We start from the raw sequence: 55,958 nt of genomic DNA, 5'->3' as shown, positions 1-55,958 counted from the left end.
CAAGCGATTTTAGTAATTTTTAATTTTTCTTCTGGTGCATCCACTTTTCCAGTAATAAATATCCTTCCATCTAAAACTTTAGTTTTAACTTTTAAAAAATGCTTTTTATCCATAGCAAGTATTTTACTTGAAATTGTTTTTTGCATAATTGAGTCATCTATTTGTGTTCCGACTGTTCTCGGATCAATTGCAACTGACACTCCTGTCCCGAATAAACCAGTTGAGCTAACTCCTGGTACACAACCTGATAAAATAATTGATAAAAAAATAATTATTAAACTTTTAAATTTCATTTTTTAATTTCAAACAAAAATTATAAACTACTTTTTTGGGAATATTTTTATTGGTACATATTAAATCTGTAATTTCTTTTGTGGTTAATTTGTTAATCATTCTCTTTATCAGATTAATATCTGATTCACTTAGCTTTTGCGAAGCTTTTTCTTCTTTTTTTTCAGAAATAACTATTGTTAATTCACCTTTTAATTCATTATTAAATAATTCTAGTTCATCAATATTCTTTCTAATATACTCTTCGTACAACTTTGATAGCTCTCTACAGAAGACTATTTTTCTTCCAGTAAAAAATTTTTTAAATGCAGGAATGAGTTTATTTAATTTTTTTGATGATGAAAAAAAAACTAAACAGTGATTAAAATTTGATAGTTTTTTTATTTCATCTTCGATTTGATTTTTTTTTTCTGGTAAAAAACCATAAAATAAAAACTTATCAGAAAACCCACTTGCTGCAACTGCAGTTGTAACTGCTGACGGTCCAGGTATTGAAAATATATTAAGATTATTTCTTATACATTCATTTACCAATACTAAACCTGGATCAGAGATACTTGGAGTTCCCGCATCAGATATAAGTGAAATTAATTTACCTGATTTTAAATATTCAATTATTTGTAATGTATTTTTTTTTTCATTAAATTTATGATTTGAAATCAGTTTTGATTTAATTTGATATTTTTCTAATAAATTTTTAGAAACACGTGTATCCTCACAAAGTATATAATCTGATTTTGCCAAAACCTCTAATGATCTAAATGATATATCTTTTAAATTACCTATTGGTGTTGCTACCAAATAGAGCCCATTTTTATAATCATTTGATTTAAATTGTGGTTTTGTGATCATAATTCAGCTTAAAAATTATATAATAACATCAAAATGAAAAAGATTATTAAAATTATTTCTATTTCTTTACTTCTCTTATTATTAAACTTCTTAAATTTAGTTAATGCTAATGAAAAAATAAAAATTGGACTGTTGGTTCCGATGACTGGAGAAAATAAAGATCTCGGAACTTCTATTATTAAGGCTGTAAGTTTAGCTGTCAAAGATATTAATAATGATTTAATTGAAATTTATCCAAAAGATACCGCAACAAGAGCTAACCAAACTCTTAAGTCTGCTTTTGAATTAAAACAAATGGGAATAAAAATTGTTATTGGACCAATATTTCATGAAAGTTTAACTTATTTAGATGAGATGAAAGATTTAACTTTTTTATCACTAACAAATAAAACTTTAGATTTACCTGAAAATGTAATTTCTGCTGGAATAAATTCTACTTCACAGTTTAATACTATAAAAAAATTTTTAGATAATAATAATTTACAAAAAACTCTTTTTTTAACACCAATTCAGAACTTTGAGTTTGAAGTAAAGGATGGTGTTAAGAATTCTAAAATAAAAGTTTTTAAAAATTTTGAATATAATACTGAACCAACAAAACTTACAAAACAAATTGAGGAAATAACTAAATACAAAATTAGAAAACAAAATCTAGCTGATGAAATAAGAAGGATTCAAGAATCAAATGAACCAAATAAAGAAAGAAAAATAAAAAGTTTGGAAAAAAGATACACAATTGGAAATGTAAATTTTGATGCAGTTGTTATATCTGATTTTGATGAAAGTCTTAAAAGTGTTGCAACTTCTTTGCTCTACACTGATGTGTCTCCAAAAGATAAGTACTTTATAACCCTTAATCAATGGTTTGATGAAAGTTTAATGGAAGAAACAAATATTCAACCGATTTATTATCCATCAATTAATAAAGAAAATTTTGATGATTATAAAATTAAATATTTTAATACTTTTAATCAAAACCCATCCCATCTCTCACTGTTAAGTTATGATTTGGTTGGTTTAGTATATTATCTTTCTTTGAAATCAGATCTTTCGAAAATGGATAAATTGTTTAAGAAAAAAAATTCATTTAAAGGTAAGATAGGAATTTTTGATATTAAAGATAACAAAATTAATCACAGATTAAATTTTTATAAAATAGAAGATAAAAAACTTACAGAAATCTTTTAAGCTTCTTGAAAGCTTGAAAGCGATGGTCCATTTTGTATTTTTGAGATGGTTTCATTTCACCAAATGTTTTAGATTTTTTTAATGGGATAAAAATTGGATCATAACCAAATCCGTTTTTCCCCTTCGGTTCATTTGATATTCGACCCTCAACTTTGCCTACTACACAAGTGATTTTTTTATTTAAATGCGAGATTGATAGAGCACAAACAAATCTTGCTTTAATTTTTTTATTTTTCCAATTCTTATCTTTTTTATCTAACTCTCTAAATACCTTTTTAATAGCTTTGTTAAAATCTCCAGATTTTCCTCCCCATCGTGCAGAATAAATTCCAGGTCTTTTATCTAAATGATCTATCTCCAAACCAGAGTCATCAGCTAAACATATTAGACCAGTCTTTTTAGAGAAATGTTTTGATTTAATTAAGGAATTTTCCTTAAAAGTTTTTCCATTTTCTGCAGGACTTTTAAGTTTAAAATTAGAAGTCGAGTAAATTTTGATATAATTTGGTAATAAACTCCTAATTTCTCTTAATTTACCTTTATTGTTAGTACCAATGAGTAATTCTTTAATTTTTTGCTTAGACATCTAGAAATAATTAAATTCCTTACCATATATGAGCTTATGGAAAAAGAAGAAAACCAAAACAATACTCCTGAAAATGAAAATCAGAATTTAGAAAAAGAAACAGAAAAACCTGAGGAAAGCTCAGAAAGTGAAAATAAACAAGAAACACCTCAGGAAACCAAAGAAGAGATTAAAGAACTAACTCCAGAAGAAAAAATTGCTGAACTAGAAGATAAACTGGCACGAACTTTTGCAGAAATGGAAAATCAAAGAAGAAGGTTTGAAAAAGAAAAAGAGGATGCCTTTGAGTATGGAGGTTCTAGCTTTGCTAAAGAGGCATTAAATTTAATTGATAACTTAGATCGTTCTAAACATGTTTTAGAAAGCGATGACAAGTTAAAAGAAACAGATGCTTTAAAAAAGACACTGGAGCATTTAGAAATAATAAAGAAAGATTTAATTTCTATTTTTGAAAAAAACAATATTAAACCGATTGATTGTATTAACAAAAAACTAGATCCTAACTTTCATCAAGCAATGATGGAAGTTGAAGATGACAGCAAAGAAGCTGGAACAATTGTTCAAGAAATTCAAAAAGGCTTCACTATTAAAGATAGACTTTTAAGACCTTCATTAGTTGGTGTCTCAAAGAAAATTACCAAAAAAGAAGAAAAAACTGAACAAAATCAGGAAAATTCAGAAGATAAATAATAATGAGATCAACTTGTAGTTTCAAATTTAAACCCTATATGACGAAAGAGAGACAATAATATTATGAGCAAAATAATTGGAATAGACTTAGGAACAACCAACTCTTGTGTTGCGGTAATGGAAGGAACACAAGCTAAGGTTTTAGAAAATGCAGAAGGAGCAAGAACGACACCTTCGGTAGTTGCATTTACTGATGAAAATGAAAAATTAATAGGTCAACCTGCAAAAAGACAGGCAGTAACAAATCCTGAAAACACAATTTTTGCAGTTAAAAGATTAATCGGTAGAAATTTTGATGATCCAACGGTCAAAAAAGATGTTGAAGCTGCACCATTTAAGATAGTTAACTCTGAAAAAGGAGACGCTTGGATTGAAGCTAAAGGAGAAAAGTATTCTCCCTCACAAATCTCTGCATTCATATTACAAAAGATGAAAGAGACAGCTGAAAAATATTTAGGATCAGAAGTAACAAAAGCTGTAATTACTGTACCAGCATATTTTAATGATGCACAAAGACAGGCTACAAAAGATGCCGGTAAAATTGCAGGACTTGAAGTTTTGAGAATTATCAATGAACCAACTGCTGCATCGCTTGCTTATGGTTTAGATAAAAAACAAAACAAAAAAATTGCTGTATACGATTTAGGTGGTGGAACATTTGATGTTTCAATACTTGAGTTAGGTGATGGTGTATTTGAAGTTAAATCAACTAATGGTGATACTTTTTTAGGTGGTGAAGATTTTGATAATGCAATCGTTGATTATTTAATTTCTGAATTTAAAAAAGATAATGGTATTGATCTTAAATCAGATAAACTAGCTTTACAGAGATTAAAAGAAGCAGCTGAAAAAGCAAAAATAGAATTATCGTCTGCGGAACAAACAGATATAAACCTACCATTTATAACTGCAGATAAAACTGGTCCAAAACACATTAATTTAAAGATGACTAGGGCAAAACTTGAAGCTTTAGTTGAGGACTTAATTGCTAGAACAATGCCTCCATGTCAGACTGCTTTAAAAGACGCAGGAATTACCGCAAGTGAGATAGATGAAGTGGTTATGGTTGGTGGTATGACTAGAATGCCAAAAGTTATAGCAGAAGTTAAAAATTTTTTTGGAAAAGACCCTAATAAGAGTGTAAACCCTGATGAAGTAGTTGCAATGGGTGCTGCTATTCAAGCAGGTGTGTTGCAAGGAGATGTTAAAGACGTTCTTTTATTAGACGTTACACCGTTATCATTAGGTATTGAAACGCTTGGTGGTGTTTCAACAAAACTGATTGATAAAAATACGACAATTCCAACTAAAAAAAGCCAAGTTTTCTCAACCGCTGAAGATAATCAGCCAGCTGTTTCTATTAGAGTTTTACAAGGTGAAAGAGAGATGGCTTCTGATAACAAGTTATTAGGTAATTTTGAATTGGTAGGTATTGCGCCAGCTCCAAGAGGAGTTCCTCAAATTGAAGTTACATTTGATATTGACGCTAACGGTATCGTAAATGTTTCGGCAAAAGACAAGGGAACAGGCAAAGAGCAGAAGATACAAATTCAAGCTTCCGGTGGATTAAGTGATGAAGAAATTGAAAAAATGGTCAAAGATGCTGAAGCTAATAAAGAAGCTGACAAAAAGAAGAGAGAGTCAGTTGATGTTAGAAACCAAGCGGACACTTTAATTCATTCAACCGAGAAAAACTTAAAAGAGCATGGATCAAAAATTTCAGATGCAGAGAAAAAAGCAATTGAAGATGCATCGTCTGCTGTGAAAGAAGCTTTAAAGGGTGAAGACATTGAAGATATCAAGAAAAAAACAGAAGCTTTAGTTCAAGCTTCAATGAAACTTGGAGAGGCAATCTATAAATCACAACAAAGTGCTAAACCAGAATCGGAAAAAGATGATGGTGGAGATAATACAGGTAAAAAAGACGAGAATGTTGTTGATGCTGATTTCGAAGAAGTAAAAGACGAGAATAAAGAAAAAAGCGCATAAACTGACATTTAATTGTCTGGGGTAATTTGATGGCTAAAAGAGACTATTATGATGTCCTAGGCGTAAACAAGAGCGCAAGTTCTGATGAGCTAAAATCTGCGTATAGAAAACTAGCTGTTAAATATCATCCAGATAAAAACCCAGGTGATACAAAAGCTGAAGAAAAATTTAAAGAAGCTAGTGAAGCCTACGGAATACTTTCAGACAAAGAAAAAAAACAAAACTACGATAACTTTGGACATGCAGCTTTTGAAAATGGTGGCGGCAGACCAGGTGGTGGTTTTGGTGGTTTTAGTGGTGCAGATTTTTCAGATATTTTTGAGGATTTTTTTGGAGATTTTGGAGGTGGTGGAAGATCAAGAAATAGAAGGTCAAATAATAGAGGTTCAGATTTAAGATATGATTTATCCATTTCATTAGAGGAAGCTTATCATGGAAAAAAGCAAGATATTAAATTTGCAACTACTGAGCAATGTGGGACTTGTAAAGGTAATGGTTCAGAACCAGGTTATTCTCCAGACAGGTGTTCTTATTGTGGAGGAAATGGAAGAATAAGATCTAACCAGGGTTTCTTTACCGTTCAACAAACATGTCCACAATGTAATGGTAATGGTGAAGAAGTCACTAATCCATGCAATGATTGTAATGGTCAAGGGAAAAAACAAACATCCAAAAAAATATCCGTGACTATTCCTAAAGGAGTAGATGATGGTACTAGAATAAGACTTGCCGGAAAGGGTGAAGCTGGTAGCAGAGGTGGTGCTACAGGTGATTTATATTTATTTATAAATGTTCATTCTCATGAACTATTTAAAAGATCAGATGAAAACTTATTTTTTGAATTTCCTCTATCTCTTGCTGATGCGGCTCTTGGAACTACGATTGAAATACCAACAATTGATGGCGGGAGAGCAAAAATAAAAATTCCAGATGGAACCCAAAATGGTAAACAATTTAGATTAAAAGGCAAAGGGATGCCATTTATGAGAAGAGGTGACTTTGGTGATCTATATGTTCAAGTAAAAACAGAGGTACCAGTATACTTAAACAAAAAACAGAAAGAATTATTAGAACAATTTAGAGAAATGGAAAATGACAAATCAAATCCAAGCATTAAAAAGTTTTTTCAAAAAGCAAAAGATTTTTGGAAAAATTAAATTATGGGATTAGAGGAAATAATTCCATCAATAGCTTTAATATTAATACTAATTCTAATTTTACCCAATTTTATAAATTCAAATTTAAAGAAAAAAGTATTTTTTAGAAATTTTAGTATTTGGGGTGTTATTGTAATTATTCTTGTGATACTTCTATATTTTATCACTTAATGAAAAAAATTAATTTAGCTATTTCAGGATGCATGGGGAGAATGGGTCAACAACTCATCAAATCCTCAAAGAAAAATAAAAATTTTAAACTAGTCACGCTTACAGAAAATAGACTGGTAAATAAAAAATTTAATGGAATTAAACCTGAATTAAATTCTGCTAAAGCTTTTAAAAAAACTGACGTAATTATTGATTTCACAGTACCAGATTGCACGCTTGAAATACTAAAAATAGCATCAAAACTTAGGAAAAAAGTAGTGATTGGTACTACAGGATTTACTAGGAGCCAAGAAAATCAAATTAAAAAATATTCAAAAAAAATACCTATTTTAAAAGCTGGTAATATGAGTTTAGGAGTAAATTTATTGATGTATTTAACTGAAATTGCTTCAAAAGCACTTAATGATGAATACTTAAGTAAAATATTTGAAGTACATCACAAACATAAAAAAGATTACCCATCTGGCACTGCTTTAATGCTAGGCAAAGGAATAGCAGATGGTAAAAATAAGAATTTATATAATTTAATTGGTAAGAAATTCTTAAATAAAAAATCTTTTCCTTATGGAAAAAAAATTAATTTTAATTCAATTAGAAAAGGTGAAATTATAGGTGAACACGAGGTAAAATTCTCAAGTGGAAAAGAAATAATTACATTGAACCATGAAGCCTTTGATAGAGCGCTTTACTCAGATGGAGCATTAACTGCATCTAAATGGTTGATGAAAAAAAAACCAGGTTTATATTCTATGAGAGATTTGCTTAATTTTTCATAATGAATGAAAAACAAAAAGCAAAAATCATAATTAAAACTTTAAATAAAATTTATCCTAAAACACCCGTTCCTTTAAAAAGCAAAAATATCTTTACACTATTAATTTCTGTACTGCTCTCCGCTCAATGTACTGATGTAAATGTTAATAATGTAACAAAAGATATATATCCAAAGTACTATAAGCCTGAGCACTTTGTAAAATTAGGAAGAAAAAAAATTGAAAAATTAATAAGAAAAATTGGTATTTTCAGAGTTAAAGCCAAAAGTATTTATTTAATGTCAAAACAAGTGTTAGAAAAACACAAAGGTAAAGTGCCTAAAACTTTTAAAGAGCTAGAAAAATTACCTGGTGTGGGACATAAAACAGCAAGTGTAGTGATGTCTCAAGGTTTTGGATACCCAGCTTTTGCCGTTGATACTCATATTCACAGACTTGCACAACGATGGGGTTTAACGAATGGGAAGAATGTAATTCAAACTGAAAATGATCTAAAAAGAATTTTTCCAAAAAAAAACTGGTCTAAACTTCATTTACAAATAATTTTTTATGGCAGAGAATATTGCAAAGCGAGAGAATGTTACGGTTTACAATGTAAAATATGCACTAGTTGCTACCCAAATAGAAAAAAACCTGTTATGACAAAAAAAGCTTAACATGAAAATTTTAGGAATAGGTAACGCTATCGTAGATGTCATTTGTAAAGTAAATGATAATTTTATTGAGCAAAATAAACTTACAAAAAGCACAATGAAGTTATTTTTTGACGAAAACGAATTTCAAAATTTATTAAAAAATCTTAAAATTGAAAAAACAGTTTCTGGAGGATCGGTTGCAAACTCAATCGTTGGTATGTCTCAGCTTGGAGATAAAGTTGGTTTTATAGGAAAAATTTCAGATGATGAGTTTGGTAGTAATTATGAAAAAGGATTAAAAAAAGAAGGTGTAGAGTATTTTTATTCAAAAAAAAAAGAAAAATTACCCACAGGGACTTGCTTAATATTAGTAACTCCAGATTCAGAAAGAACCATGTGCACCTTCTTAGGTATAGCAGGAAAAATTAATGAAAATGATGTTAGTTCTGATGCTATTAAAAAAAGTGAAATAATATTTTTAGAAGGTTATTTATGGGACGAAGGAGAACCCAAAAAGGCATTTGACAAAGCTATAAACAATGCAAATAAAGTTGCTATGTCACTGTCAGATCTTTTTTGTGTAGATAGACACAAACCTCATTTTTTAAACTTAGTTAAAAACAAACTCGATATAACTTTTGCTAACGAGCAAGAAATTACTTCATTAATTGACGCAAAAAATTTTGAAGAAGTTATAAATTTTTCAAAGACACTTAATAGATTGATGGTTATAACCAGAGGTGAAAAAGGTGCAGTTGCAATTAATGGTGATTATGTTGTTGAAAATGATGTACAGAAAAATCTAAATATTGTAGACCTCACAGGTGCAGGTGACCTTTTTGCTGCTGGTTTTTTACATGGATATATCAACAGGTTATCTACAAAAGAGTGCCTCATAAAAGGGACTGAAATGTCGTCAAAAGTAATTCAACAAATTGGAGCAAGACTTTAAATTTAGATTTTTTTTCTTTTAAAACTTCCCTTTCCTTTTTTTGGTTTTACTATTTTAGGTTTAAATTTTTTTGAATATAGTTTTTTTATTAATGGATTTTTAATTTTAGGTTTTTTAAGCATTTCTAAAGTAATTAACATTGTTAAAAACAAAAAAAGATAGTTTACATGAATAAATTAATATTCTAAAAATAAATTATTACTGTAAAACATTAATATGTTAGTTCACAAAGTATTTCCTGTATCTATTTTTGAGTTCAGATTAGAAAATTTCAAAGAAGTAAATGAAAAAATTGAAAAATATATATATGAACAAAAAAAGATTGATCCTGAGGGTATAACTCGATCAAATTCAGGTGGTTGGCATTCTCGTATTTTTGATCTTAAAAATGTTGGTGAACTTTTACCATTAATTAACTTTTCTAAACAATGTGTTAGAGATGTGTTTAATGGATATAATTGGGAGTTTGTTCCAGAAAAAATTAATTTTATTGGCATGTGGTCAATAATTAACCCACCTGGTAGTTTTAACATTAAACACACTCACCCAAACAGCCTATTAAGTGCAGCATATTATGTGAAAGCAAAAAAAAAATCAGGACCAATAGCTTTTTTTGACCCAAAACATGTGTCAGTTATGAGACATCCAAAAATAAAGGAATTTAATGAATTATCGGCTGAACATATTAGTTTTGAACCTGAGGAAGGAAAACTTTTCCTTTTCCCAGCATATTTAGAACATCAAGTAAATAAGAATAAATCTGACGAAGACAGAATAGTAATAAGTTTTAATATAGATTCATATTAAATTTAAACTTTTAATATATAGCCACTATCAATACTATCTATAAAATTTTTATCGTTAAATAATTTAAAAATTTTTTTTCGTAATCTATATACATGAGTCTCAACAGTATGAGTCTCAACATCTTCATTATAAGCCCAAATTTTAGTTTGAAGCTCTTTTATATTTACCGATTTATTTGCCTTTAATAAATATAAAATTATATTTATTTCCTTTTCTGTTAATTTCAAACTTAATTGATTAAATATCAATTTTCTAGAATTAAAATTAATTTTATATTTTCCAACTTTAATTTCGGATTGGTTTGAAAATTTTTTTTTTAATATCTCTAAATTTATTATTTCTATCAATTTTGAAATTTTAATAGGCAAATTATTTAAAATTAAAAAATTATCGTAATTCGCAATTACTTTATTAGAAATTATTACATCATTTGAAGAGCTAATTGTTGTTAATTTTTTTTTATCTTTAGTAGAATAATTTTCAATCTTAAAATAAAAAATATTACTTATTTCATCCAATATTTTGAAAAGTTCGTTAAAATTATATATTATAATTTTTTGCATATTTAATTTTTTATAATGATTATTAATATTAAAGATCATAATACACTTCAAGTTGATGATTTTAAATTGAAGTGCGTAGTAGGAAAAAAAGGATTTATAAGAAAAAAAATGGAGGGGGATCAAAAGACACCTACAGGTTTATTTGATATTGAAAATTTATATTATCGAAGTGATAGAATAAAAAAACCAAAAACACGGTTGCGATGTATTAAAATTAATAAAAAAATGGGCTGGTGTGATGATATTTTATCTAAAAAATATTACAACAAACTAATAAGAGTAAATAATAAAGTTAAACACGAAAAACTTTTCAGAAGAGATCACAAATATGATTTTATTCTTCCAATAAAGTACAATTTTAAAAAACCACTTCTAGGGAAAGGCAGTTGTATATTTATTCACCTCACAAAAAATTATAAACCCACCGCTGGATGTATTGCCTTAAATGAGAAAGATTTTTTTATTTTAATAAAAATAATCGACAAGAAAACCAAAATTAAAATACTCTAAACTCTACTTCCAAAAATACTCGACCCTATTCTTAAAAATGTTGCTGAATTACTTGCAGCTAATAGATAATCAGAAGACATTCCCATGCTTAATTCATTAAAATTATAACTATTATTTAGTGACTCTAATTCTTTAAAATAACTCTCAGTATTTCCATCTATGGGTGGTATGCACATTAGTCCAATTATATTTAGTTTCATCTCTTTACAATAATTTAATAGATTATCTAATTCATTTTTGTGGATGCCTGATTTTTGAGGCTCATCTCCAATATTCAATTGGATAAAAATTTTAATATCTTTTCCAATTTTTTTTTGTTCCTCTGAGATTTTTTTTGCAAGTTTCATACTATCTAAAGTATGTATATAGTCGAATATTTTGACTGCAAATTTTACTTTGTTAGTTTGAAGTTTTCCTATTAAATGTAATTTAATTTTGGAATTTTCATTTTTTATTTTCTCCCATTTATACATAGCTTCTTGGACTTTGTTCTCACCAAAATTTATATGACCATGAGTTATTAAAGGGTAGATTTTTTCAATTTCAAAAGTTTTAGATACTGCGATTACTTTAGGTAATTTATTGATTTTTTTTTCTTTTAAACTTAATCTAATTTCTTCCTCAATTGATATTAAATTTTGAACCGTATTATGCATAATTATCTGAAAGAAAAATATTACTTTATTAACAAACTAGATACAAATATTATAAAACATCAAGATAAACAAACTACTTTAATTTACAGAAATTACTCAGATACAAAAGTTAGAGAAAAACAAATACTAGATTACAATTCTAAATGCAGGAAACATGGTATAAAATTTATTTTCGCTAATGATGTTAGGCTTGCAATTAAATTAAATTTGATAGGAGTATATTTGCCTTCATTTAACAATACATTTGAACATTTGTCTTATTCTAGAAAAAAAAATTTCATAATACTTGGATCTGCTCACAATTTGAAAGAAATCAAAATAAAAAATAAGCAAGGTGTAAAGAAAATTTTTATATCTTCAATTTTTAAAAAAAATAAAAATTACTTAGGTCTAAATAAATTCAATTTATTAACTTCCAAGATCAATGGGAAATATGTTGCATTAGGAGGTATTTCAAAAGTGAACCTCAAAAAACTAAATTTAACAAACTGTGTAGGTTTTGCCGGTATTTCTTTTTTCAAAAAAAAAGGCCTCTAAAAAGAGGCCTTTTTTATAATAGATTTCTAAAATAATTAGAATGCTAATGCGAAGTTCAATTCAAAAGCTTCTTGATCTTTTGAATCTTCACCACCCATATTGTCAACATCGTTTATAGAACCACCGATAGTAATTCCACCAGTTGTGAATGATGCTGAAATACCAGTAGCTTCTTGGTCTTTCTGCGTATCACCGTATTCAATAGTTGATGTGTTGTATGAAACTGAAAGATCATCACTTACTGCATATGATACACCGATTGCAGTAAAGTCTTTATCACCAGCTGTTGAAGTTGGGTGATCTGCTTCAGATATTTGGTAACCAACTGTTACTGGTCCAAATGCATAAGTAGCATACATTGTTTCTTCGTCAATTGCAGTTCCTGAAGTTGACTCATCTTCTGCAAAACCAGCACCAAGAGTTAATCCTTCGATCATCTCTGGAGCAACTTTAACAGCGTATTCAGTTGAAGAAACATCTGAACCTGCAGCTGATGCGTTTACGTAAGATACAGTTGCAGTTGCACCACTCACTGATGGAGAAGTGTAAACGAACATATTACTTTGCGCATTACCATTGATAAGGTCAGTAGCACCAGTATCATTAGTAGCTGTGTAAGCAGCAACTGCCCATGATTCTTCATAAGCATTTGGTGTTACATCATCAATTGCACTTAATGCAGATGATCCGCCACCACCATGGAACGCAAGTGTTCCAAAGTCACCAGCTAATGACATACTGTGGTCTTCTTGAGTACCACCGTCTAAGTTGTAACTGAATGATACAGTCATACCATTATCCATTTCTCCACCACCAGAGAAAGATAAAGTATCACCCATTGACCAACCGTTACCAGTTGCTGCCTCAGTACCTGAGTCAGTTAAAGATAACGAAGCAGAACCAGAAACGCTTAACTCACCAGCGTTTGCTGAAAATGCAACTAGAGAACCAGCAAGAGCTGATAATCCGATTTTCTTAAATTTGTTCATATTAATTACTCCTTTAATTATTGTTAATTATTAATAATAAACATGGAATAAGTACTATTTTTTGGGATATTTTATTTAATAAATTTGAATATTTTGCTAATAAACCATCTAGTGTTGCATTTTTACAACAAAAAATTCCTCATTTTTATTGAATTTATAGTGTTTTAAACAAAAAAGAATTGTATAGAATTTTCAGTATTTATTAATTCATTAGTTATCACTATGTTAGAAAAAATTAACTCATTTATCTTAAAAGCTTGTTTGCTTTTAACTATATCAATTTTTTTTTATTCTTGTGGGAAAAGCACGAGTGGCACATTTTTACCTGGAGGAAATGCAAGAGAAAATTCACCTGATCCAAGTCTCAGAGTTCAAAAGAACCTAGAGGAAGGAAAAGGATTTAGACTTATGGATGAAGTTGAAAATCGTGGAAGTGGTAATTTTGAATTTGCAAGTTCAAACGAATTATGGCGTGCTAGTTTGGATGTAATTGATTTTATGCCTTTAACTTCAGCAAATTACAGTGGCGGAATTATAATCACTGATTGGTACTCTGAAAATTCAGAAGGTGAGTCGATAAAAATTACTATAAGATTTTTATCTAATGAAATTAGAGCTGACGCTTTAGAAATAAAAGTATTTTTAAAAAAATGTGATGTAAATTTAAATTGTAAAATAAGTGAAAAAAGCAGCAACCTAAGTATAGAACTTCAAAAAGAAATTTTAAAAAAAGCTGCTATTTATGAAAAACAAAACGTAGATAAAAACTTTAAGCCTTATAAAGTAATCGACTCTAGACCTAATAGTTAAATACAATTGTGAATAGGTATAACTTTAAAGAAGTAGAACTGAAGTGGCAAAAATTTTGGGAACAAAATAAAACTTTTAAAAGCAAACTAGATAAAAGTAAAAAAAAATTTTATTGCCTGGAAATGTTTCCTTATCCATCAGGAAAAATACACATGGGTCATGTAAGGAATTATACCATAGGTGATGTTCTAGCTAGATATAAAATACTAAAAGGTTTTAATGTATTGCATCCAATGGGTTGGGATTCTTTTGGAATGCCAGCTGAAAATGCAGCAAAACAAAATAATTTAGATCCAAAAACATGGACAGAGTCCAATATATCAAAGATGAAAGTTCAACTAAAAAAACTTGGATTGTCTATTGATTGGGATAGGGAAATTTCTACATGCTCTGAAGACTATTACAAACACCAACAAAAATTTTTTTTAGAATTATATAAAAAAAAATTAGTTTATAGAAAAGAAAATTATGTGAACTGGGATCCAATTGATCAAACTGTCCTAGCAAATGAACAAGTTATAGATGGTAAAGGCTGGCGTTCAGGTGCAATAGTTGAAAGAAAAAAATTAAATCAATGGTTTTTTAACATATCGAAATTCTCTGATGATTTATTAGAAAGTTTAAATCAGTTAGACAAGTGGCCCAAAAAAGTAAAACTGATGCAAAAAAACTGGATAGGTAAATCTTTTGGTTGTGAAATTGATTTTAAAATTGAAGGTTCTCTGCCAATCAAGAGTATCAAATGTTTCACAACAAGACCTGATACACTTTTTGGATTTTCATTTTTAGCAGTATCAGTTGATCATGAAATAGCTAAATTTTATGAGAAAGATAAAGAATTTATAAAATTTAAAGATGAGTGTTCAAAGTCAGGAACAACTGAAGAATCTATTGCTGTAGGAGAAAAAATTGGTTTTAAAACAAATCTGTTAGCTATCAGTCCAGTAGACCCAAGTAAAAAAGTACCTGTATATTTTGCAAATTTTGTTTTAATGGATTATGGATTTGGTGCTGTGTTTGGTTGTCCCGCTCATGACCAAAGAGATTTTGACTTTGCAAAAAAATACAATCTAGAAATTAAGACAGTCGTAAAACCAAAAGAAGAAGACGATTCATTTACTGTAAAAGAAAAGGCTTTTTCTGATGATGGAATTATTATTAATTCAGATTTCTTAAATGGATTAGAGGCACCAAATAATTCAGTTCTAGAAACAATTAAAATTTTAGAAACTAGAAAAATTGGAAAAAAACTCATAACATTTAGATTAAAAGATTGGGGAGTATCACGTCAAAGATACTGGGGATGTCCAATTCCAATAGCCTATGATGAAGAAGGGAATGAATATCCAATACCTGATAATATGCTACCTGTTCAACTTCCTAAGAATATAGATTTAAACGTAAAAGGGAACCCTCTTGATCATCAAAAAAATTGGAAAGAAATTACAATTGATGGAAAAAAATTAACTCGAGAAACTGATACCTTAGATACTTTTGTTTGTTCTTCTTGGTACTATTTGAGATTCTGCTCACCAACAGAAAAGAATTATGGTTATACCAAGGAAGATATAGATTATTGGATGCCAGTAGACCAATATATTGGTGGTATTGAACATGCAATTTTACATTTATTATACTCTAGATTTTTCATGAGAGCTTTAGCTTTTGAAAATGAAAAATTTAATATCACTGAACCTTTTGAGGATCTTTTTACACAAGGTATGGTTTGTCACGAAACATACAAAGATCCTGAAAATAATTGGGTAAGTCCTGATGAGATTGAAACTATTAATGGTGAAAAACGTTTAAGAAAAAATAATAAAGTGAAAATTACTGTTGGACCGTCAGAGTCAATGTCAAAGTCTAAAAAAAATACAATAGATCCAGAAAAAATAATTGAAAATTATGGGGCAGACTCCGCAAGGTTATTCATACTATCGGACAGCCCTCCTGAGAAAGACGTACAATGGTCTGAGGAAGGTATTAGTTCATCCTATAAATTTATTCAAAAACTCTGGAATCTACATTCTAAATTTGAGGATGAAATGTCAAAAAATCATAAAAAAGATAGTTCAGAAAATATTTTAAAATTTACAAGTTTATTTATTAAGAAAATTGAGAACTATCTAGAAAACTTTAGTTATAATGTGATAATTGCAAGTATGCATGAAATGTATAATTTTTTTTTAAAAGAACTCAACAATGAATACACTAAAGAAACTTTGTATGAAAATTATATTAAGATATTAACTGCAATTAGCCCCATAATACCTCACTATACAAGCGAAACTTTGGAATTATTAAAATACAAAAATAAATTGAGTTGGCCACTTTATAATAAAGATATTTTAATTGAGGATAGTGTGAATATAGTTGTTCAAATAAATGGAAAAAAAAGGGGGTTATTGAATCTAAATAAAAATTTAAATGAAGAGATGATATTTGAAAAAATACAAAAAGATGAAAAATTATCAAAATATATTTCTGGTCCAATTAAAAAGAAAATCTATGTCCAAAACAAATTAATAAACTTAATTATATAAAAAATGAAAAAAAAAATATTAATTACAATTACGATTTTATTATTTTATGGTTGTGGATTTACACCAGTTTATAAAAATGAAAATTTTTCAAATTTGTCTATTGCATCTGTTGAGTTTAGCGGTGACAGAATTATAAATAATATCCTTAATACAAAACTATTTAAATATAGAAATTCAAACTCTAAATCTAATTATGAATTAAAAATTAATAGTTCTTATTCAAAAATAATTTTAGCAAAAGATACGAGTGGAAATGCAACAAATTATGAACTTAGAGTATTTGTCAACGTAAAGACCAATAAAAAAAATAAAAATAATAATGAAAAAAATATAGAATTAAATTATTCAGAAAAAAATAATATTAAAAACGAAAATAACAACATAAGTCAAAAAAATTACGAAAAACAAATAATTAGCAATCTTGCATCAACAATTTCAAGAAAAATTGCCTTCGATCTCTCAAATCTAAATGATAATTAAAAGTCACGAGATAAAAAAACTATCATTAGATAAATATAATTTTTTTTTACTTTATGGAAAAAATGATGGTTTAAAAAATAAAATTACAGAAGAATTGATTGATATAAATACAAATATCAAGATTTATGAAGAAAAAGATATAGTTGATAACAAAAATGAATTTTTAGAAAGTATAAATTCTGGTTCTCTTTTTGAAAAAAAAAGACATTTTGTAATAAAAAGAATTACAGATAAAATCTTGAATATATTCAACGAAATTAAAGATAAAGATAGTGATGATGTAAAAATAATATTTAATTCAGATATTCTTGAAAAAAAATCTAAATTAAGAAATCTCTTTGAAAAAGATAAGAGATTGGTATGTATACCTTTCTACCCAGACACGGAACAAACCTTGGCTTCTTTAGCTTATAATTTTTTTAAAGAAAAAAAAATATCTGTTTCTCAAAATTTAATAAATATGATCGTGAACAAATGTAACTATGATAGAGTTATTTTATTTAATGAATTATCAAAAATAGAAAGTTTTTTAAAAAATCAAAAAAAATTAGATTTAAATAATATTTTAAAATTAATTAATCTAACTGAAAATATTAGTATACAAGAGCTTATTGACAACTGTTTAATCCAAAATAAAAAAAAAACAGTTTTTATTCTAAATGAAAATAATTTTAATAATGACGACTCAATCTTAATTATCAGATATCTTTTAAATAAATGTAAAAAGTTGGCTAGCTTAGTAAAAGAATATGAAAAAAACAGAAATATAGATCATACAATATCATCTGCTCGACCTCCTATTTTCTGGAAAGAAAAAAATATTATTAAAGAACAAATACAAATATGGAGTTTAAAAGATCTTAAAGTACTTATGTATCAAATTAATAAAATTGAGCTACAAATTAAAAAGAATATTTCCAATTCTTTAAATCTTATAAATGATTTTATTTTAGAAATATCAAATTATAAAACTAGTAATAAGATTTAATTATCTCAACAATCTTATTTAATTGATCTAAATCTTTGTATTCAAAACTTATTTTGCCTTTATTTCTTTTATTATTTTTAATATCTACATTTAATCCTATCTTATTGGATATTGATAATTCGAGTGCTGTGATATTTGTATCTTTTGTTAAACTTGATTTTTTTCTATTTTTAAAAATTTTAACAAAATTCTCAGCTTGTCTTACAGATAATTTTTTTTCAATAATTTTAGTTGCAACAAAGCTGGCATTATCAAGCCCAACTAAAATTTTAGCATGACCAGCAGTCAACTTTTGAGTTTCAATTAATTTTATTACATCTTCTGGCAAATTTAAAAGTCTTAAAGAATTAGTAATATGACTTCGACTTTTTCCAATAAATTTTGATACTTTTTCTTGATCATAAGAAAACTCATCAATTAATCTTCTATAACCTTGTGCTTCCTCAAGAGGGTTTAGATCATGTCTTTGAACATTTTCTACAATTGCAAATTCTAAAGATTTTAAATCATCAGCTTCAGTAATAACAACAGGAACATTGTGTAAACCTGCTCTTTGTGCTGCAAGCCACCTTCTCTCTCCAGCTATTATTTCAAATTTTCCTTCGCTATCAATTGACTTTCTAACAATGATTGGTTGTATCATTCCCCTTTCTTTAATTGAATTTGTTAAATCAATTAAATTATTTTTATCAAATATTTTTCTTGGCTGATACTTGTTTGGAACAAGATCACTTATTTGTAATTGATTTTTCTCCGGCTCTACTGTTGCCTCACCAATCAATGATGATAAACCTCTCCCCAATCCCTTTTTAATTTTATCCATTAAGCAGCACTTCCTATTGTTGACTCTTGATTTATAAATTCATCTGTAAAACTAAAATATGACTTACTACCTGGACATGATTTGTCATAAATTAAAACTGGCATTCCATGCGAAGGTGCTTCAGATAATCTAACGTTCCTTGGTATTACTGTTGAATAAACTTTTTCACTAAAATAATCTCTTGCTTCTTTTTCAACTTGTGAAGATAGTTTATTTCTTTTGTCATACATTGTTAAAAGTATACCCCTGATTTTTAATTCTGGGTTTAGACTTACTTTTATTCTTTCAATTGTCTTCATAAGCTGTGTTAACCCCTCAAGGGCAAAAAATTCTGTCTGCAAAGGAACTAAAAGCGACCCCGAACATACAAGAGCCATAACAGTCAATAGGCTAAGTGAAGGAGGGCAGTCTATCAGTATATAATCATAGGATCCTCTAGAATCATTTAAATAAGCGGCTAATTTACGTTTTAAGATAAAAGCTCTATTTGTATCATCAGCTGTTTCAACCTCTAGACCTGATAAGTCAACATTGGAAGTTACCAAATCCAAATTTTCAAACTGGGTTTTCTTTATCACTTGATAAATTTCTTTAGTTCCATTCAAAACACCATAAATTGTATCGCTTGAGTTTTCCATATTAGATAATCCAAGACCTGTAGTTGCATTTCCTTGAGGATCTAGGTCTATAACTAAAATTTTTTTATTATGTTGTGATAGTCCAGCTGCAAGATTTATTACTGTTGTAGTTTTTCCTACCCCACCCTTTTGATTTATGACCGAAATAATTTGCATTTAGTTTTTTTCAATTTCTTTTTAATTTTTTTTTTCAATTTTTTTTATATTTATCAAAAATGAATCCTTACTAGTTAAACTTTTCTTTTCTATATATTCTAAATTCCATTTTTTTTTAGAATTTTCAAAAACTTTTTTTCCGCTTTTACCCATAAAAAAAATTAAATTTTTATATTTTGAAAAATTTTCATAAACTAAATCTAAAACAACAGGCATAGGTTTAAATGCTCTCGACATAATTGTTCCTGTCTCTAAATTTTTTATCTCAAAAATATTTTTTTGAAAAACTTTCGTATTTAAATTTAATTTTTCTGAAACTTCTTTTAAAAAATGGCTTTTATGGTAGCTTTTTTCATACAAATGCACATTCATTTTATTTTTCATGTTTTTTAGCATAATTGCCACTATAATTCCTGGTAAGCCAGCTCCAGAACCTAAATCTGTGGTTGTATTACAATTTAAATCAACAAAATCAATTATTTGTGCTGAATCTATAATATGACGCTCAATTATTGCGTTTTTTGACGCTGTATTTTGACCAATTATGTTAATTTTTTTATTTTTTTCAAGAATAAGAGATATATAGTTTTCAAAGTCTAAAAATGTTTCACGTGAAACATTTAGATCATCAAGTCTAGAGTAAGAATTTAAAATTTCTTGATCCATTAAGCTATATGCTTAATAGACTTTCTTTTAACATGTGACAACAAAATATATACAGCTGCTGGCGTTATTCCATCAATTCTAAGAGCTTGACCCATAGTTTTAGGCTTTATTTCTTTAAATTTAGCTTTAACCTCATTAGATAAACCTGAAAGTCCATCATAGTTGATTTTATCAGGAATAATTAAGTTCTCATCCCTCTTAAATGCTAAAATATCTGCTTTTTGCTTTTTTAGATAACCTCTGTAATGAGCATTAATTTCTACTTGTTCATCAATTTCTTTACTAAAATAAGGTATTTCAGGCCATATTTCTCTAATTTTACTCATATTTACGTCTTTTTGAGTTAGCACCTCATTTGAAGACCTCAATATTCCATCTTTGGCTATTTTGATTCCAAATTTTTCTGCTTTAGATGGTGAAATACAAGATTTATTCATTTTTAAATTAATTTTTTCAATTTTATCAAATTTGTCTAAATATAAAAATTTTCTTTCTTCTCCAATTAACCCAATTTCTATTCCCTTAGCTGTTAATCTTTGATCTGCATTATCTGCTCTCAAACTTAGTCGATATTCTGCTCTTGATGTAAACATACGATATGGCTCAGCTACTCCCTTAGTAACTAAATCATCGATCATTACTCCTATGTAGGCATCAGACCTATCAAGGATAAAAGGCTCTGAATTTTTAACAGATAAAGCTGCATTGATACCAGCTATAAGTCCTTGTGCAGCCGCTTCCTCATATCCTGTAGTTCCGTTTATCTGCCCTGCAAGATAAAGATTTCTGATCTTCTTAGTTTCGAGGGTCAAGAATAGTTCACGTGGGTCTATATAGTCATATTCTATAGCATATCCTGGTCTTATAATAGTAACATTCTCTAAACCATTGATATTATTACATATTTCTTCTTGTACTTCAGCTGGGAGGGATGTGGAGATCCCATTTGGGTAAATTGTGTGATCATTAAGCCCTTCTGGCTCTAAAAAAATCTGATGACGAACTTTATCTGCAAATTTTACTATCTTATCTTCTATAGATGGACAATATCTTGGACCTACTCCTTTTATATTTCCTGAGTACATTGCACTTTTAGATAAATTTTTTTCTATAATTTTATGAACCTTCTCATTGGTATAAGTCATTCGACATGACACTTGTTTGTTAAAATTTTTTTTGGTTAAGAAAGAAAAAAAATAAGGATCATCATCTGCAAATTGTTCTTCAAGTTTTTCAAAATTAATCGTTCTTGCATCAAACCTGGGAGGTGTTCCCGTTTTCAATCTTCCAATTTTAAAATCATATTTTGCTAATTGTTCACTTAAACCTGTTGAAGGTTTTTCGTCGTACCTTCCTGCTGGTGTTCTTTCATCACCTATATGTATCAAACCATTTAAAAAAGTTCCTGTTGTTAGTATTAATTTGTTGCATAAAACTTTTTTACCTTCTTTAGTTTCAAAACCGCTTATAGTTTTTTTATTAAAAATAAACTTTATTACAGGATCTGAGAAAATACTTAAATTACAGTAGTTTATGAGTTTTTCTTGCATAAATTTACGGTAAAGCGATCTGTCTGATTGAGTTCTTGGTCCACGTACTGCTGGACCTCTGCTTCTATTTAATAATCTAAATTGTATGCCTGATTTATCCGCAACATCACCCATAACACCATCAAGTGCATCTATTTCTCGAACTAAATGACCTTTACCCAAACCACCAATTGCAGGGTTACATGACATCTCACCAATAGTTTCTATTTTATGGGTGAATAGGGCTGTGTTAACTCCTAGTCGAGCAGAAGCAGCAGCTGCCTCACATCCTGCATGACCTCCACCAATTACAACTACATCAAATGATAAATCATTTTTCATGGGTTGAATTTATATGTGAATACATAATTTACAAGACAGGCTTAATTTTTTGTAAATAAGCGTTAATTATCAATAGTTTTGGATAAAAAATGCCTAAAAAACAAGGAAAATAGGGGATTACTTACCGATGCAAAAATCGTTGAAAATACTACCTAATATCTCCTCAACATCAACTTTTCCAACGATCATACCCAAATGTCTAGTAGCTAATCTTAAATCTTCTGCTGCTTTATCAAAATCTTCAATTTCTTTTTTTTTATTAAAGTTATTCAAATGATCTAAACACTGTTCCAAATGTTGTCTGTGTCTTTCTCTTGTAATTAAAATATCATCACTAGTTATAAATTTATTTTTTAAATTATTTTTTATTTTTGAAATTAGTTCATCAATATTTTTATTATCTTTAATTGAGATTAAAACATGATTTATATTTTTAATTTCTGAATCAATTTTTTTTTCTAAAAGATCAGACTTGTTTATAACTAAAATTGCATTTTCATCTAATAAACCCTTCAAAACATCAGTAAAATCAAGGATTTTTGCATCCACCACTACAAGCTTTAAATCTGCTTCTTCGGCTCTATTTAAAGATAATTTAATACCTTTTTTTTCTATCTCATCTTTAGATTCTCGTATTCCTGCTGTATCGGATATTATTACGGGATAACCATCTATACTAAGATGAGTTTCTATAACATCTCTTGTAGTACCAGCTATTTCAGAAACAATTGCAACATCTCTATTTGATAAATGATTTATTAAACTAGATTTACCTGCATTAGTAGGTCCAAGAATTGCAATCTTAAACCCTTCTCTAATTCTTTCTCCAACTTTTTGATCATTTAAAATCTTTTCAATTTTTTGAATAACATCATTTGAATCATTTTTGATTTCACCCAAAATATTATTTGGCAAATCTTCATCGGGAAAGTCAATTTTAGCTTCAACATGAGATAAAATTTTTAAAAGTTTTTCTCTTAAAAAATTGAATTGATCTGCTGACTTACCATTCATGATTTTGATTGCTTGTTGTCTTTGAATTTCTGTTTCAGATGAAATCAGATCAGCTATACTTTCTGCTTCTAATAAATTTATTTTTCCATTTTGAAATGCAAGTTTAGTAAATTCACCTGGCTCTGCTAATCTACAATTATCAATTTGAGAAATAGAGGAGTGCAGGGCATCTACAACGGCTTTACTGCCATGAACTTGTATCTCTGCCATATCTTCACCTGTGTAGCTCTCAGGCCCCGGAAACCATAATATTATACCTTCATCAATTAACTCAGAAGTGTTAATTTTATTGATTTTTCTTAATGTTGCCACTCTTGGCTGAGGAACCTTTTTGCCTGTGAGGGTCTTGATTACTTTTGAAGATTGTTCTCCTGAAATTCTAACAATTGCAATACCTGAAACACCAGGTCCAGTAGATAAAGCATAAATTGTCATTTGAAGATTATATCTTCAAATTTGCATCTCTGTAAAACTTAAAATTTTATAGAAAATTTTATGCTGGTTTGTTCATTGAGTTAAAAAACTCAGCATTGTTTTTGGTATCTTTTAATTTTGAATTTATAAACTCTATTGCATCCATAGTTCCCATTGGAGCTATTATTCTTCTTAGTACATTCATTTTTTGTAAATCATTTTTATCAAACAAGAGCTCTTCTCTTCGTGTTCCAGACTTTGTGATATCTATTGCAGGATAGATTCTTTTATCTGCAATTTTTCTGTCTAAAACAGTTTCACTATTACCTGTTCCTTTAAATTCTTCAAAAATAACTTCATCCATTCTGCTTCCAGTATCAATCAAAGCAGTAGAAATAATAGTTAATGATCCACCTTCCTCAATATTTCTTGCAGCACCAAAAAATCTTTTTGGTCTCTGAAGCGCATTTGCATCTACACCTCCTGTTAAAACTTTTCCTGAACTTGGTATTACAGCGTTATAAGCTCTACCTAATCTTGTTATTGAATCTAATAAAATAACAACATCTTTTTTATGTTCAGTTAATCTTTTTGCTTTTTCAATAACCATTTCAGCAACAGCTACGTGTCTTTGTGCTGGCTCATCAAAGGTAGAACTAATCACTTCGCCTTTTACAGTCCTTTGCATATCTGTAACCTCCTCAGGACGTTCGTCTATCAATAGAACTATAAGATAACACTCTGGATAGTTTTTAGCTATTGAGTTTGCTATGCTTTGTAAAATCATAGTTTTACCCGCTTTTGGTGGTGATATAATTATTGATCTTTGACCTTTTCCGATTGGGCTAACTAAATCAATTAATCTCGGAGTAAGATCTGGCTTTTTTTCTATCTTTGTTTTTTCAATTTCCATTACCAATTGTTTGTCTGGGTATAATGGCGTTAAGTTATCAAACGCAATTTTATGTCTTGCTTTTTCTGGTTCTTCAAAATTTATTTTACTTACTTGTAGTAACGCAAAATATCTTTCACCTTCTTTAGGCGCTCTGACCGGCCCTTCAACCGTATCTCCTGTTCTTAAACCAAATCTTCTAATCTGACTTGGACTCACATAAATATCATCTGGTCCTGGCAGATAATTTGACTCCATTGCTCTTAGAAAACCAAAACCATCTTGTAGCAACTGCAAGACACCAACACCTGTTATCTCCTCTTTTTCTGCAACCTTTTTAAGTATAGCAAAAAGAATTTCTTGTTTTCTTAATGTACTAGCGTTCTCAATTCCAAGCTCTTCTGCTTGTGTAATAAGCTGTTCAGATGATTTAAGTTTAAGTTCTTGAATATTCATGATTTATTTTTTGATAAGGACTTACCAATAAGTTTAATATATATACTGTTTTTTTTATTTCAACCCTAGATTGGCTTAAAAATAGCTAAAAATACAACAATAATCAAAATTACAGTTGGTACTTCATTAATAATTCTAAAAAATTTAGAAGATTTTACATTTGTTTCATTTTTCAATGCTTGAAGACATTTGCCTAAATATTCATGATAAATTGATAGAAATAATACCAACACCAACTTGATTTGCATCCATAAATTTGAAAAAACTTCTAAGCCAATTAAATAAATTAATATTAATCCAAAAGCCCATGTTAGCAACATAGCAGGACGCATGATATAATTATATAGTCTCTTCTCCATCAAAATAAAAATATCAGTGGTTTCTTTTTTTTCTTTGTTTTCAACATGATAAACAAAAATTCTTGGGAGATATAAAAGACCAGCCATCCAGGAAACAACAGCAATTAAATGTAAGGACTTAAAAAGTAAATAAGTATTCATTGATCAAATATTTTTTTCAATTAAAGATTTTAATAAAATAATATGGTCCTCATTATCATTTAAACATGGAACCATATCAAAGTTTTTTCCTCCAGCATTTATAAAACTTTCTTTACCTTGAATTAATATTTCTTCTAATGTTTCCACACAATCTGATGAAAAGCCTGGACAAATTGTGAGGATATTTTTAATTCCTTCTTTGGGTAAATTTTCTAAGGTTTTATCAGTATATGGTTGAAGCCATTCTTGTGGACCAAATCTTGACTGGAAGGTAGTTTTGATTTTTATAGAATTAAACTTTTCTGAAATAAGTCTCGTTGTTTTATGACAATAGCAATGATAGGGGTCTCCTTTATCGAAATATTTTTTTGGTATTCCGTGGTATGAAGCTATGATTAAGTCTGGTTTCCATTTAATTTCATTAATTTTTTTATTAATTGAATTAACTAGTGCTTCAATGTAGAGAGGATTAGATTCATAATGTGGTATTATTTTCAGAGAAGGTTGCCATCTCATTTTCATTAGTGTTCTATAAACTTCATCACAAACTGTTGCGGTTGTTGCTGCTGCATATTGAGGATAAAGGGGAAGGATTACTAAATTTTCACAGCCCATCTCGTGTAATTTATGTATTTTGCTTTTTATGCTTGGGTTTCCGTATCTCATTGCAAAATCCAAAACGATATTTTCTTTTTGTAATAACTCAGAAGTTTTCTCACTTTGTTTTTTTGTATAATAGAGAAGTGGGGACATATTTTCATTTTTCATCCAAATTTCTTTATAAGCTTTGGCAGTTTTATAAGGTCTAAAAGTTAGGATAAATAAATTCAAAATTATTTGCCAAACTATAGGATTTACTTCGATCACTCTTCTGTCTGAGAGAAATTCCTTTAAATACTTTCTAATATCTAGCCAATTTGTTGAGTCTGGGGTACCCAAATTAATTATGAGAACTCCTGTTTTCCCATATTTTATTGATGGATGATTTTTATCCATAGTTTAATTATTTTTTACTATTTTAATTAAGTTTGCAACCATTTCTGGATTAGTTTCAGGAAGAATACCATGCCCTAAGTTAAATATGTAAGGATGGTCTTTGAAAATTTCTAAATATTTAAGAGTTTCTTTTTTCAAATTTTCATAATCCGTTAAAAGAACTTTGGGATCTAAACCTCCTTGAATAGGAATTTTTATATTTTTAAGTATTTTTTTAGGATCAACATTATAATCAATATTTATTGCATCAGGTTTAACTATCTCACAAAATTCTTTATAATTTTTAATCTCTCTTGGAAAGCATATTACCGGTACATTTAAAGATCTAATATATTCTACTAAATTTAAAGTAGGTGTATAAATATAATTTGGTAAATCTTTTTCTTCTAATAAACCGGCCCAACTATCAAAAATTTGAATAACATTTGCTCCGTTATCTATTTGGTTTTTAATATGTATTTTTAAAAATTTTTCTATGATTAATAAAATTCTATTTATTAAAAAATCATCTTTAAAAAAATTTTTATCTAAACTTTTTTTGGGAGATTTTAAATTAATCATATAAACTAAAAGTGTCCATGGAGCACCTACAAATCCAATAGTGTTTTTATCTTTAACTATTGGATCAGAGCTTACTTTTTTAATTGCTTTATAAACAGGATATATTTTTTCAACAAAATCTATCTCGTCCAATTTTGCTATTTTATTTAAATCTAGATTTTCTAACTTAGGACCAAAATTTTTCTCAAACCTTACTTTTTGACCTAAACCATAAGGTAACATTAAAATATCAGAGAAAATTATTGCAGCGTCAATATCAAATCTTTTCAATGGTTGTAGAGTTATTTCAGCTGATAAGTTGTCATTTAAACATAGATTAATAAAGTCAGGATTTTTTTTTCTGATTTCTCTAAATTCTGGCAAATATCTACCTGCTTGTCTCATTATCCAAAGAGGATTGAATGAAGTGTCTTTGTCGATAATTATTTTGTTTAAAGGTTTCATATAAGAGTCTTATTAATTATTGTAGTATTAATATATCTTGTGAATAAAGGTGATTATTTTTTATAAACATTATATTCACAACTTACCAACAAGTTTGATGATTAAAATTGTTTAAAATGAAGCTTTTTTAATTATTTGAATTTTTGTGGATTGTTTGAGCTTATTTATTATTATTGTTAATAAAAGTCAGGTTTTACAGATGTTATTGGAGAAATTTAAAATTGTATAATGTAATTAAAATTATACACGTTTATTAACAATTTATTTATGAGTAATACATATCAAATTTATTTAATTTCTGATTCTACTGGCGAAACTTTAGATAGAATATTCTTGGCTCTAAAAGCACAATTTTTAAATATAGAATATAAAGTTCATTCATATTCATTTACAAGAACAGAAAATCAAATTTTAAAAATTTTAGAAGATGCAAAAAAAAATGAAAATTCAATAATTTTATATACCATTGTAGATAACAACCTTGCAAAATATTTATCTAACGAAAGTGAAAAAAAAAAGATTCCTTGTTTTGGAGTATTGGGTAATTTAATTTTAAACTTTTCTAAAATTTTAAATCAAAAAGCTTCTCACGAACCAAGCGGGCAACATGTTTTAAATGATGAATATTATGATAGAATTGAAGCAATTCAATTTACCATGAATCATGATGATGGTAATTTAATAGATGAAGTAGAAAAATCTGATATTATTCTTGTTGGAGTTAGTAGAACTAGTAAAACACCAACATCTATTTATCTTGCAAACAAAGGATTTAAAACATCTAATATTCCTTTGGTTAATGAAAAATCTTTACCAGAAAGACTTAAACAAAATCCTCATATAACTTGTGTTGTTGGATTAAGTACAGAACCCGAGAGACTTGCCGATTTAAGAAAAAATAGAATGAATTCATTGAGAGAAACAGAAAGCATAGATTATATCAATCTAGAGAGTATAAAAAAAGAGGTTTTCCAAGCAAAAAAAACATTTCAAAAATATAAATGGCCTTTGATAGACGTAACAAGAAAATCTGTTGAAGAAACTGCTGCATCTATAATTAAAATACACGAAATATATTCAAATAATGCAAAATAAAATTATTCTAGCATCAAAAAGCAAAGTCAGAAAAGATATTTTAGATAAAAATAATATTCATAGCATTGTAGAACCTTCAAACGTTGATGAAGATATTATAAAATCATCTTTACTTAAAGAAAATGCTAGTCCAGAAATAATTTCAAAAAATTTAGCAGAGTTAAAAGCAAATAAAATTAGTGCTAAAATACAAGATAAAATAGTACTGGGAGCAGATAGTGTAATTGATTTGAATGGGGAATTAATTTCAAAACCCACGAGCAGAGAAGAGGCAATGACAATATTAAAAAAATTAAATGGCAAATCTCATTTTTTAATAAGCTCTGTTTGCATTTCAAAAAATGGTTCAATGATTTGGAATTACACTGATAAAGCTACCCTCATAATGAAAAATTTTTCAAATTTAGAATTAGCAGAATATTTATCCAAGATATCAGATGAAAATCTTTATGCTTATAATGTTTATCAGATAGAAGGGGAAGGTAGAAATTTGTTTAGCAGTATAATAGGTGATGAAGATACAATAATGGGCCTACCTATAAAAAAAATCAAAGAATATTTAAATTTGAAAAAATGAGAAAATACTTTGTAATTGGAAATCCAATTAAGCATTCTTTGTCTCCAAAATTACACAATTATTGGTTAGAGCAAAATAATATTAATGCAGTTTATGAGAAAATTAAACTCGAAGAACATGAAATTAAAAATTTTATACTTAAAATTAAAACCCAAGAAATAAATGGTTGCAATGTAACAGTTCCATTCAAGAAAACTGTAATACCTTTTTTGGATAAATTAAGTTTGGAAGCAAAACGAACACAATCAGTAAATACCATCTGTTTTCACAATGGTGAACTGGTTGGTTACAATACAGATATTGGTGGTTTCCAAAAAGCTATAAACAAATTAAATTACGAAGTTAAAAATAAAAAAATTTTAATCTTAGGTGCTGGAGGTGTAGTGCCGTCAATAATTTTTGCTTTAAATAAAATGGAAGCAGCTGAAATAACTGTAAGCAATAGAACTTATAAAAAAGCAGAAAATTTAAAATCTCAATTTAATGAAATAAATATTGTAAAATGGGGTGAAATACCTAAGTTTGATATAATTATTAATGCTACTAGCTTAGGTTTAAATAATGAGACTATCGATTTAAACATTTCAAAAATTGGTGAAGGCAAGTTGTTCTATGATGTTATTTATAATCCAAGTGAAACTTATTTTTTAAAAGATGGAAAAAAGTTAGGAAATCAAACAGAAAATGGTAAATTTATGTTTGTTTATCAAGCTTTTGAAGCATTTAAATTGTGGCACGATGTAGAGCCAATTTTAAATGACGAAGTTCTTAATTTATTAAATGATGATTAGAATAGGCATAGTTGGTGACATAGGTTCTGGAAAGACATTTGTTGCAAATAATTTTGGCTACCCTGTATTTAACGCAGATTATGAAGTTTCAAAGTTATATAAAAATAATAAAAATATTTTTTCTAAATTAAAAAGACAACTACCAAAATATATTTCTACATTTCCATTACAAAAAAGTGAGTTAACAAATGCAATTTTATCTAATAAGAAAAACCTTAAAATTATAATTAATTTAGTTCATAAAGAAGTTAGAAAAAAATTAAAAATTTTTTTAAATAAAAATCGAAATAGAAAAATTGTTATTTTGGATATTCCTTTACTGATTGAAAATAAAATTTATAAAAAAAATGATGTGCTAATTTTTGTTGATTCTAAAAAAAAAGATATTGATAAAAAAATTAAAAAAAGACCTAATTATAATGTTAACCTTATTAATATGTTTAGAAAAATTCAATTAAATCCAGTTTATAAAAAGAAAAAATCAAATTATATTATTGAGAATAAGTTTAAAAAAGAACCTATTAAAAAAGAAATTAAAAAAATTTTAACAGACATCTTATAAATGAAAGAGATAATTTTAGATACAGAAACTACAGGGATATCAGTAAAAGAAGGCCATAGAATTGTTGAAATTGGTTGCATAGAGTTGGACAATTTAATCCCAACCAATAATAAATTTCATTGTTATCTTAATCCGGAGAGAAAGGTTTCAGAAAAAGCGTTCAAAGTACACGGATACTCTGATGAATTTTTATCAAAGCAGAAAAAATTTAGTGAGATAGCAGATAATTTTTTAGAATTTGTTAAAGATAAAAGACTCGTTATTCACAATGCAGAATTTGATATAGCTCATTTAAATAATGAATTAAATTTATTTGATAAAAAAAAAATAGAAAATGAAATTATAGACACTCTAGAATTGGCAAGAAATAAATACCCAGGTTCACAAGCGAGCTTAGATGCTTTGTGTAAAAGATTCAGGATAGATAATTCAAGAAGAACATACCATACAGCTCTAATTGACTGTGATTTATTAGCAAAAGTTTATATTAATTTACTTGATCAAAAAGAACCAACATTAGATTTTAGAGAAAACACGCAATCAGAAAAGTATCAAAATATTAAACAAAATTATTACAAAAAAATTGTTACGCCAACTTCTGAAGAATTAAGCAAACATAAACAATATTTAAAAAATAATTTGAAGAAAAATTTTTTTAATTAAATTTTTGTTTATATAAATTTTCAAAATCAATTTTTTTTTCAAATTTAATATCTGGATAACCTGAATTATGTAATAAATCTAATAAAGCTTTTTCCATATTTGGATAAATTTCTTTTTGAACATCACACAAAATAATTTTTTCCAATTCTTTTTTGTCCTTAATTTCCTCATTAAGTTTAATTATTGTTGAATAAACAATTTCAAAATACGATTTTTTTTTACTTGGTTCTTTATCCAAATATTTAAACGTAGTGCAAATTTCTACCATTCTGTTTTTTAAAGCTTCAGAGTTTATATCAATGTCTAACTGATATTTTTCTATTCTATCTCTTACGAACAAATACGTTTCTAGGTCTGGTGTTTCACTAGATAAATCTTTTATATATTTACCTAATATTTTATATTTATTTGACATCGGCATCATCTATATCCTCAAACTCTCCATCTATAAAATTACTTTTTTTATTTTGTTTTGATCTAAATTTTTTTGAAAATTTATTTAAAATAAGTTTTCTACTTAAAGGAAATATTAATAAAAATCCCAAAAAGTCAGTTGCAAAACCAGGAATAATTAATAGTAAAGCTGCAAGAGCAATAGTAGCTCCTGAAATAATTTCATAAGCTGGTGTTTCTTGTTTACTTAGTTGGGTGAAACCAGCTCTTAAAGTATTTAATCCCTCATATCTTGCATAATAAATACCCAGAATAGCAGTTACAAAAATTAATAAAATTGTAGTAAATGCTCCAATTTGTGAACCAATTTTAATAAAAAGATAAATTTCAAGAACAGGTATAATAATTATTGAAAGTAAAATTGGGTTCATTTGTCCTTAATCTAAATTGCTGGTTGAAATTAATCAATAGAGTAATTACTATCAAGTTATGAATTATAGTTTTGAGTATATTGATATAATATTGCTAGCGATGATTGCTGGATTCATTTTTTTAAGATTAAGAGGAATTTTGGGAAAAAGAACAGGCTTTGAAGGAAAATCTCCTGCACAATTAAAAGAAGTTTTAAAAAATGTTAAAGTTAGTCAACCCTCTAAACTTAAAGAAAATTTTGATGATGAAGCTCAAAAAGAATTTTTAAAAGGAGCACGAATTGCTTACGAAACAATAATTACAGACTTCAGTGATAATGATAATAAAATTACAAACGCCAAACCTTTGTTGAATAAAGATATATTTAACCAATTTGATGAAGCATTAAAAGAAAGAGCAAAAAGAGGACATTTTGCAGAGATAACTTTTATTGGTGTAAATAAGGCAGAGATTAAAGAGCACAAAAAAGTAGGAAATATTTTAAATGTAACAGTTGATTTTATTGCTGAGGTGATTACTTGCATAAAAGATAAAGAACAAAAGATAATTTCTGGAGATCCAGAAAAGATAAAAAAAATCTATGATACTTGGGTATTTTCTAGAGATACTACATCTGCAAATCCAAACTGGCAATTAGTAAACATTTTAACTTAATTGAACGACAACATCTCAGATAAAGATAAGAAAGATTGGCAAACTTTTATCTCGAGTAAAGAAAAAATTTTAGACAAAGATTTTAAACCTCAGAAAAAAAATAATTTAAAAGTCAGATCTATAGACCTTCATGGATATACACTTGAACAAGCAAATAATGTTATAGAAAAATTTATATTAAAAGCATTTGAAGAAGAGGTAAGTAAATTAATTGTTGTTACTGGAAAAGGTATTCATTCAGATGTTGAAAAAGATCCCTACGTTTCTAAAGATCTGAGTATTTTGAAATATTCAGTACCTGAATTTATAAATAACAATGAAAATTTAATGAGAGTTATCAATGATATACAAGATGCAACAATTGAAGATGGTGGTAGTGGCGCTTTTTATGTCCTTTTAAAAAAGAAAAGATCTATAAAATAAACTTAGAAAGATCAGTATCTTTTACTAAATTATCAAGATTTTTTTCAATATATTCTTTATTAATTGAAATTTTTTCTCCAGCTCTGTCTGTTGCTGTGAAACTTATATCATCTAAGATTTTTTCAATAATTGTGTGCAGTCTTCTTGCTCCAATATTCTCCACTGTTGCATTAACTTCTGATGCAATATTTGCAATTGTATCAATACCGTCATCAGAGAATTCAAGTTCTACATTTTCTGTTTTTAGTAGAGCTACATACTGTTTTATCAAACTGTAATCTGGTTCTTTTAAAATTCTTTTAAAATCTTCACTTGTTAATGCTTCTAGCTCAACTCGTATTGGCAATCTTCCTTGCAACTCTGGTAGAAGATCAGATGGTTTTGCAAGCTGGAAAGCACCTGATGCAATAAACAAAATATGATCAGTTTTGATTGGACCATGTTTGGTGTTTACTGTTGTTCCTTCTATGAGAGGTAATAAATCTCTTTGCACACCTTCTCTTGAAACATCACCACCAACACGATCAGTCCTAGCTGAAATTTTATCTATTTCGTCTAAAAAAACTATTCCGTTATTTTCTGTTGATAATTTAGCAGCTTTAACAATTTTATCCTGTTCAATTAGTTTGTCTGACTCATCATTAATTAAAATTTCATGAGACTCTTTTACAGTCATTTTTTTCTTTTTCTCTTTATTACCCATAGATTTACCAATCATTTCCCCAATGTTTATCATACCAACATTTGCTCCTGGCATTCCTGGGATCTCAAAAGAGGCACCATTTGAACCACTATCACTTACAGCTATCTCAATTTCATTGTTATCTAAGTCACCATTTCTTAGTCTTTTTCTAAAACTTTCTCTTGTCGCAAGGCTTGCTTTTTTACCAACTAAAGCATCTAAAACTTTTTCCTCAGCTGCTTTCTGAGCTTTTGCAAAAACTTCTTTTCTTTTTTTTACTTTTTCCATTGCGATTGCAATTTCAATTAAGTCCCTGACAATTTGCTCAACATCTCTTCCAACATAACCAACTTCTGTAAATCTTGTTGCTTCAACTTTAACAAAAGGAGCTTCTGCTAGTTTTGAAAGCCTTCTAGAAATTTCTGTCTTTCCAACCCCTGTTGGTCCAATCATTAAAATATTTTTTGGTAAAACTTCATTTTTCATTTCACCTTTTAAAGCTTGTCTTCGCCATCTATTTCTTAATGCAACAGCAACAGCTTTTTTTGCTTTATTTTGTCCAACAACAAAACGGTCTAACTCTGAAACTATTTCTCTTGGTGAAAGAGCGCTTACCAAAGAAGCTTCTTCTTTCTGAGTTTTTTCTTTAGGGTGCAAAGGTGTTACGTTTGAATTATCCATTATATTTTTTCAATTTTAACATTTTCATTTGTAAAAACACATATATCAGCTGCAACCTTAATTGCTTTTTTGGCAACTTCTTCTGCAGATAAATCACCTTCCATTAAAACTTTTCCTGCTGCTAAAGCATAATTTCCACCAGAACCTATTCCTATTACATCACCTTCAGGTTCTAAAACATCTCCAGTTCCAGAAATTATATAACTATTATTTTTGTCACCAACAGCCATTAATGCTTCTAATCTTCTTAAGTATTTATCGGTTCGCCAATCTTTTGCTAACTCAACAGCAGCTCTAGATAAATTGCCAGCATGTTTTTCTAATTTTCCTTCTAGTCTTTCAAATAAAGTTAATGCATCAGCAGTTGATCCTGCAAATCCTGCAACCACATCCCTTTTTTCAATTTTTCTAACTTTTGATGCTGTACTTTTGACAACTGTATTTCCCATACTTACTTGACCGTCACCAGCAACTACAACTTCATTATTTTTTCTAATTAGTACAATTGTTGTCATAACTAATAAATGGTAACTATTTTTGATACTTCAAGTCTTTACACTAATATTGATATAGTTGGATTAAGTATGTATACCATTTAAAATATATGGCCAGAAAAGGAAAAGTATCTCGAAAAACAAAAGAAACCAGTATCAATGTTGAATTAAACATTGATGGCAAAGGTAGATACCAGATTGATACTGGGATAGGTTTTTTAGATCATATGCTTGAACAACTGTCTAAGCATTCATTAATAGATTTAAAAGTTAAAGCAAAAGGTGATACTCATATTGATCTTCACCACACTACAGAAGATACAGGGATTGCAATTGGCGAAGCTTTGAAAAAAGCTGCAAAGAAATTTGTAGGTATTAAAAGATATGCACACAGAGTTATTCCTATGGATGAAACATTAACTAGAGTTGCAATAGATGTATCGAACAGACCTTATTTAATTTGGAAAGTAAAATTAAAAGTTGAGAAACTTGGTGAGATGGACACAGAATTGTTTAAGGAATGGTTCCAGGCATTTTCACAGGCCGCAGGTGTTACAATGCATGTTGAAAATATTTATGGTGATAATAGCCACCATATCATTGAGTCTTGTTATAAAGCATTAGCAAGATCATTAAGAGAGGCACTAGAGATGGACCCTAGAAGCAAAAAAAGTATTCCATCAACTAAAGGCTCATTATAAGTTTAATGAACGTCACAATTGTTGATTATAATTCGGGCAATATAAGCTCGGTAATTAACTCCTTTAAAGAGGTTGCGAAAGATAAAGTTAATATCGAAGTAACATCGGATATAAATAAGATTAAATCATCCGATAAAGTTGTTTTACCAGGGCAGGGTTCTTTTAAGAGTTGTGTTGATGCCTTAAATAACATCAGTGGTCTGGTAGATACTTTAAATGAGTTTGTAATTAATAATAAAAAACCACTTCTTGGAATTTGTGTTGGATTACAAATGTTTGCAGATCTTGGTTTTGAAGAAACAGAAACAAAAGGACTTGGTTGGATTTCAGGCAAAGTATCAAAAATAGACAATCAAAATGGAAAATATAAACTCCCACACATTGGCTGGAACGAAGTTAATATAACAAAAAATAGTAAAATTTTTAAAGGTATAGAAAATAATTCTCACATGTATTTTGTCCATAGTTATGAATTTGTGCCAGAAGATAAAAATGTAATTTCAGCAACAACAGACTATTCGTCAAATATCGTTTGTTCAGTTGAAAAAGAAAATATTTTTGGAACACAGTTCCACCCCGAAAAAAGTGATAAAATTGGGCTCAAAATAATTGATAATTTTATAAATTTATAATGAAGATATTTCCAGCAATAGATATTAAAGACAAAAAGTGTGTAAGATTAGTCAAAGGAGACTTTGATAACAAAATTGAATACGAAATGTCTCCAGTTGAACAAGCGGCCAAATACAAAGATCACGGATTTAAAAATTTACACATTGTTGATTTAGATGGTGCTTTAACTGGCGAAACAGTAAATTTGGATATTATTGAGGAAATAGTATCTAAATTTGATCTTAAAATTGAAATTGGTGGAGGAGTAAGGAACTTCGAAAGTATTAAGAAATATACTGATGCTGGTGTTGAGAAAATTATTTTAGGAAGTGCTGCTATAAAAGATAAAAATTTTTTAAAAGAGGCTTGTGAAAATTTTCCAAATAAAATTGCCTTAGGTTTAGATGCTAAAGATGGCTATTTATCTGTTTCTGGTTGGAAAGAAAATTCTAATCAATTAACTTTAGATTACTTAAAAGAAGTGAACGAATATGGAGCAAGTAGACTGATTTATACTGATATTAATAGAGATGGAATGAAGCAAAGCCCTAATTTTGAAGAAACAGTTAAGGTTGCCGATGCATCTAATTGTCCAGTGATTATATCAGGTGGAGTTTCATCAATAGATGACATTAAAAAAGCTAAGGAATTAAATAATGAAAATATCGAAGGTATAATAGTTGGAAAAGCTATTTATGATGGCGATATAAAATTGGATGAATTAGCTAAGGAATTAAATGCTTAAAAATAGAATAATACCTTGTTTAGATGTTAAAAATGGCCGTGTTGTAAAAGGAATTAATTTTGTTGATCTGCAGGATGCAGGTGATCCAGTCGAACAGGCCAAAATTTATTCTGATGGTGGAGCAGATGAAATTTGTTTCTTGGATATTACTGCATCAAATGAAAATAGAAATACAATTTATGATGTCGTACAGAAAACTTCAAAAAAATGCTTTGTTCCTTTAACAGTTGGAGGAGGCGTTAGAAGTGTTGATGATATTAATAAATTACTTAATTGTGGAGCAGATAAAGTTTCTATTAATACGGCAGCAGTTCAAAATTCCGAGGTAGTAGTTGAAAGTTCAAAAAAATTTGGTTCTCAATGTATTGTGATTGCTATTGATGCTAAAAAAAATGCTGACAAATGGGAAATTTTTACACATGGTGGAAGAAACAATACCGGAATTGATGCAATAGAATTTGCATCAAAAATGGAAAGTAGTGGGGCAGGTGAGTTATTGGTAACATCAATGGATAGAGATGGCACTCAAGTAGGTTATGATATTGAGCTTATGTCTAAAATTTCATCCAGGGTAAATATTCCTGTCATTGCATCAGGTGGGGTAGGGAAGTTGGATCATTTAGTTGATGGAATTAGATTGGGAAATGCTAGTGCAGTCTTAGCAGCATCAATATTTCATTATGGCAAACACTCTCTAAAAGAGGCGAAGGAATATCTGGATTCAAAAGGAATACCTGTTAGAATCTAATATGCTTAATACATTAGAAAATTTAATTAAACTTGCAAGAGAGAGAAAAACTAATCCAGTTGAAGGTTCTTATACAAACAAATTACTTACAGATAAATCTCTCAGCAAAGCAAAAGTCTTAGAAGAAATTGATGAATTAATTGAAGCTATAGAAGAAAATACAAATAAAATACACGAAGCCGCTGACGTATTTTACCATTTATTAATGTATTTAGAAGCTAATGAAGTGAAAATCGAAGAAGTAATGGAAGAATTAGAAAAAAGGAAAAAATGAGCTACGATAACAATAATATTTTTGCTAAAATTTTACGTGGAGAAATACCTTGCAATAAAATTTACGAAGATGATTTTGTCTTCTCCTTTCATGATATTAACCCACAAAAGAAAATTCATGCTCTGATAATTCCTAAGGGAAAATATATAGATCTTGACGATTTTAGTATGAACGCATCATCAGAAGAGATGGTGGGCCTTTTGAAAGGTATTAATATAGTTGCAAAAAAGCTTGGTATTTCAACAGAAGTAGGCCAAGGCTATAGGGCACTGGCTAATATTAGTGAACATGGTGGTCAAGAGGTCCCTCATTTGCATTTTCATTTATTTGGTGGTGAACGTGTTGGAAAAATGGTCGAGTGACAGAAGAAGTTAAAAGAAATTATCTTGAAATAAACTCATTGCATGATTTAAAAGATGGTGAACTACCTTCAGAGGATTATCAAGTTAACTTGATTGAACCTACTGATTTTCAGTTAAATAAATTTTTTTATAAAAATATAGGTAAAAAACATAAATGGATAGATAGATTAATATGGACAGAAGAGCAGTGGATTAAATACGTATCCAACAGAAATGTTAAAACATTTGTATTAAAAAATAAAAAAGATTTAGTTGGTTTTTTTGAATTAATTATTCATTCCGAAAAGAATGAAGTGGAAATAGCATATTTTGGAATTTTAGAGGAATATCAAAATAAAAAATTAGGATCATTTTTATTATCAGACGCTATTAAAAAATCATTTCAACAAAATGTAGAGAGAGTTTGGCTTCATACGTGTTCTTTGGATCATAAAAATGCACTCAATAATTATCTAGCTAGAGGAATGAAAATATTTAAATCAGAAATTGTTAAAATTTAATTTTGAAGGGGAGTTTTAAATATTTTTTCATCAACAATTTGATTTGATTTGACAGAATAAAGAAGTGTGACAGCAATATTTTGATAAATATCCTTAGTTTGCCAGCCAATTAAATTATAATTATTTATATCAAAAAAAATCTCTATTGATTGATTATTTTCATTTATTGTAAACTTGACCAGAGAATTATTAATAATTTCTTCACTTAATGCAGATATTTTTTTTAATAAGAAATTTTTATCTAAAATAAAATTTAATGGTGTTTTATCCAATGGATACCTGTAATAGCTCGAAGTAGATTTTATGACTAAAGATTTTCCATTTGAAACTATAACTTTGTTTTTTTGATCATACGTACAAAACATCTTTTTTGGATATTGAATTGTACAGTTTCCAAACTCAATTTTCCCATTTATATTTTGTTTAAAATCAAAATTTAAATTTAAAGTACCTTTTAATTTATCAATTATTTGACTTTTATTGTTTGCATTTACTTCACTAGATAAACTAATTAGACAAACCAATAGCAACAATCTCAACATCAAAGAACGTCTCTTTTACCCACATGATTTGCTTTGCTAACAATTCCATCAGCTTCCATCATGTCAATTATTCGTGCAGCTCTATTGTACCCAATTTGAAGTTTTCTTTGTAAAAATGAGGTAGAGGCTTTTCCTTCAGATCTAATTATTTCAACAGCTTGTTGATATAATTCATCTTTATCTGCTTGATCTGTATTTGATCCTAACTCTTTCTCATCTGCAAAATTCAAGATTTCATCAATATAGTCTGGTTCAGCTTGAGATCTTAAAAAATTGTTTATTTTCTCTATTTCATTATCTGAGACAAATGGAGCATGAATTCTTACTATTCGGTTAGCAGATGACATATAAAGCATGTCACCTTTTCCTAATAACTGTTCTGCTCCTTGTTCACCAAGAATTGTTCTACTATCTATTTTTGAAGTTACTTGAAAAGATATTCTTGTTGGAAAATTAGCTTTAATTGTACCTGTTATTACGTCAACACTAGGTCTTTGTGTAGCCATAATAATATGAATTCCAGCTGCTCTAGCCATTTGAGATAACTTTTGAATATAGTTTTCTATCTCTTTTCCTGCCACTAACATTAAATCTGACATTTCATCTACTACCACTATTATGTAAGGCATTGGAAGCTTATGCTTCGCATTGTAACCATCAATATTCCTAACTCCTTCTTTTGTCATTAACCTGTATCTACTCTCCATTTCTTTTACTACCCAACCAAGAACTGATGCAGCTTTTTTAGCTTCAGTTATTACAGGGCAAAGTAAGTGTGGTATGCCTTCATATGTCGAAAGCTCAAGCATTTTAGGATCAATTAATATAAACTTACACCTTTCAGGTGTGTGACGGTAAAGAAGAGATAAAATAATTGTATTAATACAAACAGATTTTCCTGAACCTGTAGTACCGGCAATCAGCAAATGCGGCATAGAAGATAGATCTCCTACAATAGGTTTTCCAGAAATATTTTTACCAAGAGCTATTGGTAATTTTGTTTCCTTCTTTTTAAAATCAGCATTATTTAGAATTTCACTGAGATAAACGTTTTCTCTTGAATTATTTGGTAATTCAATCCCTACAGTATTGCTACCTGGTATAGTTGAAATTCTGGCAGATTCAGAACTAGTATTTCTAGCAATATCATCTGATAAATTTATAATTTTAGAAACTTTTACGCCAGCAGCTGGTTCAAATTCATTGAGCGTTACAACAGGACCATGACTTACTTTCTGAATTTCCCCCTTAACTCCAAAGTCCATTAGAATTTTTTCTAAAAATTTAGGGTCATTTATTTCATTTTTATTTGAGTTTTCGCTTTCTTTCTTAGTTGGAACTTTTAACAATTCTATTTTTGGTAATTGAAACTTATTTTTTGAGTTTGATTTATTTTCTGCTTTAATAAATGGTAAGTCTTCTTGTATTAAGTTTTTGATTTCCTCTTGAGGAATATATTCACTTATAAGTTCACTTTTATCAGTATAAGATTTATTTTCTTTTTTATTAAAAAATTTGAGAATTTTTATTAAAAAATTATAAAATTTAATAGGGTGGAAATTTACACTTAATAAAAATAAAGTAATTATGAGTATAATTAGAATATAGTAAATTAATGTTTCATTTGTAAGAATTATTGTGTTTAAAAAAGTTTGTCCAAAATAGTCTCCTACAAAACCTCCATTTCCATTTATATAAAGTGTAAAAGCATCAGAATAAAAATGGTTTAAAAATAGCGTTCCAATTATAGTATATAATATTGCTATAAAAGTATTTTCAATTATTAAAAAAAATTCCTTTAACCGGAATATATTGATACCGGTAATTATGTATGTGAAAGATATTAGATAAGCAATGAATCCAAAAGATTGAAAAAAAAGATCAGAAATAAAACTTCCTTGAAAACCTAATAAATTTTTAATTTCCGTATCTTTAGGAAAAATAAAGTTAGGATCTTCAGGTGAATATGAAAAAAGTGCAATAAATAAAAGAATACCAGCAGAGAAAATTATTATACCAGATATTTCTGCTAATCTCTTTAAAGTAAAATTAAGTAATAAATTAGCTGTTTTTTTAATGTCCATTTATACAAATCAATTATACCACTTTGTATCATCTAATTTTTGTTGTTAAAATTAAAAATAATATGAGGATTTGTTTAATAGGAAGTGGTCTAACCAGTTTAGCTTTAGCTAAAGTTTTAGTTAATCAGAATATACATGTAGATATTTTAAGAGATAAAAAAAAACAAATAATAGATCAATCTAGGACCATAGGTATTACAAAAAGTAATGTTGAATATTTTAATAATAATATAGTTAATATTGATAAAATAATTTGGAAATTAAATAAAATAGAAATTCTTTCTGATAAACTAAATAAAGAAAAATTATTGGAGTTTCAAAATAATAATCAAGAACTTTTTTCAATGGTTAGAAGTTTTGATCTTTATAATATTTTAGAAAAAAGTCTCAAAAAAAATAAATTTTTTAAAATACAAAATCAAATAAGTTTAGAAAATATTCAGAATAAATATAATCTTTTAATAAATTTAAATTTTAAAAATTCAATTGCAAAAAAATTTTTTAGTAAAAAAATTACCAAAAAATATAAAAGTTTAGCTTACACTTTAATACTAGAGCATGAGAAAATTGATAATAAAATTGCAAGACAAGTATTTACAAAGATTGGACCTTTGGCATTTTTGCCTATATCTGATAAAGAAACTTCTGTTGTTTATTCTATAAAAAATACTGCTAAAATTAAAAAAGAAAATTTATTAGAACTCATAAAGTTACATAATCCAAAATATAATATTAAAAAAATTAAAAAAATATCTTCATTTGAATTATTCTCTGCAAGTTTAAGAAATTATTATCATAAAAATATCCTAGCTTTTGGCGAATTAACTCACAAAATACACCCCTTAGCTGGACAGGGTTTTAATATGACTATTAGAGATATAAAAATATTATTAGAAATAATTCAGAAAAAAATAGATCTTGGATTACCAATAAATAGTTCTGTTAATCAAGAATTTCAAAAAAATACGAAACATAGAAATTTTATTTTTTCAAATGGAATTAATTTTATTTATGAATTTTTTAACTATGAAAGTAAGACTAGGAATAATTTTCTTCTAAATTCTTTAAAATATATAGGAAGCAAAAATTCTATAAATAGTATGCTTAAAAAAATAGCAGATACTGGTTTGAATTATTAATTATTGAATAGTATTATTTTCATAGATATCGTGAGTATATGTTTTTAATATCTCAGCAATTTTATTTTTTCTAATATCTAAATTTTGAGCTTCTAACAAAACTTGTTTTTCTTCTAGAGAAAATGGCGAGGCCATTGCTAAAGCATTTATTGTTTCATCTAAACTTTGTTTTTCTAATGCTTTCCAATTAATGATAAAACCTTTTTTTTCAAACAAAGATTTTAGGTCTTTGAAGATTAACTCTAAATCTGAAAATTTAAGATCTTCCTTTTTATTATCTAAATCTTGAATATAGTCATTATAATCTACATGCAAAATTCTATATTTGGTTAAAGTCTCTAATTCATTGACAGATTTAAATCTTACGACACCTTTTAATTCTATCAAATACCTACCATCTTCTGTTTCTTTAAAACTAGTTATTTTACCAATACAACCCACTTTATGAAGCTCAGGTTGAATTTTTTGATAGCTAGATGATTGAGGTTGTATCATTCCTATTATTTTATTTGATTTCATACTATCGTTAATCATGTCAATATAACGAGGCTCAAAGATATTTAACGGGACTGTAGTTTTTGGAAAAATGATAAAATTACTTAATGGAAATACAGGAATATTAATTGGTAGATCTTCTTTTTTCATAATAAATTTAAATATAACATAGAAAATGTAAATTAGTATTGATTGAATTAAAAAAAGTGTTTAGTTATAATATTTTTTTAAGCGGGCATAGCTCAGTGGTAGAGCGTCTCGTTGCCAACGAGAAGGTCGAGGGTTCGACCCCCTTTGCCCGCTCCAAATTTTATGAGTGATGATCTTTTAAGTAAAAAATGTTTACCTTGTGAAGGAGGAGTTCTTCCTTTTGATGTATCTGAAATTCATAAATATCAGAAGAAAGTTGATGGTTGGGATATTACAGAAGATGAAAATAAAATATTTTTCCTATTTAAAAATTTTAAATTTGAAAACTTTTTAAGAAGCCAAAATTTTGTTAATGAAGTTAGTAAAATTTCTGAGGAAGAGGGACATCATCCAGATATAAGTTTTGGTTGGGGTTATGCAGAAATTAAAATTACCACACATGCCATCAAGGGTCTCTCAGAAAATGATTTTATTTTAGCTGCTAAGATAGATAAAATAACTAATGTCTGAAATGTCTTGTCTTAGAGAAGACCAGAATTGTATCTGTTTCGTTTGCAAATTTAATTATTTCTTTATCTCTAATTGATCCAGAAGGTTGAATTACAGCTTGAACTCCTGATTGAACTAATTTCTCAATTCCATCTACAAATGGAAAGAAAGCATCTGATGCTGCAACTAAATTATTTCCAAATAAATTAAATTTTGTCATTTTATTAATTGCTATTTCACAGCTATCCAATCTGCTTGGTTGACCTGATCCGATACCAACAATTGACTCATTTCTTGCAAGAACAATTGCATTTGATTTGACATATCTACATACATTGAATGCAAAAATTAGATTTCTAAGCATCTTAGGGTTTGGTTTTCTTTTAGATACAATTTTAAAATCTTTATTTTTGAATACTTTTAAGTCTTCAGATTGAACCAATATTGCTTCATTTGATGAATTGAATTTTATAATTTCGCTAAGTGAATAATTTGTTGCATCAATTACACGTAAATTTTTTTTAGTTTTAAGTATTGTTAAGGCATCACTATCAAAACCATTAGCAATAATTACTTCTAAAAAAATTTTATTTAGTTCAACTGCAAGATTTTTCTTTATTTTAAAATTACAAGAGACAATTCCCCCAAAAGCGCTTATGGGATCACATGCTAATGCAGATTTATAGCTATCTACAGGATTTGTATTTATTGATACACCACAAGGGTTTGCATGTTTTATAATTACTGTGCCTTTATTTTTTGGTAATGATTTTGAAATAGTCAAGGCAGCAAATATATCATTATAATTATTGTAACTTAGTTGCTTTCCATGAATTTGTTTTAGATTAGTTTTTAAATTTTTTGAATAGTATCCACTGAATTGATGTGGATTTTCTCCATACCTAAGTTTTTCAATTAAATTTGCAGAAAAAACTTTTTTATCTGGCAGGTGTATGTTTGCTTTTTTATTAAAATAGTTTGAGATTATCGAGTCATAGTAAGCAGTTTCTGTAAAAGCTGTTCTTGATAGTTTTTCTCTGAAATTTAATGATGTAGCTCCGTTATTTTTATACATCTCATCAATTAATTCTTGATATTGATTAGAAGAGGTAACCACCGTTACATCATTATAATTTTTAGCAGCAGACCTAACCATTGTGGGACCCCCCACATCTATATTTTCAATTATTTTTTTATGATTATTTGTAGTTTCTAAAGTTTTTTCAAAGGGATAAAAATTTACAATTACTAGATCAATATTTTCAAAATTGTTTTTTTTTAAGTCATTTAAATGTGTTTTATTATTTCTTTTATTAAGGATTCCTGCGTGTATTTTTGGATGTAATGTTTTAACTCTTCCCTCTAAAATTTCAGGAGAATCTGTAAAATCAGATACTTCTAAACAATTAAATTTTAATTTTTTTATTTCTTTATAAGTTCCACCAGAACTAATAATTTTGATTTGATATTTTTTTAAAATTTCTAAAACTGGTTTTAAATTATTTTTATCTGATACAGAAATAAGAGCTGTCTTTATTTTTTTCATTATATTTTACTTATTTCCCATTTAATTATTTGTTCACTTTCATTACTCATGCCAGAGATAAATATATTTTGGTTTTCTTGATACGAATTTTTATTACCGAAATATAAACCATTATCAATATTTATATCATAGTTATCACAACTAAATTGCCAACCTTCATCTTCTAATTGTATTAATATAAACTTATTATTTTGTGTTTTCATAACTTTAGAGTCGGGATGAAGATGAAATCTAATATCAAATTTAATTTGCTTATCAGGATGTTTTCTTACTATTTTATCATGACCAATAAATTTAAATTGTTCAGGATAGAATTCTATTTCTCTATGATGATCTAATTTAAACTTTTTTAAGTAACCATTATGACTAGCTGAAATTTTCCAATAATTCTTCTCAAAAACTATATTTTTATTTTCAATTTTTAAATCTTTTTGTATCAAAAAATTATCACCAGCTTTAATAAAATCACATGAAGAATAATCTTCAATTGAAAGTGTACTTTGTAAAGCAGTGCTTTTGGAAAATTTATTCAGTCTGTTTTTTGGGTCTGGATAATATCCAGAATTTGAAATTAATTTTTTATCGTTAGAAAAAATTTCAAAAGATAAGGCGCCTGCCTGATAATTTTTGGTATATATTTTTTCAGGATTTGATCCAATATCAGCTGCAAGGATAAATTTTTTATTTTGTAATATTGTATATCCAGCTAACTCATTAATTTGATTTTTAAAACTATATCCAAATCGTTTTAAATATTGGTCAAATTCATTATGATTAGATGAAAAATTTCCATTAAAAAAGATATCTTGTTTTATGTTTTGCCATATAAAAGCATAACTGGATCCTAAATAATATATAGTTTCATCAACATATTCTGGAATTGGATTTTGCGATTCTTTAAACCATTCTCTAATAATGATTAGATATTTAAGATAAAAAACTAAATTTTGAATATTTCTTGATTTGGGAAAACCTTGTTTATCAAGAGAGTTTTTGATTAAATTTTTTAATATATTTAAACCATTGACTAAATAATTTTTCTCATCTTTATACGCTAAACCTGTTAAAATTATTGCGGCGCAACCAATCAGTTTTTCTTCTGTTTCATCGAAATTTTTGATCTCATTTAATAAATGGTTAGTTTGTTTTTGAAGCATATGATTAAAATATAATCTATATTCCTCATTACTATCTTCATAAGTTAATTGATGATTGGAAAGCCAAGCAATAATTCTTTTTGCAGTAATATTGAATTCCCAAATATTTTCATCAAATTTTTCATTTTTATTAATCCAATTGAGAATAATTGATTGTGTGGTTTCTTTAGATGATTTTAAATCCAAACTAAAAAACCAAAAAAAATTGTTTAGTTTTTTAAAGTCTTTAGAAGAAATATTGTTAGTCCAGATAGTTTCAGTTACAAAATCTTCAATTTTATATTTTTTTTTCTGATACTTTATAATTGAAGATAAAAGATGAGGACTTGGTTTATATTCAAAATTGTTATCAAAAGTTTTTGAAATTCGTTTTTCATAAAAATTTGAATTTTTATATAATTTTTTAAATAAAGATTTTAACTTAAAAAATATTCCATTAGAAAGATTTAAGGAATTTTGAGATTGCATTAACTTATTTTGTTTTTAATAAATTAATATTCTTTTTAATATCTCCATCATTGCCTTTAAAAACCGTTGTACCAGATACAAGAATATTAGCACCAGCTTCAATTGCTATTTTACAATTATCAAAATTTATCCCACCGTCTATTTCAATATCAAAGTTAAGTTTTTCTACTTCTCTAATTTTTTTTAATTGTTTAATTTTTTCTAAAACTTCTGGCATGAATTTTTGTCCACCAAACCCAGGATTTACACTCATTATTAAAACTAAATCAATTTTATTTAAAAAATTTTTTATTAAATCTATACTTGTTTCAGGATTGAGAGAAACTCCTACCTTTTTTTTTAGATCTTTTATTTTATTTATTGAAACTTCTAAATTATCAGTTGCTTCTGGATGCACAGTAATTATATCTGCACCCGCATCCGCATAAGCTTCTATGTATTTATGCACTGGAGAAATCATTAAATGAACATCGAATTTTAATGAACAATGTTTTCTGAGAGCTTTAATTACTGGAGGGCCGATTGTTAAGTTTGGAACAAAGTGTCCATCCATAACATCTACATGAATCATATCAGCCCCACCTTCCTCAAGTCTTTTTATTTCAGTACCTAATTGGCTAAAATCAGCTGATAAAATTGATGGAGATATTTGTATATTTTTCATTGATATCTAGACTTACTAGTATCAATTTTTAAAATTTAATTGAATTAAAAAATTGATAAATCTGCCTAGAAATTTCACTTTCAAGAGGAAAAGACAACATCCCCATAACTGAATATCCTAAGATCCAAGGCATCAAATAAAACCTAATCATGAAAAAGAACCAAGCTACGTAAAGTGGCACTAATGGTTGAATTATGAAAGAAGGTGTGACAAGTTTAAAAATTCTCAATAGGGGATTAGTGAATTTTACGAATGCTTTCATAAAGAAAAAATTTGAGTCTTCTCTTTGAAATATGTTCATTGCTACTCTTCCAACTAAAGTCCACATTATAATTCCAAGAATATAGTCAATTATATAAACTAAAGGATGAAAGTTAGCAGACATTAAGGAATTTATATTTGATCTTAAAAAGAAATAAAAGGGGCGAAATTAATCGCCCCTTAAAAAGATTATTTATTTTTGGCCGCCGATTACAGATGCACCCGCAGGTACCCTAGAATCATCAACCATTTTTTGTGTTGCAGCGCTCGGTGCTGAGGTCATTAAACTTACAACAACCATAGCTACTAAGCTAACAGTAGATCCGAAGATACCAAATGTTAACTGAGTAATGCCTAAGAATCCGCTTCCACCACTTCGTACCCAAACTAGATACGCGAAACCAGAAACTAATCCTAAGACCATACCAGCTATAGCACCTTCTTTATTAGCTCTCTTCCACCATACACCAAGTACAAGTGGCCAGAACAATCCAGACATCGCAAAGTCAAAAGCCCAGATTACTGAACCTAAGATACCTTGGATCTCCATTGCTGCAATAGTTGCTCCTGCAAAACCAATTACTACAAGTAATACCCTTGCAACAACTAGTCTCTTAGCAGTCTCAGCTTTAGGGTCTACCATTTTGTAGTAAACGTCATGCGAGATTGCATTTGCAATTGCAAGAATCAAACCATCTGCAGTTGACATCGCAGCTGCCAAACCTCCAGCAGCAACTAGACCTGAGATTACATATGGTAATCCAGCAATTTCTGGTGTTGCTAATACAACGGCTTTACCACCCATGAAGAACTCGTTTAATTCAACAGTTCCATTTCCGTTAAAGTCGCTTACAAACATCAGATTTGCTTGGTTCCAGTTTTGATACCAATCGATTGCTTGAACTTCTGCAATTGATTTACCAATAATACCTGTTGGTAAGTTTGGATCAATCAAAGCAAGTTTAGATAGTGTCGCTAACATTGGTGCAGAAGAATATAGTAGGAAGATAAAGAATACTGACCAGCCTACTGATTTTCTAGCTGCTTTTACACTTGGAGTAGTAAAGAACCTCATCATCACGTGTGGTAATGAAGCTGTTCCCATCATCATTGCTAATGCTAATGAGATGAAAGCCCAAGGTGTTGCGTTTACTTCAGAGTGAGCCTTAGTAATACCAGCTAACCCTTTAGGTACTGTAGCCAAATCAGCAGCAGAGTTTTTAACAAACCCATACTGTTGCTCTAACTCACCAATTCTAGCAACTTCATCAGCTAACATAAAGTGTGGGAAGAAGCCCGCACCAATGTTGTTACTGATCCAGAATACTGGAAGTAAGTAAGCTATAATTAGTACAATGTATTGCGCAACCTGTGTCCAAGTTACCCCTCTCATACCACCAAGCATTGAACATAGTAAAATACTAACTAGTCCAACATATACTGCGTATTGGAATGGGATATCTAAAGCAACAGCTGCAATAGTACCTGTAGCGTTAATTTGTGCAGTCACATATGTGAATGATGCAACAGTTAAAACTATAACTGCCATCAATCTTGCAGTATTACCACCGTATCTAGTACCTACGAAATCTGGAACTGTGTAACATCCAAATTTTCTTAAGTATGGTGCTAATAAAGTTGCAACTAACACATAACCACCTGTCCAACCTACAAGCAAAGCCATATATCCATAACCTTTGAAGTAAATACCACCTGCCATTGCAACGAATGAAGCACCAGACATCCAGTCGGCTGCTGTTGCCATTCCGTTGAACACAGTTGGAACCGTTCTTCCAGCTACGTAATAGTTACTTGCTTGGGCTGTTCGAGATAGCCAACCAATTGCTGCGTAGATGAAAATGGTAAAACCTACAAAGCAAATACCTATTGCTTTTGCAGACATACCCATCTGCTCACCAATCGCCATTAAGATTATGAAACCTATAAATCCACCTGTGTAGATTCCATAAACTTTAGGCAAGTTATCTATAAAATTACCTTTAATCATTAGTCGTCTCCTTTTTCACTGAAGCCGAACTCTTCATCAATTTTTTCTTGTCTACCTGCAAACCAGAAAATAAGGATTACAAATATGGCAAGAGAACCTTGACACGTGAACCAATAAGTTAATGGATACCCAAAAGGTCCAGTAACTTCATTCATTTCAGCTCCGAAAAGGAATATACCCATTGAGAATACAGCCCAGATAGCAAGTGTTACAAACAACAAGCCTCTGGTCTTTTCCCAGTGTTGAGCGTTTTTCGCCATGTATACCTCTCTTTTTTAGTTATAACTGGTAAAACCTTAACCATTATGAAAGAGAATAAAAGTGTAAAATTAGCCGTATTAGGTTAATTTTTTCAAATATTTTCAATAAAATTAACTTTTTATGGATAAAAAAAAATTAAGTTGGAAAGATTTATCATTAAGTGATTTCAAAGTTTATTTTTTTTCATTGTTTAAAGCTTTTATTCCTAAAACAAAAATTAAAACTTTAGATGAGTTAGAAGAGTTTATACAAACAAAATCTGCATGGGTATCTCAAGTTACACTTTATAGTTATTTAAAAACTAGAATGGGGACAAGATATGTTCTTCATTTTGATAATGATGAATTTATGAAGTCTGTAAATGAAGCTAAATGGAATATATATTCTGTTGCTCTCCAAGATTTAACGTTTTTTACTTTTTCTTATTTAAAGGTTAATTCTAGTTTTAATGAACTAGATAAAGCTAAGGAAATTTTTTTAAAAATTTTAGATGATGAAACAACGAACAACATGCCTTTAAATGTTATCGGAGTTGCAAAAAAAGAATTTGATGAAAGACTAATTAATATTGATTGGGAAAAGTATCATAATGATCGTCCTTTCAACCCAAGTGCTTTATCAATGTATAAATGGGCACCAATAGCTGATGAGCTAAAAACACTTGATCGAAAAATAGTTTTAAATTCTGTTATTTTAAAATGGGATGTTATTAAAAAAGAATTTAAAGATAGAATACAGTTTTAAATATTTTTTCTGTTTTCAACCAAACTATCAACAACGCTAGGATCAGCCAAGGTAGTTGTGTCTCCTAATTGACCATGTTCATTTGCAGCAATTTTTCTTAAAATTCTTCTCATAATTTTTCCAGATCTTGTTTTTGGAAGTCCTGGAGTGAAATGAATTAAGTCAGGTGTAGCAAGTGGACCAATTTGTTTTCTTACCCAAAGTTTTAGATCTCTTTCGAGTTCACCAGTTTCCCTTTCACCAGCATTTAATGTTACATAACAATATAATCCATTACCTTTAATATCATGTGGGTAACCCACTACTGCTGCCTCTGCTACTTTCGGATGAGCTACAAATGCACTTTCAATTTCAGCTGTACCTAAGTTGTGTCCTGATACAATAATTACATCATCTACTCGACCTGTAATCCAATAATATCCATCTTTGTCTCTTCGACATCCGTCACCAGTAAAGTATTTGCCTTCAAACTGAGAAAAGTAAGTATCAATAAATCTTTGATGATCCCCATATACTGTTCTCATTTGTCCAGGCCATGATTGAGCTATGCAAAGTCTTCCTTCTCCAGGTCCTTTTATCTCTTTGCCCGATTTATCAACCAACATAGGCTTAATTCCATAAAATGGTTTTGTTGCAGAGCCAGGTTTTAAAGGAATAGCACCTGTTTGAGGGGCAATTAATATCCCTCCTGTTTCTGTCTGCCACCATGTATCTACAATTGGGCACTTAGAATTTCCTACTGTTTTGTAATACCACATCCAAGCTTCTGGATTTATTGGTTCACCAACAGTTCCAAGTAACTTTAAAGATTTTCTAGATGTTTTTTTTACAGGCTTATCACCTTCTCTCATTAGAGCTCTGATTGCAGTGGGTGCAGTATAAAAAGTATTTACTTTATATTTATCTACTATTTGCCACCATCTAGAACTATCAGGATAGTTTGGTATTCCTTCAAACATTATAGTTGTTGCACCGTTCGAAAGAGGACCATAGATAATATAACTGTGACCTGTTACCCAACCAATATCAGCAGTACACCAATAAATATCTTTTGGTTTGTAATTAAAAATATATTGATGAGTCATTGATGCATATACCATGTAGCCACCTGTTGTGTGCAAAACTCCCTTTGGTTTTCCAGTTGAACCTGATGTGTATAAAATAAATAAAGGATCTTCTGCATTCATTTCCTCTGGCTCACACTGAGAAGGAACATCTTTAATTAAATCATGATACCAAACATCTCTATCATAATTCCAACTAATTGAATTTCCCGTACGTTTAACAACGATACATTTTTTTACATTAGGACAGCTCTCTAATGCTTCATCAGTTGTTTCTTTTAATGGAATAGTTTTTCCTCCTCTAACACCTTCATCTGCTGTAATTATATATTCAGACTCACAGTCATTCACTCTTCCAGAAATAGAGTCTGCTGAAAAACCTCCAAAAATAATTGAGTGGACAGCACCAATCCTAACGCATGCTAACATTAAAATAGCAAGTTCTGGTATCATCGTAAGATAAATTGTAACTCTATCCCCTTTTTTAATACCTAATTTTTTTAAACCATTTGCTGCTTTAGAAACTTTTTGATGAAGCTGTTTGTAAGTAATTTTTTGACTATCTTTTGGATCATCACCAACCCAAATTATTGCTGTTTTATCTTTTTTATCTTTTAGATGTCTATCGATACAGTTTGCAGATGCATTTAGTGTTCCATCTTCAAACCATTTAATTTTTACTTCTTTAGAACTGTATTTAACATCTTTAATTTTTTTATAAGGTTTAATCCAAGTAATTCTTTTTCCTTCTTTTTTCCAAAATTCGTCGTTATTTTTTATAGATTGAGAATATTTTTGCTCGTATTTACTTTTGTTGGCCAAACTGTTTTTGATCCACTCAGGTTTAGTTTTTATAATTAATTCAGGAGCAGGTTTTTCACTTTGTTTTAAAATTTTTTTTGATTTTTTTCTTTTAACTTTAGTTTTTTTCTTAACTGCAGTTTTCTTTCTTACTTTAGTTTTTTTTTTAGATTTAGCTTTTTTCTTTTTTTTTGGCATGGATTATTTTTTTTTAAATTTTACTCATGTTATTTATAATTTTCCAGCTTTTATCATCAATTGGCATTACTGAAAGTCTACTTTGTTTAATAAGCGCTAAATCGCTTAAATCCTTATTTTTTTTGATATTTTCAAGGGTCACTGGTTTAGAGAACTTACTTTTAAATTGGACTGTTACTGCAACAAATCTTCCAGTCTTATCAGTTTTATCTAAATAGTGTTCTTTAATTACTTTTACTATCCCAACCACTTCTTTGCCAATATTAGAGTGATAAAAAAAACATAGATCACCCTTCTTCATACTTTTTAAATTGTTTGCTGCTTGATAATTTCTAACACCATCCCAAGGCGCACCTTTTTTGCCAGCCTTAATTTGTTGCTCAATGGACCAAACATCTGGCTCAGATTTTAATAACCAATAATTCATTATAATTTTACTCCCGCACCTTTTAAAAATGCAGCTTTTTCATCTAAAGGCCATCTAGGTTTTGCTGGGTAATCTAAAGTATTAAATTCTTTTAATTTATATTTTTCTAAACCTACCATTGCAATCATAGCAGCATTGTCCCCACAAAGTTCTATTGGTGGAAATATACTTTTATAATTTTTAGCCTCACATAAATTAATTAACATTGATCTAATTTTTTTGTTAGCAGCAACACCACCAGCAACTACAAAAACTTTTTCTTTTAATTTATTTTCTTTTTCAAATTCTTCAAATGCTATCTTTGTTTTTTTATTAAGAATTTCCTCAACAGTTTTCTGAAAAGAGGCCGCCAAGTCAAATTTTTCTTGATCTGTTTTTATAGATTTTGCAATTTTTAAAATTGCAGTTTTTAATCCTGCAAAAGATAAATTGCATCCACCTTTATTAAAAATTGGTTTAGGCAAATCATATTTTTTAGAATTTCCTTTTTTTGCCAAAACTTCGATTTGTGGTCCACCAGGAAATTCAATTCCTAAAAGTTTAGCTGTTTTATCAAAAGCTTCACCTAATGCGTCATCAATAGTTGTTCCTAATCTTTTATATTTTCCAAGACCTTGAACACTTAAATATTGTGAGTGACCTCCTGAAATTAATAATAATAGATAGGGATAATTTAAATAGGAATTTAACCTAGGACTTAATGCATGACCCTCAAGATGGTTAACTGCAATAAAAGGTTTATTAATTGCGCTCGCAAAAGCTTTTCCAAAACTTAAACCAACTGACAAACAAACAATTAAACCTGGCCCAGCAGTTGAAGCAACAGCATCAATTTCTTCAATTTTTTTTCCACTATCTGAAATTGCTTTTTCAACAATCCAGTCTATTTTTTCTATATGTGATCTTGCGGCTAATTCGGGAACTACTCCCCCAAATTCTTTGTGAACATCAACCTGACTAGAAACAATATTGGATAAAACTGTTGGAATTCCTTTGTCATTTTCAGTTATTATAGAAGCTGCTGTTTCATCACAGCTGGTTTCTATTCCAAGAATTAAGGGTTTTTTACTCATTCAAATAGTTTTTAATAATTGTACAATCTCAATACAAGTAAGAAATAAATTTTTAATGAATAGAAAAATTACAATAGGCTCTAGAGGAAGTAAATTGGCTTTGCTTTATGCGCAAAAAGCTAAAGATAAAATTATTGAAGCTTTGGACTTACAAGATGATCAGATTGTCATTCAAACAATAACTACAAAAGGTGATCAAATTCAGGATCGAAGATTATCAGATGTCGGTGGTAAGGGATTATTTTCTAGTACGATTGAAAAAGAACTGAAAGAAAAAAAAATTGATATAGCTGTGCATGCATTGAAGGATATGCCTGCAATTGAAACTAAAGGACTTAGAACAGATTCATTTTTAGAAAGGACAGATCCAAGAGAAATTTTAATAACAAATGACAAGAAAAATATTAAGGAATTAAAACAAAATGCAATAGTAGGAACCTCATCTTATAGAAGGGAATTCCAAATTAAAAAAATAAGATCAGATGTTAGCTGTAAATTAATAAGAGGAAATGTAGATACCAGAATCAAAAAGCTAAGAGAAGGCATTTATGATGCGATAGTTTTGTCTTATGCAGGTATAAAATATTTAAATTTAGATAACGAAATTTCAGAAATATTTTCGACTAATCAAATTATTCCAAGTGCAGGCCAAGGTATTATTGCTTTACAGTCTAGAGATGATGATGAAGAAATTATAAAAGTTTTGGAAAAAATAAATCACAAAGATACTTATATTAGAGCTCATATAGAGAGAAACATTTTAAAGGTATTGGAAGGTGATTGTGAAACTGCAATAGGTGCTCATTCAATTATAGAAGAGGACAGAATTACAGTTGAAGCTGAACTATTCTCATTAGACGGTTCCCAAATATTTTATGAAAAAAAATCTGGTAATATTGATATGTTTAAAGAAATTGGAACAGAAGTTGGTAACACTTTAAAAATTAAATCAAATAATTCATATAAAAAGTAAAATGCATATTTTGTTAACTAGATCCATAGAAGATTGTTCAGAAATGATAGTTAAGTTTCAATCTTTAGATCATAAAGTATCTCACCTACCATTAATAAATGTTCAAAAAATTCAACATGAAGAAATTAACTCTAGCGATTATGGTGGTTTAATTTTTACAAGTTCTAATGCTGTAAAAAATTTAAATATAGAAAATTTAAATAAAAAATTAATTTGTTTTTGTGTTGGTAGTGCTACTGAAAAAAAAGCTAGAAGTTTGGGATTTCAAAATACAATTGCAGCGGAAGGAAATGTTTCAAATCTTAAAGAACTAATTCTACAAAATTATGAATTAAAAGAAACTCCACTTCTTTATATAAGTGGTGAGATCATAACAACTGATTTAGACCAACAATTATTAAAAGAAGGGTATGCTGTTAAGCGTATT

At 28.6% G+C, this 55,958-nt stretch carries 65 protein-coding genes and 1 tRNA gene (2 of these 66 running past the window's edge); 34 read left to right on the top strand and 32 right to left on the bottom strand.

Going from position 1 to position 55,958, the window contains the following annotated elements; translation table 11 throughout:
- Both ACTTAS_RS06850 and rsmI read right to left on the bottom strand, forming a co-directional pair.
- Positions 1-293, bottom strand: partial view of a BON domain-containing protein gene (locus tag ACTTAS_RS06850; protein WP_440678849.1) — the 5' portion only. 304 nt of this gene lie to the left of the window's left edge; only the first 293 of its 597 coding nucleotides appear in the window; it begins with the start codon at positions 291-293; the stop codon falls past the left edge of the window.
- The gene (gene rsmI / locus ACTTAS_RS06845; protein ID WP_440678848.1) at positions 283-1,143 is read right to left on the bottom strand and encodes a 16S rRNA (cytidine(1402)-2'-O)-methyltransferase; all 861 of its coding nucleotides are present in this window, start codon (positions 1,141-1,143) and stop codon (positions 283-285) included. Before rsmI ends, ACTTAS_RS06850 begins: the two co-directional genes overlap by 11 nt.
- 33 nt (positions 1,144-1,176) lie before the next feature.
- Here rsmI and ACTTAS_RS06840 point away from each other — a divergent pair, with 33 nt between their 5' ends.
- Positions 1,177-2,331 (top strand): ABC transporter substrate-binding protein, encoded by a 1,155-nt coding sequence (locus ACTTAS_RS06840; RefSeq protein ID WP_440678847.1) that lies wholly within the window; start codon positions 1,177-1,179, stop codon positions 2,329-2,331.
- Here ACTTAS_RS06840 and rdgB read toward each other — a convergent pair.
- Positions 2,315-2,917, bottom strand: coding sequence for an RdgB/HAM1 family non-canonical purine NTP pyrophosphatase (rdgB, locus tag ACTTAS_RS06835; protein WP_440678846.1), 603 nt, complete (start codon positions 2,915-2,917; stop codon positions 2,315-2,317). The genes ACTTAS_RS06840 and rdgB overlap by 17 nt on opposite strands.
- 36 nt (positions 2,918-2,953) lie before the next feature.
- Here rdgB and grpE point away from each other — a divergent pair, with 36 nt between their 5' ends.
- The 6 genes from grpE (at position 2,954) to ACTTAS_RS06805 (ending at position 9,284) form a co-directional block, all read left to right on the top strand.
- Entirely contained in the window at positions 2,954-3,607 is a 654-nt protein-coding gene (gene grpE / locus ACTTAS_RS06830) for a nucleotide exchange factor GrpE (protein ID WP_440678845.1), read from the top strand.
- Positions 3,608-3,670: 63 nt separating this feature from the next.
- Complete coding sequence (gene dnaK, locus ACTTAS_RS06825; protein WP_440678844.1) at positions 3,671-5,596, top strand: molecular chaperone DnaK; 1,926 nt, start codon at positions 3,671-3,673, stop codon at positions 5,594-5,596.
- 29 nt (positions 5,597-5,625) lie between these two features.
- Positions 5,626-6,753 (top strand): molecular chaperone DnaJ, encoded by a 1,128-nt coding sequence (gene dnaJ, locus ACTTAS_RS06820; protein ID WP_440678843.1) that lies wholly within the window; start codon positions 5,626-5,628, stop codon positions 6,751-6,753.
- Positions 6,754-6,923: 170 nt separating this feature from the next.
- A complete protein-coding gene (gene dapB, locus ACTTAS_RS06815; RefSeq protein WP_440678842.1) occupies positions 6,924-7,700 on the top strand; it encodes a 4-hydroxy-tetrahydrodipicolinate reductase in 777 nt (258 codons plus the stop codon).
- On the top strand, positions 7,700-8,353 hold the full coding sequence (nth, locus tag ACTTAS_RS06810) for an endonuclease III (RefSeq protein ID WP_440678841.1): 654 nt from the start codon (positions 7,700-7,702) through the stop codon (positions 8,351-8,353). The genes dapB and nth overlap by 1 nt, the downstream gene beginning before the upstream one ends.
- Position 8,354: 1 nt before the next feature.
- A complete protein-coding gene (locus ACTTAS_RS06805; RefSeq protein ID WP_440678840.1) occupies positions 8,355-9,284 on the top strand; it encodes an adenosine kinase in 930 nt (309 codons plus the stop codon).
- A 2-nt stretch (positions 9,285-9,286) separates the two neighbouring features.
- Here ACTTAS_RS06805 and arfA read toward each other — a convergent pair whose 3' ends face one another.
- Positions 9,287-9,406, bottom strand: a complete 120-nt coding sequence (arfA, locus tag ACTTAS_RS06800; RefSeq protein WP_440678839.1) for an alternative ribosome rescue factor ArfA — start codon at positions 9,404-9,406, stop codon at positions 9,287-9,289.
- A 94-nt stretch (positions 9,407-9,500) separates the two neighbouring features.
- On the opposite strand from arfA, the gene ACTTAS_RS06795 reads away from it, so the two are divergent.
- Positions 9,501-10,091 carry a TIGR02466 family protein gene (locus ACTTAS_RS06795; protein WP_440678838.1) on the top strand — a complete coding sequence of 197 codons (591 nt, stop codon included), beginning with the start codon at positions 9,501-9,503 and terminating at the stop codon, positions 10,089-10,091.
- A gap of 2 nt (positions 10,092-10,093) precedes the next feature.
- On the opposite strand, the gene ACTTAS_RS06790 is transcribed toward ACTTAS_RS06795, so the two are convergent.
- Positions 10,094-10,654, bottom strand: coding sequence for a winged helix-turn-helix domain-containing protein (locus tag ACTTAS_RS06790; RefSeq protein WP_440678837.1), 561 nt, complete (start codon positions 10,652-10,654; stop codon positions 10,094-10,096).
- A 15-nt stretch (positions 10,655-10,669) separates the two neighbouring features.
- Here ACTTAS_RS06790 and ACTTAS_RS06785 point away from each other — a divergent pair, with 15 nt between their 5' ends.
- Complete coding sequence (locus ACTTAS_RS06785; RefSeq protein ID WP_440678836.1) at positions 10,670-11,164, top strand: L,D-transpeptidase family protein; 495 nt, start codon at positions 10,670-10,672, stop codon at positions 11,162-11,164.
- Here ACTTAS_RS06785 and ACTTAS_RS06780 read toward each other — a convergent pair.
- Positions 11,161-11,820 (bottom strand): YggS family pyridoxal phosphate-dependent enzyme, encoded by a 660-nt coding sequence (locus ACTTAS_RS06780; protein ID WP_440678835.1) that lies wholly within the window; start codon positions 11,818-11,820, stop codon positions 11,161-11,163. The genes ACTTAS_RS06785 and ACTTAS_RS06780 overlap by 4 nt on opposite strands.
- On the opposite strand from ACTTAS_RS06780, the gene ACTTAS_RS06775 reads away from it, so the two are divergent.
- Positions 11,815-12,357, top strand: coding sequence for a thiamine phosphate synthase (locus ACTTAS_RS06775; protein WP_440678834.1), 543 nt, complete (start codon positions 11,815-11,817; stop codon positions 12,355-12,357). The genes ACTTAS_RS06780 and ACTTAS_RS06775 overlap by 6 nt on opposite strands.
- 35 nt (positions 12,358-12,392) lie before the next feature.
- On the opposite strand, the gene ACTTAS_RS06770 is transcribed toward ACTTAS_RS06775, so the two are convergent.
- On the bottom strand, positions 12,393-13,346 hold the full coding sequence (locus ACTTAS_RS06770; RefSeq protein WP_440678833.1) for a porin: 954 nt from the start codon (positions 13,344-13,346) through the stop codon (positions 12,393-12,395).
- Between the two features lie 222 nt (positions 13,347-13,568).
- On the opposite strand from ACTTAS_RS06770, the gene ACTTAS_RS06765 reads away from it, so the two are divergent.
- The 4 genes from ACTTAS_RS06765 to holA are packed head-to-tail and all read left to right on the top strand — an operon-like array spanning position 13,569 to position 18,167.
- Positions 13,569-14,156 (top strand): DUF3576 domain-containing protein, encoded by a 588-nt coding sequence (locus ACTTAS_RS06765; RefSeq protein ID WP_440678832.1) that lies wholly within the window; start codon positions 13,569-13,571, stop codon positions 14,154-14,156.
- 8 nt (positions 14,157-14,164) lie between these two features.
- A complete protein-coding gene (gene leuS / locus ACTTAS_RS06760; protein ID WP_440678831.1) occupies positions 14,165-16,699 on the top strand; it encodes a leucine--tRNA ligase in 2,535 nt (844 codons plus the stop codon).
- A 3-nt stretch (positions 16,700-16,702) separates the two neighbouring features.
- Positions 16,703-17,179, top strand: coding sequence for an LPS assembly lipoprotein LptE (lptE, locus tag ACTTAS_RS06755; protein ID WP_440678830.1), 477 nt, complete (start codon positions 16,703-16,705; stop codon positions 17,177-17,179).
- Complete coding sequence (gene holA, locus ACTTAS_RS06750) at positions 17,169-18,167, top strand: DNA polymerase III subunit delta (RefSeq protein ID WP_440678829.1); 999 nt, start codon at positions 17,169-17,171, stop codon at positions 18,165-18,167. Before lptE ends, holA begins: the two co-directional genes overlap by 11 nt.
- Here holA and ACTTAS_RS06745 read toward each other — a convergent pair.
- From ACTTAS_RS06745 to hemE, 9 genes are all read right to left on the bottom strand, one after another.
- Positions 18,151-18,990 carry a ParB/RepB/Spo0J family partition protein gene (locus tag ACTTAS_RS06745; RefSeq protein ID WP_440678828.1) on the bottom strand — a complete coding sequence of 280 codons (840 nt, stop codon included), beginning with the start codon at positions 18,988-18,990 and terminating at the stop codon, positions 18,151-18,153. The two genes, holA and ACTTAS_RS06745, sit on opposite strands and share 17 nt — an antisense overlap.
- On the bottom strand, positions 18,990-19,784 hold the full coding sequence (locus tag ACTTAS_RS06740; RefSeq protein WP_440678827.1) for a ParA family protein: 795 nt from the start codon (positions 19,782-19,784) through the stop codon (positions 18,990-18,992). Before ACTTAS_RS06740 ends, ACTTAS_RS06745 begins: the two co-directional genes overlap by 1 nt.
- 21 nt (positions 19,785-19,805) lie before the next feature.
- A complete protein-coding gene (locus ACTTAS_RS06735; RefSeq protein WP_440678826.1) occupies positions 19,806-20,450 on the bottom strand; it encodes a 16S rRNA (guanine(527)-N(7))-methyltransferase RsmG in 645 nt (214 codons plus the stop codon).
- Positions 20,450-22,321 carry a tRNA uridine-5-carboxymethylaminomethyl(34) synthesis enzyme MnmG gene (gene mnmG / locus ACTTAS_RS06730; RefSeq protein ID WP_440678825.1) on the bottom strand — a complete coding sequence of 624 codons (1,872 nt, stop codon included), beginning with the start codon at positions 22,319-22,321 and terminating at the stop codon, positions 20,450-20,452. Before mnmG ends, ACTTAS_RS06735 begins: the two co-directional genes overlap by 1 nt.
- Positions 22,322-22,438: 117 nt before the next feature.
- Positions 22,439-23,770, bottom strand: coding sequence for a tRNA uridine-5-carboxymethylaminomethyl(34) synthesis GTPase MnmE (gene mnmE, locus ACTTAS_RS06725; protein WP_440678824.1), 1,332 nt, complete (start codon positions 23,768-23,770; stop codon positions 22,439-22,441).
- A 58-nt stretch (positions 23,771-23,828) separates the two neighbouring features.
- A complete protein-coding gene (gene rho / locus ACTTAS_RS06720) occupies positions 23,829-25,097 on the bottom strand; it encodes a transcription termination factor Rho (protein ID WP_440678823.1) in 1,269 nt (422 codons plus the stop codon).
- 65 nt (positions 25,098-25,162) lie between these two features.
- On the bottom strand, positions 25,163-25,597 hold the full coding sequence (gene hemJ, locus ACTTAS_RS06715) for a protoporphyrinogen oxidase HemJ (protein WP_440678822.1): 435 nt from the start codon (positions 25,595-25,597) through the stop codon (positions 25,163-25,165).
- Positions 25,598-25,600: 3 nt separating this feature from the next.
- Complete coding sequence (gene hemH / locus ACTTAS_RS06710) at positions 25,601-26,593, bottom strand: ferrochelatase (RefSeq protein WP_440678821.1); 993 nt, start codon at positions 26,591-26,593, stop codon at positions 25,601-25,603.
- 3 nt (positions 26,594-26,596) lie between these two features.
- Positions 26,597-27,598 carry a uroporphyrinogen decarboxylase gene (hemE, locus tag ACTTAS_RS06705; protein WP_440678820.1) on the bottom strand — a complete coding sequence of 334 codons (1,002 nt, stop codon included), beginning with the start codon at positions 27,596-27,598 and terminating at the stop codon, positions 26,597-26,599.
- 267 nt (positions 27,599-27,865) lie between these two features.
- Here hemE and ACTTAS_RS06700 point away from each other — a divergent pair, with 267 nt between their 5' ends.
- From ACTTAS_RS06700 to dnaQ, 5 genes are read left to right on the top strand one after another with little or no spacing between them, the layout of a single operon-like run.
- The gene (locus ACTTAS_RS06700; RefSeq protein ID WP_440678819.1) at positions 27,866-28,693 is read left to right on the top strand and encodes a pyruvate, water dikinase regulatory protein; all 828 of its coding nucleotides are present in this window, start codon (positions 27,866-27,868) and stop codon (positions 28,691-28,693) included.
- The gene (locus ACTTAS_RS06695) at positions 28,683-29,270 is read left to right on the top strand and encodes a Maf family protein (protein WP_440678818.1); all 588 of its coding nucleotides are present in this window, start codon (positions 28,683-28,685) and stop codon (positions 29,268-29,270) included. The genes ACTTAS_RS06700 and ACTTAS_RS06695 overlap by 11 nt, the downstream gene beginning before the upstream one ends.
- Positions 29,267-30,061, top strand: coding sequence for a shikimate dehydrogenase (gene aroE / locus ACTTAS_RS06690; protein WP_440678817.1), 795 nt, complete (start codon positions 29,267-29,269; stop codon positions 30,059-30,061). The genes ACTTAS_RS06695 and aroE overlap by 4 nt, the downstream gene beginning before the upstream one ends.
- Positions 30,051-30,623: a dephospho-CoA kinase gene (gene coaE, locus ACTTAS_RS06685; protein ID WP_440678816.1), complete on the top strand. Its 573-nt coding sequence runs from the start codon at positions 30,051-30,053 to the stop codon at positions 30,621-30,623. The genes aroE and coaE overlap by 11 nt, the downstream gene beginning before the upstream one ends.
- Positions 30,624-31,286, top strand: a complete 663-nt coding sequence (gene dnaQ, locus ACTTAS_RS06680; RefSeq protein WP_440678815.1) for a DNA polymerase III subunit epsilon — start codon at positions 30,624-30,626, stop codon at positions 31,284-31,286.
- Here dnaQ and ACTTAS_RS06675 read toward each other — a convergent pair.
- Positions 31,279-31,701, bottom strand: coding sequence for a protein-export chaperone SecB (locus ACTTAS_RS06675; protein ID WP_440678814.1), 423 nt, complete (start codon positions 31,699-31,701; stop codon positions 31,279-31,281). The genes dnaQ and ACTTAS_RS06675 overlap by 8 nt on opposite strands.
- Positions 31,691-32,110 (bottom strand): FxsA family protein, encoded by a 420-nt coding sequence (locus ACTTAS_RS06670; RefSeq protein WP_440678813.1) that lies wholly within the window; start codon positions 32,108-32,110, stop codon positions 31,691-31,693. Before ACTTAS_RS06670 ends, ACTTAS_RS06675 begins: the two co-directional genes overlap by 11 nt.
- A 58-nt stretch (positions 32,111-32,168) precedes the next feature.
- Between ACTTAS_RS06670 and ACTTAS_RS06665 the strand changes: the two genes are divergently transcribed.
- Positions 32,169-32,765, top strand: coding sequence for a Tim44/TimA family putative adaptor protein (locus ACTTAS_RS06665; protein WP_440678812.1), 597 nt, complete (start codon positions 32,169-32,171; stop codon positions 32,763-32,765).
- The gene (locus tag ACTTAS_RS06660; RefSeq protein WP_440678811.1) at positions 32,766-33,188 is read left to right on the top strand and encodes a Smr/MutS family protein; all 423 of its coding nucleotides are present in this window, start codon (positions 32,766-32,768) and stop codon (positions 33,186-33,188) included.
- Here ACTTAS_RS06660 and hslU read toward each other — a convergent pair.
- Together hslU and hslV are read right to left on the bottom strand one after the other, a co-directional pair.
- The gene (hslU, locus tag ACTTAS_RS06655; RefSeq protein ID WP_440678810.1) at positions 33,178-34,551 is read right to left on the bottom strand and encodes an ATP-dependent protease ATPase subunit HslU; all 1,374 of its coding nucleotides are present in this window, start codon (positions 34,549-34,551) and stop codon (positions 33,178-33,180) included. The genes ACTTAS_RS06660 and hslU overlap by 11 nt on opposite strands.
- The gene (gene hslV / locus ACTTAS_RS06650) at positions 34,551-35,066 is read right to left on the bottom strand and encodes an ATP-dependent protease subunit HslV (protein ID WP_440678809.1); all 516 of its coding nucleotides are present in this window, start codon (positions 35,064-35,066) and stop codon (positions 34,551-34,553) included. Before hslV ends, hslU begins: the two co-directional genes overlap by 1 nt.
- Positions 35,067-35,155: 89 nt before the next feature.
- Here hslV and hisB point away from each other — a divergent pair, with 89 nt between their 5' ends.
- Genes hisB through ACTTAS_RS06615 form a run of 7 tightly spaced genes read left to right on the top strand, consistent with a single transcriptional unit; the run spans position 35,156 to position 38,987 of the window.
- The gene (gene hisB / locus ACTTAS_RS06645; protein ID WP_440678808.1) at positions 35,156-35,746 is read left to right on the top strand and encodes an imidazoleglycerol-phosphate dehydratase HisB; all 591 of its coding nucleotides are present in this window, start codon (positions 35,156-35,158) and stop codon (positions 35,744-35,746) included.
- 5 nt (positions 35,747-35,751) lie between these two features.
- The gene (gene hisH, locus ACTTAS_RS06640; RefSeq protein WP_440678807.1) at positions 35,752-36,378 is read left to right on the top strand and encodes an imidazole glycerol phosphate synthase subunit HisH; all 627 of its coding nucleotides are present in this window, start codon (positions 35,752-35,754) and stop codon (positions 36,376-36,378) included.
- Positions 36,378-37,103, top strand: coding sequence for a 1-(5-phosphoribosyl)-5-[(5-phosphoribosylamino)methylideneamino]imidazole-4-carboxamide isomerase (gene hisA, locus ACTTAS_RS06635; RefSeq protein WP_440678806.1), 726 nt, complete (start codon positions 36,378-36,380; stop codon positions 37,101-37,103). Before hisH ends, hisA begins: the two co-directional genes overlap by 1 nt.
- Complete coding sequence (hisF, locus tag ACTTAS_RS06630) at positions 37,096-37,851, top strand: imidazole glycerol phosphate synthase subunit HisF (protein ID WP_440678805.1); 756 nt, start codon at positions 37,096-37,098, stop codon at positions 37,849-37,851. Before hisA ends, hisF begins: the two co-directional genes overlap by 8 nt.
- A gap of 1 nt (position 37,852) precedes the next feature.
- On the top strand, positions 37,853-38,125 hold the full coding sequence (hisE, locus tag ACTTAS_RS06625) for a phosphoribosyl-ATP diphosphatase (RefSeq protein ID WP_440678804.1): 273 nt from the start codon (positions 37,853-37,855) through the stop codon (positions 38,123-38,125).
- On the top strand, positions 38,122-38,487 hold the full coding sequence (locus ACTTAS_RS06620) for an HIT domain-containing protein (RefSeq protein WP_440678803.1): 366 nt from the start codon (positions 38,122-38,124) through the stop codon (positions 38,485-38,487). Before hisE ends, ACTTAS_RS06620 begins: the two co-directional genes overlap by 4 nt.
- On the top strand, positions 38,484-38,987 hold the full coding sequence (locus ACTTAS_RS06615; protein ID WP_440678802.1) for a GNAT family N-acetyltransferase: 504 nt from the start codon (positions 38,484-38,486) through the stop codon (positions 38,985-38,987). The genes ACTTAS_RS06620 and ACTTAS_RS06615 overlap by 4 nt, the downstream gene beginning before the upstream one ends.
- Here ACTTAS_RS06615 and ACTTAS_RS06610 read toward each other — a convergent pair.
- On the bottom strand, positions 38,984-39,529 hold the full coding sequence (locus ACTTAS_RS06610; protein WP_440678801.1) for a LolA family protein: 546 nt from the start codon (positions 39,527-39,529) through the stop codon (positions 38,984-38,986). The genes ACTTAS_RS06615 and ACTTAS_RS06610 overlap by 4 nt on opposite strands.
- Positions 39,529-41,613, bottom strand: coding sequence for a DNA translocase FtsK (locus tag ACTTAS_RS06605; RefSeq protein ID WP_440678800.1), 2,085 nt, complete (start codon positions 41,611-41,613; stop codon positions 39,529-39,531). The genes ACTTAS_RS06610 and ACTTAS_RS06605 overlap by 1 nt, the downstream gene beginning before the upstream one ends.
- A gap of 62 nt (positions 41,614-41,675) precedes the next feature.
- Here ACTTAS_RS06605 and ACTTAS_RS06600 point away from each other — a divergent pair, with 62 nt between their 5' ends.
- Complete coding sequence (locus ACTTAS_RS06600) at positions 41,676-42,752, top strand: ubiquinone biosynthesis protein UbiB (protein ID WP_440678799.1); 1,077 nt, start codon at positions 41,676-41,678, stop codon at positions 42,750-42,752.
- Here ACTTAS_RS06600 and ACTTAS_RS06595 read toward each other — a convergent pair whose 3' ends face one another.
- The gene (locus tag ACTTAS_RS06595; RefSeq protein ID WP_440678798.1) at positions 42,753-43,397 is read right to left on the bottom strand and encodes an LON peptidase substrate-binding domain-containing protein; all 645 of its coding nucleotides are present in this window, start codon (positions 43,395-43,397) and stop codon (positions 42,753-42,755) included.
- Between the two features lie 81 nt (positions 43,398-43,478).
- On the opposite strand from ACTTAS_RS06595, the gene ACTTAS_RS06590 reads away from it, so the two are divergent.
- Positions 43,479-43,553: transfer RNA gene (locus ACTTAS_RS06590), tRNA-Gly, on the top strand.
- A gap of 6 nt (positions 43,554-43,559) precedes the next feature.
- Positions 43,560-43,907: a 4a-hydroxytetrahydrobiopterin dehydratase gene (locus ACTTAS_RS06585; RefSeq protein WP_440678797.1), complete on the top strand. Its 348-nt coding sequence runs from the start codon at positions 43,560-43,562 to the stop codon at positions 43,905-43,907.
- Here the strand turns inward: ACTTAS_RS06585 and purH are convergent.
- The 6 genes from purH to ACTTAS_RS06555 all read right to left on the bottom strand — a co-directional run bounded on the left by purH (position 43,897) and on the right by ACTTAS_RS06555 (position 50,250).
- On the bottom strand, positions 43,897-45,432 hold the full coding sequence (purH, locus tag ACTTAS_RS06580) for a bifunctional phosphoribosylaminoimidazolecarboxamide formyltransferase/IMP cyclohydrolase (RefSeq protein WP_440678796.1): 1,536 nt from the start codon (positions 45,430-45,432) through the stop codon (positions 43,897-43,899). The genes ACTTAS_RS06585 and purH overlap by 11 nt on opposite strands.
- A complete protein-coding gene (locus ACTTAS_RS06575) occupies positions 45,432-47,057 on the bottom strand; it encodes a heparinase II/III domain-containing protein (protein WP_440678795.1) in 1,626 nt (541 codons plus the stop codon). The genes purH and ACTTAS_RS06575 overlap by 1 nt, the downstream gene beginning before the upstream one ends.
- 4 nt (positions 47,058-47,061) lie before the next feature.
- Complete coding sequence (gene rpe, locus ACTTAS_RS06570; RefSeq protein ID WP_440678794.1) at positions 47,062-47,721, bottom strand: ribulose-phosphate 3-epimerase; 660 nt, start codon at positions 47,719-47,721, stop codon at positions 47,062-47,064.
- Between the two features lie 28 nt (positions 47,722-47,749).
- Positions 47,750-48,106 carry a hypothetical protein gene (locus ACTTAS_RS06565; protein WP_440672504.1) on the bottom strand — a complete coding sequence of 119 codons (357 nt, stop codon included), beginning with the start codon at positions 48,104-48,106 and terminating at the stop codon, positions 47,750-47,752.
- A gap of 69 nt (positions 48,107-48,175) precedes the next feature.
- Positions 48,176-49,990, bottom strand: coding sequence for a sodium:solute symporter family protein (locus ACTTAS_RS06560; RefSeq protein ID WP_440619142.1), 1,815 nt, complete (start codon positions 49,988-49,990; stop codon positions 48,176-48,178).
- Positions 49,990-50,250, bottom strand: coding sequence for a DUF4212 domain-containing protein (locus ACTTAS_RS06555; RefSeq protein ID WP_440613626.1), 261 nt, complete (start codon positions 50,248-50,250; stop codon positions 49,990-49,992). The genes ACTTAS_RS06560 and ACTTAS_RS06555 overlap by 1 nt, the downstream gene beginning before the upstream one ends.
- A gap of 121 nt (positions 50,251-50,371) precedes the next feature.
- Between ACTTAS_RS06555 and ACTTAS_RS06550 the strand changes: the two genes are divergently transcribed.
- Positions 50,372-50,995, top strand: a complete 624-nt coding sequence (locus ACTTAS_RS06550; RefSeq protein ID WP_440678793.1) for an esterase — start codon at positions 50,372-50,374, stop codon at positions 50,993-50,995.
- Here ACTTAS_RS06550 and acs read toward each other — a convergent pair.
- From acs to tsaD, 3 genes are read right to left on the bottom strand one after another with little or no spacing between them, the layout of a single operon-like run.
- The gene (gene acs / locus ACTTAS_RS06545) at positions 50,992-53,058 is read right to left on the bottom strand and encodes an acetate--CoA ligase (RefSeq protein WP_440678792.1); all 2,067 of its coding nucleotides are present in this window, start codon (positions 53,056-53,058) and stop codon (positions 50,992-50,994) included. The two genes, ACTTAS_RS06550 and acs, sit on opposite strands and share 4 nt — an antisense overlap.
- A 13-nt stretch (positions 53,059-53,071) precedes the next feature.
- The gene (locus ACTTAS_RS06540; protein ID WP_440678791.1) at positions 53,072-53,485 is read right to left on the bottom strand and encodes an EVE domain-containing protein; all 414 of its coding nucleotides are present in this window, start codon (positions 53,483-53,485) and stop codon (positions 53,072-53,074) included.
- Positions 53,485-54,558 carry a tRNA (adenosine(37)-N6)-threonylcarbamoyltransferase complex transferase subunit TsaD gene (gene tsaD / locus ACTTAS_RS06535; RefSeq protein WP_440678790.1) on the bottom strand — a complete coding sequence of 358 codons (1,074 nt, stop codon included), beginning with the start codon at positions 54,556-54,558 and terminating at the stop codon, positions 53,485-53,487. The genes ACTTAS_RS06540 and tsaD overlap by 1 nt, the downstream gene beginning before the upstream one ends.
- 55 nt (positions 54,559-54,613) lie before the next feature.
- Between tsaD and hemC the strand changes: the two genes are divergently transcribed.
- Positions 54,614-55,531: a hydroxymethylbilane synthase gene (gene hemC / locus ACTTAS_RS06530; RefSeq protein ID WP_440678789.1), complete on the top strand. Its 918-nt coding sequence runs from the start codon at positions 54,614-54,616 to the stop codon at positions 55,529-55,531.
- Position 55,532: 1 nt separating this feature from the next.
- Positions 55,533-55,958, top strand: partial view of a uroporphyrinogen-III synthase gene (locus ACTTAS_RS06525; protein ID WP_440678788.1) — the 5' portion only. 273 nt of this gene lie beyond the right edge of the window; 426 of the gene's 699 nt are visible here — the first part of the coding sequence; it begins with the start codon at positions 55,533-55,535; its stop codon lies off the right edge, out of view.

It is taken from the genome of Candidatus Pelagibacter sp. HIMB1611 (assembly GCF_052047715.1).
Taxonomy (GTDB): domain Bacteria; phylum Pseudomonadota; class Alphaproteobacteria; order Pelagibacterales; family Pelagibacteraceae; genus Pelagibacter.
This window is presented reverse-complemented; position numbering and strand designations above follow the sequence as displayed.

Coding starts and splice junctions, on each gene's coding strand:
- rsmI (WP_440678848.1), bottom strand. CDS start 1,143: ATGATCACAAAACCACAATTTAAATCAAATGATTATAAAAATGGGCTC.
- ACTTAS_RS06840 (WP_440678847.1), top strand. CDS start 1,177: ATGAAAAAGATTATTAAAATTATTTCTATTTCTTTACTTCTCTTATTA.
- rdgB (WP_440678846.1), bottom strand. CDS start 2,917: ATGTCTAAGCAAAAAATTAAAGAATTACTCATTGGTACTAACAATAAA.
- grpE (WP_440678845.1), top strand. CDS start 2,954: ATGGAAAAAGAAGAAAACCAAAACAATACTCCTGAAAATGAAAATCAG.
- dnaK (WP_440678844.1), top strand. CDS start 3,671: ATGAGCAAAATAATTGGAATAGACTTAGGAACAACCAACTCTTGTGTT.
- dnaJ (WP_440678843.1), top strand. CDS start 5,626: ATGGCTAAAAGAGACTATTATGATGTCCTAGGCGTAAACAAGAGCGCA.
- dapB (WP_440678842.1), top strand. CDS start 6,924: ATGAAAAAAATTAATTTAGCTATTTCAGGATGCATGGGGAGAATGGGT.
- nth (WP_440678841.1), top strand. CDS start 7,700: ATGAATGAAAAACAAAAAGCAAAAATCATAATTAAAACTTTAAATAAA.
- ACTTAS_RS06805 (WP_440678840.1), top strand. CDS start 8,355: ATGAAAATTTTAGGAATAGGTAACGCTATCGTAGATGTCATTTGTAAA.
- arfA (WP_440678839.1), bottom strand. CDS start 9,406: ATGCTTAAAAAACCTAAAATTAAAAATCCATTAATAAAAAAACTATAT.
- ACTTAS_RS06795 (WP_440678838.1), top strand. CDS start 9,501: ATGTTAGTTCACAAAGTATTTCCTGTATCTATTTTTGAGTTCAGATTA.
- ACTTAS_RS06790 (WP_440678837.1), bottom strand. CDS start 10,654: ATGCAAAAAATTATAATATATAATTTTAACGAACTTTTCAAAATATTG.
- ACTTAS_RS06785 (WP_440678836.1), top strand. CDS start 10,670: ATGATTATTAATATTAAAGATCATAATACACTTCAAGTTGATGATTTT.
- ACTTAS_RS06775 (WP_440678834.1), top strand. CDS start 11,815: ATGCATAATTATCTGAAAGAAAAATATTACTTTATTAACAAACTAGAT.
- ACTTAS_RS06780 (WP_440678835.1), bottom strand. CDS start 11,820: ATGCATAATACGGTTCAAAATTTAATATCAATTGAGGAAGAAATTAGA.
- ACTTAS_RS06770 (WP_440678833.1), bottom strand. CDS start 13,346: ATGAACAAATTTAAGAAAATCGGATTATCAGCTCTTGCTGGTTCTCTA.
- ACTTAS_RS06765 (WP_440678832.1), top strand. CDS start 13,569: ATGTTAGAAAAAATTAACTCATTTATCTTAAAAGCTTGTTTGCTTTTA.
- lptE (WP_440678830.1), top strand. CDS start 16,703: ATGAAAAAAAAAATATTAATTACAATTACGATTTTATTATTTTATGGT.
- holA (WP_440678829.1), top strand. CDS start 17,169: ATGATAATTAAAAGTCACGAGATAAAAAAACTATCATTAGATAAATAT.
- ACTTAS_RS06745 (WP_440678828.1), bottom strand. CDS start 18,990: ATGGATAAAATTAAAAAGGGATTGGGGAGAGGTTTATCATCATTGATT.
- ACTTAS_RS06740 (WP_440678827.1), bottom strand. CDS start 19,784: ATGCAAATTATTTCGGTCATAAATCAAAAGGGTGGGGTAGGAAAAACT.
- ACTTAS_RS06735 (WP_440678826.1), bottom strand. CDS start 20,450: ATGGATCAAGAAATTTTAAATTCTTACTCTAGACTTGATGATCTAAAT.
- mnmG (WP_440678825.1), bottom strand. CDS start 22,321: ATGAAAAATGATTTATCATTTGATGTAGTTGTAATTGGTGGAGGTCAT.
- mnmE (WP_440678824.1), bottom strand. CDS start 23,770: ATGACAATTTATGCTTTATCTACTGGACCTGGTGTTTCAGGTATTGCA.
- rho (WP_440678823.1), bottom strand. CDS start 25,097: ATGAATATTCAAGAACTTAAACTTAAATCATCTGAACAGCTTATTACA.
- hemJ (WP_440678822.1), bottom strand. CDS start 25,597: ATGAATACTTATTTACTTTTTAAGTCCTTACATTTAATTGCTGTTGTT.
- hemH (WP_440678821.1), bottom strand. CDS start 26,593: ATGGATAAAAATCATCCATCAATAAAATATGGGAAAACAGGAGTTCTC.
- hemE (WP_440678820.1), bottom strand. CDS start 27,598: ATGAAACCTTTAAACAAAATAATTATCGACAAAGACACTTCATTCAAT.
- ACTTAS_RS06700 (WP_440678819.1), top strand. CDS start 27,866: ATGAGTAATACATATCAAATTTATTTAATTTCTGATTCTACTGGCGAA.
- ACTTAS_RS06695 (WP_440678818.1), top strand. CDS start 28,683: ATGCAAAATAAAATTATTCTAGCATCAAAAAGCAAAGTCAGAAAAGAT.
- aroE (WP_440678817.1), top strand. CDS start 29,267: ATGAGAAAATACTTTGTAATTGGAAATCCAATTAAGCATTCTTTGTCT.
- coaE (WP_440678816.1), top strand. CDS start 30,051: ATGATGATTAGAATAGGCATAGTTGGTGACATAGGTTCTGGAAAGACA.
- dnaQ (WP_440678815.1), top strand. CDS start 30,624: ATGAAAGAGATAATTTTAGATACAGAAACTACAGGGATATCAGTAAAA.
- ACTTAS_RS06675 (WP_440678814.1), bottom strand. CDS start 31,701: ATGTCAAATAAATATAAAATATTAGGTAAATATATAAAAGATTTATCT.
- ACTTAS_RS06670 (WP_440678813.1), bottom strand. CDS start 32,110: ATGAACCCAATTTTACTTTCAATAATTATTATACCTGTTCTTGAAATT.
- ACTTAS_RS06665 (WP_440678812.1), top strand. CDS start 32,169: ATGAATTATAGTTTTGAGTATATTGATATAATATTGCTAGCGATGATT.
- hslU (WP_440678810.1), bottom strand. CDS start 34,551: ATGGATAATTCAAACGTAACACCTTTGCACCCTAAAGAAAAAACTCAG.
- hslV (WP_440678809.1), bottom strand. CDS start 35,066: ATGACAACAATTGTACTAATTAGAAAAAATAATGAAGTTGTAGTTGCT.
- hisB (WP_440678808.1), top strand. CDS start 35,156: ATGGCCAGAAAAGGAAAAGTATCTCGAAAAACAAAAGAAACCAGTATC.
- hisH (WP_440678807.1), top strand. CDS start 35,752: ATGAACGTCACAATTGTTGATTATAATTCGGGCAATATAAGCTCGGTA.
- hisA (WP_440678806.1), top strand. CDS start 36,378: ATGAAGATATTTCCAGCAATAGATATTAAAGACAAAAAGTGTGTAAGA.
- hisF (WP_440678805.1), top strand. CDS start 37,096: ATGCTTAAAAATAGAATAATACCTTGTTTAGATGTTAAAAATGGCCGT.
- hisE (WP_440678804.1), top strand. CDS start 37,853: ATGCTTAATACATTAGAAAATTTAATTAAACTTGCAAGAGAGAGAAAA.
- ACTTAS_RS06620 (WP_440678803.1), top strand. CDS start 38,122: ATGAGCTACGATAACAATAATATTTTTGCTAAAATTTTACGTGGAGAA.
- ACTTAS_RS06610 (WP_440678801.1), bottom strand. CDS start 39,529: ATGTTGAGATTGTTGCTATTGGTTTGTCTAATTAGTTTATCTAGTGAA.
- ACTTAS_RS06605 (WP_440678800.1), bottom strand. CDS start 41,613: ATGGACATTAAAAAAACAGCTAATTTATTACTTAATTTTACTTTAAAG.
- ACTTAS_RS06600 (WP_440678799.1), top strand. CDS start 41,676: ATGAGGATTTGTTTAATAGGAAGTGGTCTAACCAGTTTAGCTTTAGCT.
- ACTTAS_RS06595 (WP_440678798.1), bottom strand. CDS start 43,397: ATGAAAAAAGAAGATCTACCAATTAATATTCCTGTATTTCCATTAAGT.
- ACTTAS_RS06585 (WP_440678797.1), top strand. CDS start 43,560: ATGAGTGATGATCTTTTAAGTAAAAAATGTTTACCTTGTGAAGGAGGA.
- purH (WP_440678796.1), bottom strand. CDS start 45,432: ATGAAAAAAATAAAGACAGCTCTTATTTCTGTATCAGATAAAAATAAT.
- ACTTAS_RS06575 (WP_440678795.1), bottom strand. CDS start 47,057: ATGCAATCTCAAAATTCCTTAAATCTTTCTAATGGAATATTTTTTAAG.
- rpe (WP_440678794.1), bottom strand. CDS start 47,721: ATGAAAAATATACAAATATCTCCATCAATTTTATCAGCTGATTTTAGC.
- ACTTAS_RS06565 (WP_440672504.1), bottom strand. CDS start 48,106: ATGTCTGCTAACTTTCATCCTTTAGTTTATATAATTGACTATATTCTT.
- ACTTAS_RS06560 (WP_440619142.1), bottom strand. CDS start 49,990: ATGATTAAAGGTAATTTTATAGATAACTTGCCTAAAGTTTATGGAATC.
- ACTTAS_RS06555 (WP_440613626.1), bottom strand. CDS start 50,250: ATGGCGAAAAACGCTCAACACTGGGAAAAGACCAGAGGCTTGTTGTTT.
- ACTTAS_RS06550 (WP_440678793.1), top strand. CDS start 50,372: ATGGATAAAAAAAAATTAAGTTGGAAAGATTTATCATTAAGTGATTTC.
- acs (WP_440678792.1), bottom strand. CDS start 53,058: ATGCCAAAAAAAAAGAAAAAAGCTAAATCTAAAAAAAAAACTAAAGTA.
- ACTTAS_RS06540 (WP_440678791.1), bottom strand. CDS start 53,485: ATGAATTATTGGTTATTAAAATCTGAGCCAGATGTTTGGTCCATTGAG.
- tsaD (WP_440678790.1), bottom strand. CDS start 54,558: ATGAGTAAAAAACCCTTAATTCTTGGAATAGAAACCAGCTGTGATGAA.
- hemC (WP_440678789.1), top strand. CDS start 54,614: ATGAATAGAAAAATTACAATAGGCTCTAGAGGAAGTAAATTGGCTTTG.